We start from the raw sequence: 55,498 nt of genomic DNA on the forward strand, positions 1-55,498 counted from the left end.
CCGCGAGCCCGGCGAGATAGCCGCCGAAGGACCAGCCGCGCATCGCGACCCGTCCCAGATCGAGGGGGAACCGTTCGGCGAGGGCGTGCAGCGCCTCGATCTGGTCGTCCAGGCTGAGCAGCAGATTCTGCTTGACCGCCTTCTCCCAGGCCGGCGAGCGGCCCGGGGTGCCACGGCCGTCGGCGACGATCACCGCGAACCCCTGGTCGGCGAACCACTGCGAGGTGAGATACGCGTTCTGCGCGGCCACCACGCGCTGTCCGTGCGGGCCCCCGTAAGGGTCGAGCAGCACCGGAAGCGGGCCGTCCGACTCCTCGTAGCCGGTCGGGAGCAGCATGGCGGTCGGAATCCGGTGCGCGCCCGCCTCGGTGAGCCGGGGCCGCGCGGTGAGCACCGGCTGCTCGGCGTACGAGGCGACCGTCGCGAGCCGCTTGCCGTCCCTGAGCACCCGCGCGGACGCCCCGGAGGTGTCGGGCCCGGCCGACACCAGCACGGTCACCTCGCCGGTACGTACGGCGGAGTGCACCCCCGCGCCCTCCGAGAGCCGTTCGACGCCCAGCTCGTTGACCCGGTACACATGGATCTCGCCGATCTCGGGATCCGCCGCCTCCTCGCCGGCCGACGCCGAGACGAGGACATCGTGCTCGCCGATGTCCAGCACGGCCCGGACATGCAGCTGCGGCCCGGTCAGCGGCCGGTCGCCGACCATCAGGACCCGCGCGCCGCCCTCGTCGGCGATCCGTACCAGCCGTCCGTCCGGTGCCCAGGCGGGCAGCTCGGCGAAGAGCTCCAGCCAGGCGGGATCCTCGTCCCGGTGCACGGTCGTGGTCGCGCCGGTCGCCGTGTCCACCGCCAGATACAGCTGGCCGCGCTGGTCACGGCTCTGGACGAGCAGCAGGGGCGCGCCCGCCGCCGACCAGTGCACCCGCGCCAGATACGGGTAGCGCGCGCGGTCCCAGACGACCTCCGTACGCGCCCCTCCGGGCCCCTCCGCGGCCTCCGGGCCCTCGGCCCCGCCGGATCCCTCCAGGCCGACGAGATACAGCCGTACGTCCGCGTTGGGGGTGCCGGCCGCCGGGTAGGCGACCTTCACGGGCTCCCGCTCCGGGTGCGCCGGGTCGGAGATCCACCAGCGCCGCACCCGCGCCGTGTCGACCCGCGCGACCAGCAGCCGGTCGGACTCGGGGGACCACCAGTAGCCGCGGGTGCGGCTCATCTCCTCGGCGGCGATGAACTCCGCCAGGCCGTAGGTGATGTCCTCGCTCTCGGCCGCCGAGCGCCCCGCCAGTTCGCGGTCGCGCTCCCCGTCCGCGGTGATCACGCGGAGGGCGCCGTCGGCCACGTACGCGACATGGCGTCCGTCCGGCGAGGGCCGGGGGTCGATCACCGGTCCCCGTACGGGCAGTTCGCGGGTCGTCCCGGCGAGCAGCTCGGCCGCGAACAGCCGCCCGGAGAGCGCGAACGCCGCCAACTGCCCCGCGCCGTCCACCGCGTAGCCGACGATGCCTCCCGAGCCCTCGCGGCTCCGCTCGCGCCTGGCCCGCTCCTCGGGGGAGAGGCGCTCGACGGCGCCACCCAGGAGCACGGCCGGATCCGCGGCGATCCGCTCACGCCCCTCGCCGGATCCGCCACCGGCACCGGTGGCGGATTCCTCAAGATCCAGTACCCAGAGGCTGTTCATCCGGTCCGTGCCCGAGGAGGAGCGCAGGAAGGTCACCCGCGCGCCGTCGGGGGACACCGTGAACGCGCGTGGGGCGCCGAGCGTGAAGCGCTGAGTCCTGGCGTGCTGGCGCGGGAACGAGAGCTGTTGCCTCAAGGTCATGGCACGAACCTACTGGGCGATGGCCGTGCGCCCCCAGTGTGCTGCCGTGCACCGATCAATGCGTCCGCACGGATAGTTATGATCCGTAGCGTTAGGTGGGTATGCATCCGCCGGGCACATGCTTGCTGCGATTTTCCGACTGAATATTTATGGAGGTGAACCGCCGTGGCACTCTCGATTTCGGCGGTGGTGCTGCTGGCGATCGTCGTCTTCCTGCTGGTCCGGAAATCCGGACTGAAGGCCGGACACGCGGTGGTCTGCATGTTGCTCGGCTTCTACATCGCCAGTTCATCCATCGCTCCCACCATCAGCGAACTGACCACGAACGTGGCAGGGATGATCGGCGGGATCAAGTTCTAGCCATCTTCCGCTCTCTTTCGGTCAACTTCACCTTGCCCTGAAGCTGCTCCGAAGTCCGACCATATCCGGCACCACCTACTGCCCACCGCCCCTCGGCCGTCGTCGTCGCCCACTGGCCGAGGGGTTTCGGGTGCCGGCTCGTAGGCTGTCCCCATGACCGATCTACCCGCCCGCCGTCTGCTGCTGGTGCACGCGCACCCGGACGACGAGTCGATCAACAACGGCGCCACCATGGCCAAGTACGCGGCCGAGGGCGCCCTGGTCACGCTGGTGACCTGCACCCTCGGTGAGGAGGGAGAGGTCATCCCGCCCGAGCTGGCCCAGCTGGCGGCCGACCGCGAGGACCGCCTCGGCGCCCATCGCGTCGGTGAACTCGCCGCGGCGATGAGGGAGCTGGGCGTCACCGACCACCGCTTCCTCGGCGGCCCCGGCAGATTCCGGGACTCCGGGATGATGGGCCTGGCGCAGAACGACCGCGAGGGCGCCTTCTGGAGCTCCCCCGTCGACGACGCCGCCGCGTACCTCGTCGAGGTGATCCGGGAGGTTCGTCCGCAGGTGCTGGTGACGTACGACCCCAACGGCGGTTACGGCCACCCCGACCATATCCAGGCCCATCGCGTCGCCATGCGCGGCGCCGCCCTGGCCGCCGAGCCCGCCTTCCGGCCCGGCCTCGGCGCTCCGCACGCCATCGACAAGATCTACTGGAATCGCGTACCGCGCTCGGTCGCCGAAGAGGGTTTCGCCCGGCTGCGGGCGGCGGGTGCCGACTTCCCCGGTGTCGCCGCGATCGAGGACATTCCGGGTGTGATCGAGGACACGGAGATCACCGCCGCGATCGACGGCGCTCCGTACAGCGAGCGCAAGGCGGCGGCGATGCGCGCCCATGCCACTCAAATCGCCGTGGACGGGGCCTTCTTCGCGCTCTCCAACGATCTGGGGCAGCCGATCTTCGTCGCCGAGTACTACCAGTTGACGCAGGGCGCGTCAGGGGCGCCCGCCGGGGAACGTGAGAGCGATCTCTTCGCGGGTGTTGTCAGTGATGACGACGCGAAAGTGATGAACAGAGTGAACGGGGCGAACGGATGAGCGGGCAGGGGCAGTCCGGCGGTTTGTTCGCGAGTCGCCCCAGACCCGGACGTATCGCCATGTATCTCTCGCTGTTCGTCCTCGGCGCGCTCGTCAGTGCGGCGGGCTCGCTCGTCCAGGGCGGCTGGATTCCCGGCGGATTGCTGCTCGCCCTGCTCGCCACGGCCGGACTCTTCTTCGGCGGGCTGTATCTCACCGGTACCCAACTGGGCGTCGGGGCGCCCGCGGCCGGCTGGATCCTCGCGGCCGTCTTCCTGAGTCTGGGCCGCCCGGAGGGCGACGCGGTCTACGCCGCGGGCATCGGACCGCTCGTCTACCTCCTGGGCGGCATGTTGGTGGCTGTGATGTGTGCCACGATGTCGCGGTTGCCGCAACCGGGCCCGAAGTCCGGCCGACTTGAGAAGTGACGCGCCCGGCTGCTGCTGAATTGACCATGTCCGTACGGTCGGCGGAGCATCGCTTCGCACGGTCGTCGGGTGTCTGTTGGCCGAGGCCAGTATGGTGGTGCGCGCTCCGGGCCTTCCCCCGCCTCCGGCATGGGGAACCTGAACAGTTTCGTACCAGTAAGAACGGGCGGCGGAGCCAACCGGGAGAACCTGCTTTGAGTCGTGAAACTGACAGTTCGTCCTCCGGGCCCCAGGGGCGCGGCGGAGCCGCGTACCCCTCGGGGACACCGCCGTACGGATCCCGCCAGTATCCGTCGCTGCACCCCCAGCAGGACGCTCCGGAGGAGACGGAAACCTCGCCCGTCCCGCAGCCGGACGAGCCCAGAACCGAGACCACGCTGACCACGCGCATCCGGATCAACATTCCGGGTTCGCGGCCCATCCCGCCCGTCGTGATGCGTACGCCCATGGGCGACGGCGACAGCACCGACGGCCGGGGTGTCCCGGTCGCCGAGCGTACGGGCGGCATCCCCAGGCCCGAGGTGTCCCAGGACGCCGCCGACGCCGGACCGGGCGGACAGGCCGAGCCGGCGGAGGAGCCGGGGGCCGAGGACAGATCCACGAGCGACTGGTTCGCGCCACGCAAGTCGGCGACGTCGGGCACCGGTACGGCCGCGGGCATGAGCGCCGGTCTCGGCGCGGGCGCCGCCGCCGTCGCGGGCACCACCGCGCGGCCGGCCGACCGCGGCTCCTCGGAGTCGCCGTACTTCCCGGGCGGCGGGCAGTCGCAGAACGGCGGCGGTCCTCGCAGCGCGCTCAGCGACCTCGCGTCCGGCGCCGGGCCCACGGGCTCCGGACCTCAGGGCCCGGGCTCCAACGGCTTCGGGTCCGGCGGTTCCGGTACGGACTTCGCGTCCGGCGGGTCCGGTACGGACTTCGCGTCCGGGGGTTCGGGTACGGACTTCACGTCCGGCGGTCCCACCACGCCGGCGCTCGGTATCCGGCCTCCCGGGGGCGGGCCCAGCGGTCCGACCAGCGGTCCGGTCACCGGCGGCGCGTCGCTCGGCACCCCGCCGTCGTCCCTCAGCACCCCGCCGTCGTCCCTGGGCACCCCGCCGGGCCCGGGCCAGGTCGGTCCGCCGCGGATGTCCGACGACACCGCCGTACTGACACCGCAGCACTCCGCACCCGACCCCGGACCCGGCGGCCATGTCTCCGGGGACACGCTCACCAGCGGTATCCCCGTGGTGCCGGCGGAGCGCCGCTCGCCCTTCCCCGACTCGGGTCCGGGGGGCGGTCCGCACGCCGACGGCCCCCGGTCCGACGGCCCAGGCGCGCGCGGTCCCGGCACGCACGGCCCCGGCGACCTCGGCCAGGACCATGACTTCTCGGCCCCGGACTTCCCCGGCCCGGTCGGCTCCTCGCAGGGTGTCCCGCCCTCGGGCACGGCCCCCGCCCCGGCGCGTACCGCCACCCCGTCGGCCCCGCCCGCCAAGAAGAAGGGCCGCTCCAAGCTCACGCTCCTCGCCGCCATGGTCGTCGTGGCCGCGGGCGGCCTCTACGGCGCCGGCCTGCTGATGAACCGCTCCGATGTGCCCAACGGCACCACGGTCCTCGGTGTCGACATCGGCGGCACCCGCGACGCGGCGGTGAACAAGCTCGACGCCACCCTCGGCGAGCGGGCCTCGGCGCCACTGCGGCTCACCATCGGCGGCAAGACGGAGGAACTCGCCCCGGACAAGGCGGGACTCAGCTTCGACAGCCAGGCCACCGTCCGCGCCGCGGCCGGCAGCGACTACAACCCCGTGTCGGTGATCGGCTCGCTCTTCGGCCGCGCCCGGGTCGCCCAGCCGGTGATCCCCGTCGACGACGAGAAGCTGACCGCCGCGCTCACGGATCTGGCGGGTGTCTCGGGGTCGGCGAGCGAGGGAACGATCAAGTTCGAGCCGGGCAAGGCCATCGCCGTACCCGGCAAGGCCGGCACGTCGCTCGACGTCAACCACTCGATCATCTCGACCCGGGACGCCTACCGCGCCCAGGTGCAGACGGGCAAGATCAACAACGTGGAGCTGCCCGTCGTCTCCCGCGAGCCGACGGTCGGTCAGGCGGAGCTGGACCGGGCGATGAACGAGTTCGCCAAGCCCGCGATGTCCGATCTGGTCACCATCAAGGCGGGCGGCAAGCAGATCCAGTTCGGTCCCGCGAAGTCGCTGCCCAAGATCCTCTCCATGAAGGCCGTCGACGGAAAGCTTGTCGAGGTCTACAACAGGACCGCCATCGACCAGCTGCTGGAAGGCGTCTTCGACGGCATCACCATCACGAAGGGCGACGGCAAGCAGTACCCCGTCTCCTCCGCCGATGTGGCGCAGGCCATGCAGACGGCTCTGCGCGGCACGACCGTCACCGAGCGCACGCAGACGATCGAGCTGAACCCCAGCTGAGACCTGTCCTCATGGTCCGAGGCTGTCTTCCAGGTCCCGGGGACGACGGATGACGTCCCCGGGACACGACCCACGACAGCGCCGAGCCGGGCGCCGGCCGTCAGTTGAGCATCGCCCGCGCCGCCCGCGCCTTGCGCCGGATCGCCTCCGCCGTCGACGGCTCCACCGCGTCCACCACCCGCGCGTACTCGTCCATCTCGGCCGCCCCCCGCCGGAACTCCCCACGCTGTACGAGCAACTGGGCGCGGTCGTAACGCAGTCTGGCCGGGTGCGAGGGCAGCAGCAGGGACAGCTCGACCGCCCACAGCGACACATCGGTGCGCTCCGGGCGGGTCGCGGCCCAGGCGCGGATGTTGTTCAGTACGCGCAGGACGATGTCGAGCGGGTCGGCGGGGGCGAGCATGGCCGGTTCGAGCGCCTCGCCCGTCGTGCCGGTCACCAGCCGCGCCGCGTCCGCGCCCGTCAGCAGTCGGCCGCCGTCGAAGGGATCGGCGAGGACGCGCTCCTCAGGATCGCCGAAGCCGACCACGAAATGGCCGGGCAGGGCCACCCCGTACACCGGCGCGCCCGCCCGTCGCGCGACCTCGATCCACACCACGGAGAGCAGGATGGGCAGCCCCCGTCTGCGCCGCAGCACCATCGGCAGCAGCGAGGAGTCCAGCCGCCGGTACTCCGCCGGGGAGCCCTCGAAACCGCACCGCTCACCCAGCAGTTCCGCCAGCGCGACCGCCCAGGCACGCGCGCCGAGGACCCCGAAGGGCAGCAGTCCCGCCAGCCGGTCCAGCTCGGCCTGGGCCGCGTCGATACCCGCCTCGCCCAGGGCGGGATCGGCCTCCGCCCCCACCAGCAGACAGAGCGTGGCCAGGTCGGGACGGTCCGCGCGGGCCTCCTCGGCGAACCACCGGCGCACGTCATCGGATTCCGGTCGCATATCGGCCTCGTACCCGCTCAGCGCGCTCGGAAGTGGTGGTAGTGGTGGTGGATGGCGAAGCCCATCGCGTCGTACATGGCCCCCGCGCCGGCGTTGTCCGACTCGACCTGGAGCCAGGCGGCGGACGCGCCCTCCTCCAGGGCGCGCCGGGCGAGCGCGGTCATCACCGCGGTGGCCAGCCCCTGGCGGCGGCGGGCCGGGTCGACCTCCACCGCCATGAACCCCGCCCACCGTCCGTCCACCACACACCGGCCGATCGCGGCCGGTACGCCCGGCTCCCCGTCCTCGCCGGGTTCCCCGGGCACGGTGGCGAACCACACCGAAGGCCCGCTGTTCAGTACGTGGAGCACATGGGGCCCCGGCACACTGGACCGCTGGTAACGCCGGAGCCAGCCCTCGTCGACGCCCCGGCCGAGCACGACCCGGGAGATATCGGCGTCGCGGTCCCCGAGCGGCGCGAGCGCGGCGATCCGCACCTCGGCCGTCACCTCCGACCGCCAGCCGCGCCGCTCCAGCTCCGCGCACAGCCGCTCCTGAGTGCCCTCGGCGCCGGTCGCGGTCTGTATGTACGGGGGCAGTCCCCGCTCCTCGTACCACCGCCGTACGCGCGTCAGCGCCTCGTCCGGCGCCACCCCGGGATCGCCCAGGGGCAGCACGGAATTGGCCCGCCGGGTGAAGCCCGAGGCCGCTCTGAGCAGCCACTCTCCCAGCGGCTCGGTCTCCACCGGCTGCCAGGCCCGCGCACAGACCCGGGCCAGCTCCTCGAACGACGCCGCGGGCCCCCGGCGTCTGGCCGGGGCCGCCGGCACCACCTTGCCCGCGACCAGCGCGGCCTCGGGGACACGGACGCTCTCGCCGGTGCGCCGTGTGATCAGCAGCACATCTCCGTCCCAGGATGTGAGAACGCCCACCGTGTCCGTGAACTTCTCACCGCCGGCCCCACTGCCGGTCAACTGTCTGACTGATACCCGTTTGCCCACGTCAGCCGGTGTAAGACGGACCTCGAACCGTCCGCCCGCAGTGAATTCCACAGCTCTGTACGCCCCTCCTGTTCGGATCGCGCCCAAGAACGGAGATACTAGATGCGGGCATCGACGACGCCGCGCTCCCGCGCGCCCGTGGACGGAGCCGCAGATCGGCCCGCCGCGCCCTATCGAGGAGGAACGACAGCGTGACCTACGTCATCGCGCAGCCTTGTGTCGACGTCAAGGACAAGGCGTGCATCGAGGAGTGCCCGGTCGACTGCATCTACGAGGGCTCCAGGTCCTTGTACATCCACCCGGACGAATGCGTCGACTGTGGAGCCTGTGAGCCGGTCTGCCCGGTCGAGGCCATCTTCTACGAGGACGACACCCCGGAGGAGTGGAAGGACTACTACAAGGCGAACGTCGAGTTCTTCGACGAGCTCGGTTCGCCCGGTGGCGCTTCCAAGCTCGGTCTGATCGAGCGGGACCATCCCTTCATCGCGGCGCTGCCGCCCCAGAACGGCTGACAGCGCACCCCCGGTCCCGTACGGCCCGCCGCCGTACGGGACCGCGGCGTTTCGTCCGCGAGTCGGCGCGCCTCGGCGCGCGCCGGTACGGGGGGACGACGAGAATCCGTACGAGAAAGCCGTACGAGAAGCAGAAGCCGTACGAGAAGCCGTACGAGAAAGAGTGAGCACGTGTCCGCAGTCTCTTCGCGTCTTCCCGTCTTTCCCTGGGACAAGCTGGAGCCCTACAAGGCCACGGCGGCGGCCCATCCGGACGGGATCGTGGACCTGTCCGTCGGGACCCCCGTCGATCCCGTCCCGGCACTGATCCAGCGGGCCCTGATCGAGGCCGCCGACTCCCCCGGATATCCGACGGTGTGGGGGACGACCGCGCTGCGGGACGCGCTGACCGGATGGGTGGAGCGGCGGCTCGGCGCGCGCGGCGTGACCCATGAGCATGTGCTGCCGGTCGTCGGCTCCAAGGAACTGGTGGCCTGGCTGCCGACCCAGCTCGGCCTCGGCGCGGGCGACCGCGTCGCCTTCCCGCGGCTCGCGTACCCGACGTACGAGGTGGGCGCGCGGCTCTGCGGCGCCGAGCCCGTCCCGTACGACACGCGAGCATTCGCGGCTGACGCCGCGGGGGCACAGCTCGACCCCGCCGGGCTGAAGCTCCTCTGGCTCAACTCGCCGTCGAACCCGACCGGGGCCGTCCTGGCGCCGGACGAGCTGACCCGGATCGTCGCCTGGGCGCGCGAGCACGGCGTGCTGCTGTTCAGCGACGAGTGCTATCTGGAGCTTGGCTGGGAGGCCGATCCCGTATCGGTGCTGCACCCGGACGTCTGCGGCGGTTCGTACGACGGGATCGTCGCCGTCCACTCGCTCTCCAAGCGCTCCAACCTGGCCGGCTACCGCGCGGCCTTCCTGGCGGGCGACAAGGCCGTCCTGGGTGAGCTGCTGAAGATCCGCAAGCACGGCGGGATGATGACCCCCGCGCCGGTGCAGGCGGCGACGGTCGCGGCGCTCGGCGACGACACGCACGTACGGGAACAGCGGGCGCGGTACGCGGCCCGCCGCGCCGCGCTGCGCACCGCCCTGGAGACGCACGGCTTCCGTATCGACCACAGCGAGGCGAGCCTCTATCTGTGGTCGACGCGCGACGAGCCGTGCTGGGACACCGTGGCGCACCTCGCGGAGCTGGGCATCCTGGTCGCGCCCGGCGACTTCTACGGTCCCGCTGGGGACCGGCACGTACGGGTGGCGCTGACGGCCACCGACGAGCGGGTCGAGGCGGCGGTCAAGCGGCTGGGCTGAGACGCCCGTACGGCCGGTCGTACCGCCACATACGACAGTCACGCGAGGGGGCCCGGGAAGCGATCGCTTCCCGGGCCCCCTCGTCCATGCCGCGACGCGCGCGTGCGGGTGTCGTCAGCCGAGCGGCAGCGACACCGGCAGCTTGCCGGTCGGCAGACCGCCACCGAGCGCGCCGGCCGGCGCGGCACCCTGTGTGGCGGTCGAGGCGGCGTCGCCCAGGAGCTGACCGGCGCTGCCCGCGGTGTCACCCGCCGCCTTCTGCGCGGCGGGCGCCGCCGTCTTGCCGACCTTGCCGACGGCCTTGCCCGCGGCGGGAACGCCCTTCTTGACGGCCTCGCCGCCGACGCCGCCCACCACGCCGGTCGCCTTCTGGGCGCCGGTGTCGACGGCGTCGCCCACGGCGGCACCGTCCAGCGCGCTCACCGCACCCAGGTCGGTGGCCTGCGGGAGGGCAGCCGCGTTCGCCGCGCCGGCCGCGCCGATCACCGGAGCCGCGCCCGCGGCGACGAGCAGGGCGGCACGGGCGATCCGACGGGTCAGGGGGAGGGACATGATGCTCCTTTGAAGGGAGAGAAACAGTGCTTGTCCGTCGATCGGACGTAGTGACAACCCCTCAAAGGGCGGCGGAGGTTGCGGCGGACGAGGGTAAAGAGTTGGTAATGCGTCGCATTATCGGGTACGGATAAAAACGGGCAAACGATCCCGTGGCGAGGGATCTGCCGAACCGTTCCATCCCTGTGTTCCCAAGGGAAACAGCGGATCATGGGCGCGCGGCACAATCATCGGAATAAATACGGCGCGGAGCGGCGCGGACTCGCCCGTTCGGGTGACGCCGCCGTACTACTGCACAGTGCGAATTCGAACTTCCGCCAGGCCCGGATCCGCGCCCGAGTCCGCGCCCGCTCGCGCGCTCGCGTCCGAGGCGGCGGTCCGCTTCCAGCCCCTGTTCGCCGTGCTCGCGTTCTCCGCGCTCCACACCCGGCCGGCATAGCGGACCTCGTCGATCCGCAGGGCGGTGGACTGCGCCACGGCCCAGTGCGCCAGCTCCCAGCCGCGCAGCGCGGGGGAGCCGCCGTTCACCGATCCGCCGGTCGTGGCCGGTACCGGTACGGACACCTCGGCGGCCGTGCCCGAGGCCCCCGCCCGGCCGACGGCGCCGGCGCCGGGCAGCACCTCGTCCCCGAAGTCCCGTACCAGCGCGGCCCGTACCTTCGCCGGGTCCCCGGGCTCGACGCCGCTCGGCGCCGTACAGGTCAGCGTGGCGGCCGACCGGCCGGTGAGGGCCGCGGCCAGCAGCGTGGCGTCCGGCTCGTGCTTCGCGTACGCCTGCGGGAAGCCGCTGCGCTGGACGCGCTGGGCCGCCTCGGTCAGCGGCAGCCGTGAGTAGCCGGGGACCTTGACGAGATGGTCGTAGAACTGGCCCGCCGAATAGACCGGGTCCTGGATCTGCGCCTCGGTGCCCCACCCCGTCGAGGGCCGCTGCTGGAACAGGCCGAGCGAGTCACGGTCGCCATGGTTCAGATTGCGCAGCGCGGACTCCTGGAGGGCGGTGGCCAGCGCGATCGTGACCGCGCGCTCGGGCAGCCCCCGGGTGGTGCCCACCGCCGAGATCGTCGCAGCGTTCTCGGCCTGCTCCGGGGTCATCTCGTAGGTGGGGCCCTCGCCGCTCGACCTGTCCGTGGCGCGCACGAGACAGCGCGGGGGGCCGCCGGCGGCGCTCATGTACTGGACCACCAGATACCCGGCCAGGGCCAGCAACACGACGAGCGCGGCGGCGATACGCGGGCGGCGGCCGCGACGGAGGGGGGAGGCGGTCTCGGACACGAGGCCACCGTACTGGAGAGGGTGGCGGCGGACAGCGCCGACGGCCGGTGCCCGTCCCCCGGACAGGCACCGGCCCCGCTTCCCGGGCGGACGACGCGATGTCGCCCTTGCTCGTCTAGGGTCACCACCATGTCTGAGACCGTGCTCGACCTCACTCTTGACGCCCCGGCGCTCACCGCACGCCTGGTCGACTTCCCGTCGGTCAGCGGCGAGGAGAAGCCACTCGCCGACGCGATCGAGCAGGCGCTGCGGGCGCTGCCGCATCTCACCGTCGACCGCTACGGCAACAACGTGGTGGCCCGGACCCGGCTGGGGCGCGGCGAGCGGATCGTCCTCGCCGGGCACATCGACACCGTCCCGATCGCGGACAACGTGCCGTCCCGGCTGGACGACGACGGGGTGCTGTGGGGATGCGGTACGAGCGACATGAAGGCGGGCGTCGCCGTACAGCTGCGGATCGCGGCGACCGTCCCCGAGCCCAACCGCGACCTCACCTTCATCTTCTACGACAACGAGGAGGTCGCCGCACATCTCAACGGTCTCGGACATGTAGCCGAGGCCCATCCGGACTGGCTGGAGGGCGACTTCGCGGTCCTGCTGGAGCCCTCCGACGGAGAGGTGGAGGGCGGCTGTCAGGGCACACTCCGGGTCTTCCTCCAGATGACGGGCGAGCGGGCACACTCCGCGCGCAGCTGGATGGGGTCCAACGCCATTCACGCCGCCGCGCCGATCCTGGCCCGGCTCGCCGCGTACGAGCCGCGCAGGCCGGTCATCGACGGCCTGGAGTACCGCGAGGGCCTCAACGCCGTACGGATCGAGGGCGGCGTCGCCGACAACGTCATCCCGGACGCCTGCACGGTCGTCGTGAACTACCGCTACGCGCCGGACCGCGGCGAGGAGGAGGCACTCGCGCATGTCCACGAGGTCTTCGCGGACTGCGGGGTGACGGAGTTCACAGTGGACGACCACTCCGGGGCCGCCCTGCCGGGTCTCTCGCACCCCGGCGCGGCGGCCTTCATGGCCGCCGTCGGCGGTACGGCACGGCCCAAGTTCGGCTGGACGGATGTGTCACGTTTCGGTGCGCTCGGGGTGCCCGCGGTCAACTACGGCCCCGGGAACCCGCTGCTCGCCCACAAGCGGGACGAGCGGGTGGCCGTCGAGCGGATCACCCACTGCGAGAACCGTCTCCGCGACTGGCTCACCGGCTGACGCACCGCCGGACCGGGCGGAGCGCTCACTGAGTGAGGGCCTGATCGACTGCCGGAATTTCGTCGTTTGTCACGTGCGTGGACCTACCCTTGCCCAGAACAACGCACAGCAGCGGAGGGAGCAGCTCATGGGCATGCCGGACGGAGCGGAGAAGCCGGAGGAACAGCGGCTCGGGCCGGTGATCCGCCGCCGGGGACAGGTGCAGCCCGGCACGACCGATCAGCGGCTGCTGGACACCGAGGGTGACTCGGAGTGGGTGCACACCGATCCCTGGCGCGTGATGCGTATCCAGTCGGAGTTCGTGGAGGGCTTCGGCGCGCTCGCCGAACTGCCCAGTGCCATCAGCGTCTTCGGCTCCGCGCGCACCCCGGCGGGCTCCGCCGAGTACGAGGCGGGCGTCCGGATCGGCAGCGCGCTGGTCGACGCCGGATTCGCGGTGATCACCGGCGGCGGGCCCGGCGCCATGGAGGCGGCGAACCGAGGGGCGCGCGAGGCGCAGGGCGTCTCCGTCGGACTCGGCATCGAGCTGCCCTTCGAGCAGGGGCTCAACCCCCATGTCGACATCGGCGTGAACTTCCGCTACTTCTTCGTCCGCAAGACCATGTTCGTCAAGTACGCGCAGGGCTTCGTGGTCCTCCCGGGCGGCCTCGGCACGCTGGACGAGCTGTTCGAGGCGCTCACCCTGGTTCAGACGCGCAAGGTCACCCGCTTCCCGATCGTCCTGTTCGGCACGGCGTACTGGAACGGTCTCATCGACTGGCTGCGGGACACCGTCGTGGCACAGGGCAAGGCGTCCGAGAAGGATCTGCTGCTCTTCCATGTCACGGACGACGTGGACGAGGCGGTCGCGCTCGTCACGAAGGAGACGCGCAACTGACCCCGGGGACCGCCGACAGCCACGACCGGAGAGCACCGACCGTCTTTCCGGCGTGCGGCGGTCCTGGCCGCGGCCGTACGCCGCGGCGTACAGCCCGTCCGAAGGGCTACGCGGCAACCTCAGGTCATCGCCCGGACGGGCGGGCTCAGGCCAGGCCTCGGCGCGCGACCGCCGGGGGGTGGTGGCCCGCGATGGCCGCCACCATGTCCAGGACCTGCTTCGTCTCCGCGACCTCATGGACGCGGTAGACCCGGGCCCCGAGCCAGGCCGATACGGCGGTCGTCGCCAGAGTGCCCGTCAGCCGCTCCTTGACGGGCTTGTCGAGCGTCTCGCCCACGAAGTCCTTGTTGGAGAGCGAGACCAGCACCGGCCAGCCCGTCTCCGTCATCTCGCCCAGCCTGCGGGTCGCTTCGAGGGAGTGCCGGGTGTTCTTGCCGAAGTCATGGCCGGGATCGATCATGATCCGGTCCCGGCGGACGCCCAGCTCCAGGGCGCGCTCGGCGAGCCCGAGCGTGACCCGCAGGATGTCCGCCATCACATCGTCGTACGCGATCCGGTGCGGCCGGGTCCTGGGCTCCGCCCCGCCCGCGTGCGTACAGACCAGCCCCACGTCGTACCGCGCCGCGACCTCGGCCAGCCGGGGGTCCACCCCGCCCCACGCGTCGTTGAGCAGATCCGCGCCCGCCTCGCAGACCGCCTCGCCGACGTCGTGCCGCCAGGTGTCGACGCTGATCACCACATCGGGATGGCGGCGGCGCACCTCGGCGACGAAGCCGACCGTACGGCGGGCCTCCTCCTCGGCCGTGACCTCCTCGCCCGGACCCGCTTTCACTCCACCGATGTCGATGATGGCGGCCCCCTCGGACACCGCGCGCTCCACCCGGTCCAGGGCGGGCTGATCGCGGAAGGTCGCGCCCCGGTCGTAGAAGGAGTCGGGGGTGCGATTGACGATCGCCATGATCACCGGCTCGCACGCATCGAATTCCCGACGTCCAAGCCGCAGAGTCCCGCCGCTCATCCCCTGGTTCCTCCTCGTCGTCGTCCGCCTGCGACCTTAGAGCCTCCCGCCGTCCCGGAGCGCGGACGGCCCCGGCTGTCAGTGGGGCATGGCACGATCGGCACCGGACGTTTTCCTGCCCGGGGAGAAGCTCGTGTTCTTGTTCTTGCTCATCGCGATGGTCGTGGTCGTCGCCGCGGTCACGCTCGCGGTCGTCGGTGGCGGCGACCGCCCACTCCTGCCGGAGGCGGCTCCGGAACGGCTGGTGGACCCCCTGCCGCTGACCCGCCCGGTCGGCCGCGCCGATGTCGAGGCGCTGCGTCTGCCGGTCGGGGCGCGCGGCTACCGCATGGCGGAGGTGGACGAGGTGCTCGGCCGGCTCGGCGCGGAGCTGGCGGAGCGGGACGCGCGGATCGCGGAGCTGGAGTCGGCGCTCGCTGGGGTCCAGGCCACCGCGGTGTCCTCGCCCGACCTCTTCAAGAAGCCCGGAGACCTCTTCGACAAGCCCGGAGAGGAGACCGGCCGATGACCGGCGACGCGGTGACGGGTCCCGACGGGAAGCCGCGCTGCCCCTGGGGCCTGTCGACGGAGGACTACGTCGCGTACCACGATTCCGAGTGGGGCCGTCCGGTCCATGGCGACGACGCCCTGTTCGAGCGGCTCTGTCTGGAGGCGTTCCAGTCCGGGCTGTCCTGGATCACGATCCTCCGCCGGCGCGAGGGCTTCCGCAGTGCCTTCAACTCGTTCAAGATCGCGTCGGTGGCGGAGTTCACCGACGCGGACAGGGAACGGCTGCTCGTGGACCCGGGCATCATCCGCAACCGCGCCAAGATCGACGCCACGCTGGCCAACGCGCGCGTCCTCGCCGAGTGGTCCGCGGGCGAGCTGGACACGCTGATCTGGTCGTACGCACCGGACGCGGCGCAGCGCCCGGCCCCCCGTACGAGCGCCGACGTGCCGGCGGTCACCGACGAGTCCACGGCGCTCGCCAAGGCCCTCAAGAAGGCAGGCATCCGCTTTGTCGGCCCCACGACCGCGTATGCCCTGATGCAGGCGTGCGGGCTGGTGAACGATCATCTGGAGGACTGCTTCGTACGGGACAGCGCCCCGCGCGCGGGTGCCACGCGGGGCTGACGAGCGCCCGGCGGTCGCTAACGGCCGACGTACCGCGGCTTCTCCTTCGCCAGGAACGCGCGCACGGCGATGGTGTGGTCCTCCGAGGCGCCCGCCCGGGACTGGAGTTCGTCCTCCTTCTCCAGTGTCTCGGCCAGCGAGTGGGCCGCTCCGTACGCCAGGGACTCCTTGATCGCCGCGTATGCGAGCGTCGGCCCCGAGGCCAGGGCGCGGGCCACGGCGGCGGACTCGGCCGCCAGCTCGGCGGCGGGCACCAGCCGGTGCACCAGACCCCATTCGTGCGCCTCACGGGCCGGTACGGAGCGCGGGAAGAGCAGCAGATCCGTCGCCCGGCTCCGGCCCACCAGCCGCGGCAGCGTCCACGAGACCCCGGAGTCCGCGGTCAGCGCGACCCCCGCGAAGGACGTATTGAACGCGGCCGTGTCCGCCACGACCCGGTAGTCCGCCGCGAGGACGAACCCGAGGCCCGCGCCCGCCGCGACCCCGTTGACACCCGCCACCACCGGCTTCGGCATGTCCGTGATCGCCCGCAGGATCGGGTTGTAGTGCTCACGGACGGTGCTCATCGTGTCGCCGGTGCCCGCGGCCCGGTCCGCCTCCAGCAGCGCCGTGTGCTCCTTCAGGTCCTGTCCGACGCAGAACGCCCGGTCGCCCGCGGCGGTCAGCAGCACACTCCGTACGTTCGGGTCCGCGGCGGAGGCCAGCAGCGCTTCCCGGAGCGCGACCTTGGCGGCGATGTTCATCGCGTTCATGGCCTCGGGCCGGTTGATCGTGATCGTCGCGAGTCCGTCGCGCACCTCGTACAGCACGGTGTCGGCCATGATCGGTCCCCTTCGCGGCTCGGGCAGTCCTGTCCGGCCCCAGCATGGCGGAGATCGCCGGCGCCGGGCATGTGACCTGCGTCTAAGAAAGTCGGGCCCCGGTGGAGCGCATGGCGGCGAAGTATCGCAGGCGGATCGCCGAATTGAGGGGTTTTGCGAGAGCGCGTTGCGCAAGCGATGCCGTCCGATGTTGGTCATCGGGTCCCGCCATGCGGGATAATGGGCTGGAAGCAATGTGTTCGATGCCGGTGACACAGCGCCTGTCATGGGGCCGCCGGCTGCGATGAGCTGGTTTCAGGAAGGGGAACGAGCATGGCGGCCATGAAGCCGCGAACGGGCGACGGCCCGCTCGAGGTGACCAAGGAGGGGCGGGGCATCGTCATGCGCGTTCCGCTCGAAGGCGGCGGTCGGCTTGTCGTCGAGCTGACTCCGGACGAGGCGGATGCGCTCGGCGATGCTCTGAAGAAGGTCGTCGGCTGAGCGGAGCGCTCACAGTCTCCGGGGTGTTCGGTCACCTCTGGACAGACAGCAGTCTGCCCCGGCACGGACCTGTCCGTGCCGGGGCAGACTGCTGTCCGGTCCGAGTTCCGGTGGCCTGTTCCGGCTTGTTCTCCACGGTGGCCCGCTCAGCGGGGCGTTCTGCTGTTGTGGTCTTCCGCCCGGGGAGCCGGCGTATCCCGGGGAGCCGGCGTACTTCCGGGCCGGCTCAGCCGCGCCGCATCGCGCAGAGCAGGCCGTCGCCCACCGGCAGCAGCGTCGACTGGAGCTCCGGGCTCTCCCGTACGGTCCGCAGCAGCTCCCGCAGCCTCAGCACCTCCGCGGGCTGGGCCGCCGAGTCCACCGTCCTGCCGCCCGCGAAGACGCCCTCGAAGCAGACCAGGCCGCCGGGGCGCAGCAGCCGCAACGATTCAGCGAGATAGTCGAGGCACTCCAGCCGGTCACCGTCACAGAAGACAAGGTCATAACCGCCGTCCGCGAGCCGGGGCAGCACATCCAGGGCGCCGCCGGGGATGAACCGCGCGCGGTTCCCCGCGAAGCCCGCGGCCCGGAAGGCCTGCCGGGCGAACTGCTGGCGCTCGGGCTCCGTGTCGACCGTGGTCAGGACGCCGTCCGGCCGCATGCCCTGGAGCAGATACGTACCCGAGACGCCGGTACCGGTGCCGATCTCGGCGACCGCCTTCGCGTCCAGGGTGGCGGCGAGCAGACGCAGCGCGGCGCCGGTGCCTGGTGACACCGAGCAGAGCCCTGTCTCCCGGGCCCGGTCCCGGGCCCAGAGCAGTGCCTCGTCCTCGGCGACAAAGGCGTCGGCGAACGCCCAGCTCGTCTGCCGGTTGGCGGTAATGACCCTCTCCTTGTCCCCGTTGGCGGCGCAACGGTGACTGTATCCGCTGCGCCCGGGAACCCGCAGATGGGACCGGGCGTTAAGAAGAAGCGGGGAACACCTGGATCAAGACCTGCGACCGGGCCTAAATTCACGTAAAGATTCTTATCCGGAGCTAACGGGCGGAGTGGCTATGGTAGGGGCTCCACTGGACACCACCAGAGCCGATAGGGGAGGTGCGGCTGAGCCTGTGGATCGGGGAGGAGTGCTGACGCGCTTTCTCAGGTCGGCCGGCAAGCCGAAATCCGTGACCAACTTCGCTGACCGTTCTCGCTCCACCGACTCCGCAGTTACCGCGACCTTCGCATCGGATGCGGAATCGCAGGCGTGGACGCCTCCCAGCTGGGAGGAGATCGTCAGCACGCACAGCGGACGTGTCTACCGCCTCGCCTACCGCCTCACGGGCAACCAGCACGACGCCGAGGACCTGACCCAGGAGGTCTTCGTCCGGGTCTTCCGCTCGCTGTCGACCTACACCCCCGGCACATTCGAGGGCTGGCTGCACCGCATCACCACCAACCTCTTCCTCGACATGGTCCGGCGCAAGCAGCGGATCCGGTTCGACGCGCTCGGTGACGACGCGGCGGAGCGGCTGCCCAGCCGTGAGCCGTCGCCGCAGCAGGTCTTCCACGACACGCACTTCGACGCGGACGTCCAGCAGGCGCTGGACACCCTCGCCCCCGAGTTCCGTGCCGCCGTGGTGCTCTGCGACATCGAGGGGCTTTCGTACGAGGAGATCGCGGCCACGCTCGGTGTCAAGCTCGGCACCGTACGCAGCCGGATCCACCGGGGCCGTTCGCATCTGCGCAAGGCTCTCCAGCACCGTTCCCCCGAGGCCAGGGCCGAGCAGCGCGCCTTCGTGAGTGTGGCCGGGGAGGGCGGAGCGGCGTGAGTGGCACCAGCCCCACCCCCGCCGAGCAGCACTTGGGGGACAGACTCGCCGCCTTGGTGGACGGAGAGCTGGATCATGACGCGCGTGAACGCGTGCTGGCCCATCTCGCCACCTGCGCCAAGTGCAAGGCGGAGGCCGACGCCCAGCGCCGGCTGAAGAGTGTGTTCGCCCAGTCCGCTCCGCCGCCGCCCTCCGCCGGGCTGCTCGCCAGACTCCAGGGACTGCCGGGCGGCCTTCCCGGCTCCGGGGGCGGTGATGACGACGACGGAAAGGGGCTCTTCGACGGGGGGCGCTTTGGTGAGGGCGTTTTCGGCGTCCGCGCCGATGGCTTCGGTTATGTCCCGGCGGGCGCCCATGCCGCCGTACTGCCCAGCGGCTCCGGCTTCCGGATCCATGACGTCGGACGCCAGGAGGCCGAGCGGTCGCCATGGCGCGGCAAGCGGTTCGCCTTCGCCGCCGCCAGCGCGGTGTCGTTCGCCGCGATGGCCCTCGGCGGGACGATGCCGCTCGGTACGGCCGCTGATGCCCTGCCCCGGGGCGCGGGCAACAATGTGACACCCATGCGGGCCCCCGGCACCGCGGGCCCCGCCACCGTCGGCGGTGAGTCCTCCCGGCGGCAGAGCGGCGGCGGGGCGCTGTCGCGGTCCGTCGAACGTCCGACCCCCGCGGCCCCTCCCGGTGTGTTCCAGACGCAGACGCTCTCCGAGCGTCCGTTCTCGCCGGGCGCCCTGGTCGGTCCGACACCGGCGCTGCTGATCCAGCCCACGGGCTCGGCCCTGCATGTCGACGAGGCGTCCGGGATCAGCCCCACGGCCACGCCCAACCCGACCCAGATGGCCGCGCCGACACTGCCCGGCGCACCGCTTTCCGCCCGGCGCTGAGCGGCCCCCTGCGAGAAATTCCGTAAACCTGATTGAATCCTTGGCAGGGGTGCCCGTCAGGGCGTGGAACGGCAGTTGCGGGGAGAGCATGGACGACGGGAAGCCGACCGGACCCAAGGCGAAGTGGTGGAGCCGTCCCTCAACGGAGGGCGCGATACCGCAGGGGCCCGGGGTGCCGCCGGCCCGGAGTGACGAGGTGACGGCGCAACTGCCCCCCGTCGCTGACGAGCCGTCAGAGGTGACCGCCCCGGCTCCCGTGCCCGCCGACCCGACTCCCGTGCCCGCTGATGCGGTTCCGGCGCCCGTCGACGCGGCTCCCGTGCCCGTGGACGCGGCTCCGGCGCCCGTCGATGCCGCTCCGGTGCCTCAGGGGCGTCCGCAGCCGCTGCACGAGCCCGACGCCTACAGCACACCGCCCTACGGTGGCCCCGGCCCCTGGGCGCTCGCTCCGCCCGTACAGCGCCCCACCCCGGCCCACGGCACGCCGATGCCGCCGCCCGCGCACCAGCCGCCGCCGGGGGTCCACATCCCGCGGCAGCCGTACGCGCAGCCGCACCAGTCGCCCCAGCCGCCGCATCACCAGCCGGGACATCAGCACCTGCCCCCGTCGCCGCCTCAGCCTCTGCCCCCGCTGTCGCAGGCCCAGGCCCAGGCCCACGCCCAGGCGCCCGGCGTGCCCGAGACGTCGCAGTGGCTCCGGTACGACCCCTGGAACGCGCCCGGGCAGCAGCCCCTGACCCAGTACGGCGAGCCGCGCAAGCGGCGCGGCCGACGGGCCGGGCTCGCCGCCGCCGGGGCGCTGGCCCTCGCCGCCTGTGTTCTCGGCGGCGCGGTCGGCGCGTACATCGAACGCAACGGCGGCTTCATCAACGTCGAACTCCCGCAGTCCGACGCGGAAGCCGGTGGCCGCGCGCCCGACAGCGTCGCGGGTATCGCCGCCAGCGCGCTGCCCAGCGTCGTCACCCTGCATGTCAGCGGCAGCGGCGAGCAGGGCACCGGCACGGGCTTCGTCCTCGACCGGCAGGGCCACATCCTGACGAACAACCATGTCGTCGAGCCGGCCGCCTCCTCCGGCGAGATATCGGTCACGTTCAGCGGCGGCCAGACCGCCAGGGCGAAGCTCGTCGGCAAGGACAGCGGCTACGACCTCGCCGTCGTCAAGGTCACCGGTGTCTCCGGGCTCAAGCCGCTCCCGCTGGGCAACTCCGACAGCGTCCAGGTCGGCGATCCCGTCGTGGCCATCGGCGCCCCCTTCGATCTGTCCAACACCGTGACCTCCGGGATCATCAGCGCCAAGCAGCGCCCCATCACCGCGGGCGGTGAGAAGGGCGACGGCAGCGACATCAGCTATGTGGACGCGCTCCAGACGGACGCCCCGATCAACCCCGGCAACTCCGGCGGTCCGCTGGTGGACACCCGGGCCCGGGTCATCGGCATCAACAGCGCGATCCGCGCCGCGGACAGCGGCACCGGCCTCACCGGCGGCCAGTCGGGCTCCATAGGCCTCGGCTTCGCGATACCGATCAACCAGGGCAAGCGCGTCGCCGAGGAGCTGATCAACACCGGGAAGGCCACACACCCCGTGATCGGCGTCAGTCTCGACATGGAGTACGCGGGCGACGGCGCCCGGGTCGGTGACGAGGGCGCCGACGGCGGTCCCGCGGTGACCGCGGGCGGCCCCGGAGCCAAGGCCGGAATCAAGCCGGGGGACATCATCACGGAAGTGAACGGCCGGCGGGTGCACAGCGGCGAGGAGCTGATCATCAAGATCCGCGCCCACCGCCCCGGCGACCAACTGGAGCTGACCCTGACCCGCGGAGGTAAAGAGCGGACCATGAAGTTGACTCTCGGCTCCGCGGACGGCACCTGACGGCCACCAGAAGGTACCGCCCGGACAGTTCCGGCAGGTACCGTGGAGCGGCCCGGACCTCGCCCAACCTTCGATCCACCCGAGGAGCAGCACGTGTTCAATGACATTGGCGCCCTTGAGGTGATCGCGATCGCGGTCCTCGCCGTGATCGTCTTCGGTCCCGAGAAGCTGCCCAAGGTCATTCAGGACGTCTCCGGCTTCATAAGAAAGGTCCGCGCGTTCTCCGAGAGTGCCAAGGAAGACATCCGCTCCGAGCTGGGCCCGGAGTTCAAGGACTTCGAATTCGAGGACCTCAACCCCAAGACGTTCGTCCGTAAGCAGTTGATGGACAACGACGATCTGGGGCTGAACGAGATCCGCAGCAGCTTCGACCTCCGCAAGGAGATGAACGAGGTCGCGGACGCGGTGAACGGTCATGAGAGCGCGTCCGACGCGGACGTCCCCGCGGCGCCGGTCTCCACGAATGGCTCCGCTGCGATCGGGTCGTCCGCGAACGGCTCCTCCACCATCCCCGACCTGCTCAAGAAGCCGGAGAAGCCCGCTCAGCCCGTTCGCCCGCCCTTCGACGCAGACGCCACCTGAGTACGACTAACCCGATGAATCGGGACCTGGTGGCTATCCTCCATCTGTCCGGCAGTGAGGCGCCCGTCGGCGGCGGGCCGCTCCGGACGCTCACGATCGAGGAGGCGCCGGCAGATGGAGACGACGAGTCGGGCAGGCACGCGGGACGCGGCCGGCTCAGCCAAGGCCGGAGGAGTGGCAGCCGCCCCGCGTACGGTCGAAGGCTATCTGCGGGCGCCTTTCCCCTGGTACGGACTGGACGGTGCCTTCAACGGGCCGCGCTGGCTCATGCAGGTCGGCGCGACGGCCGACGGAACGGTACGGCACGGCGCCACGGGCCATGGTGAAGAGCCGTCGATAAGACCGGAGGCTTCGGCCGCCCACAGGGAACGCTTCGCGGTGGTCGTGACGGTGGCCACAAGCCCCGAACGGCGCACCGGTGACGGTACGGGCCACCTGGACGCCACCACGGCCTCCTCCGCGGCCTGGCTGGCCGGTTCGGCGCTGCTGGCCTTCACCTGGCCCCCGCAGCTGGACCACGCGCTGCGTGACAACTGGCTGGACCAGCAGACAGAGGCGGCGTTCGAGCTGGCCGACGATCTGGACGGGCCGGAGTGGACGACACTCTCGCTGCCGGTCGACGGGGAGCCGACGCCCTTCCATTACCGCGAGTCGGAGTTCGGCTGGGTGCTGGCGGGCTCGACGCGCCGCGGGGTGCATCTCGGGGCGTACGGGCGTGGGATGAGCCCCTACGGCCTCGGCTTCTCGGTGATCGAGGACATCAGGACGTACGCCTCCTAGGACAGCAGGGCCTTTCAGGACCACAGGACCTCCTGGGACAACAGGTAAGGGGCGACCGCAATGGGCGGTCGCCCCTTACCTGTTGCGCCGTCCGGGCCCGCCCGGCTCAGAACTTGTTGCGCGGGGTGATCCCCAGCGACATGCCCGACAGACCGCGCTGCCGCCCGCCGAGCTTGCCGGCGATCCCGCGCAGCGCGGTGGCCGCCGGTGAGTCGGGGTCGGAGAGCACGATGGGCTTGCCCTCGTCGCCGCCCTCCCGCAGCCGTACGTCGATCGGGATCGCGCCGAGCACCGGCACCTCGGCGCCGGTCGTCCTCGTCAGCCCCTCGGCGACCAGCTTGCCGCCGCCGGTGCCGAAGACGTCGATCATCTCGTCGCAGTGCGGGCACGGCAGACCCGACATGTTCTCGACCACACCGACGATCTTCTGATGGGTCTGTACGGCGATGGAACCGGCCCGCTCCGCGACCTCGGCCGCGGCCTGCTGCGGGGTGGTGACCACCAGGATCTCGGCGTTCGGCACGAGCTGCGCCACGGAGATCGCGATATCGCCTGTCCCCGGCGGCAGGTCGAGCAGCAGTACATCCAGATCGCCCCAGTAGACGTCCGCGAGGAACTGCTGGAGCGCGCGGTGCAGCATCGGGCCGCGCCAGACGACCGGCGTGTTGCCCGGGGTGAACATCCCGATGGAGATCACCTTCACACCGTTCGCCGACGGCGGCATGATCATGTTCTCGACCTGGGTGGGCTTGCCGTCCGCGCCGAGCATCCGCGGCACGCTGTGCCCGTAGATGTCCGCGTCGACCACCCCGACCTTCAGCCCGTCGGCCGCCATCGCGGCGGCCAGGTTGACCGTCACCGAGGACTTGCCGACACCGCCCTTGCCCGACGCCACCGCGTACACCCGGGTCAGGGAGCCCGGCTGGGCGAACGGCACCTCGCGCTCGGCGGTGCCGCCGCGCAGGGAGGCCGCCAGCTCGCGGCGCTGTTCGTCGCCCATCACGTCCAGCGTGACGTCCACGCGTGTGACACCCGCGACCCGGGCGACCGCGTCGGTCACGTTCCGGGTGATCGTGTCGCGCATCGGGCAGCCGGAAACCGTCAGATAGACCGTGACGGCCACCGCACCGTCCGCACCGATATCAACCGATTTGACCATGCCGAGGTCGGTGATCGGCCGATGGATCTCGGGGTCGTTCACCGTCGCCAGCGCTTCGCGCACCGCTTCTTCCGCGGGGACGGCGGTTCCGTACGTGTCGGTAGCCATACCGAGATGGTACGGCGATCCGCACCGGCTCAGGAAAACCCGTCAGCGGTCGGTTTCCTCGCGTCCGGGTTCCACCTGGGGCGGCGAGTGCCGCTCCGCCATGTCCCGCACCAGATCCTGAAGCTCCGACCGGATCCAGTCGCGCGTGGCGACCTCGCCGAGGCCGATCCGCAGCGCCGCGATCTCGCGTGTCAGATACTCGGTGTCGGCGATCGAGCGCTCGTTCTGCTTGCGCTCCTGCTCCTGTGTGACCCGGTCCCGGTCGTCCTGGCGGTTCTGTGCCAGCAGGATCAGCGGCGCGGCGTACGAGGCCTGGAGGGAGAGCATCAGCGTCAGGAAGATGAACGGGTACGGGTCGAAGCGCAGTTCGCGCGGGGCCGTGACGTTCCAGACGAGCCAGACGATGATGATCAGCGTCATCCAGACGATGAAGCGCCCCGTTCCCAGGAAGCGGGCGATACGCTCCGAAAGCACCCCGAAAGCCTCGGGGTCGTACTCGGGCAGCAGTCTGCGCCGCGGTGGGGCCGGCTGGTCGAGCCTGATCCGGCCACCGCGCAGCAACGCGGTCGACCCGGCCCCGGAGCCGGTCCGTGCGCGCTCCCGGCCGGCCTCCCTGTCGGGCCGCTCACTCACCACGGGCCGCCCCGTCCAGCCCGTGGTAACCGGTCTCCCGCCAGTCGTCGGGCAGCAGATGGTCGAGTACGTCATCGACGGTCACGGCGCCGAGCAGCGAGCCGCCCTCGTCCACCACGGGCGCCGAGACCATGTTGTAGGCGGCGAGATGGCTGGTGATCGCGGGCAGCGTGGTGTCGGGCGCGAGCGGCGGCAGATCGCTGTCGACGATCGAGCTGACCAGTGTGTACGGCGGATCCCGCAGCAGCCGCTGGAAGTGCACCGTGCCCAGATACTTGCCCGTCGGCGTCTCGTCCGGCGGCCGGCAGACATAGACCTGCGCCGCCAGCGCGGGGGAGAGGTCCGGGAGCCGTACCCGCGCCAGCGCGTCCGCCACCGTCGCGTCGGGCCGCAGCACGATCGGGTCGGTCGTCATCAGACCGCCCGCCGTGCGCTCCTCGTACGACATCAGCCGCCGCACATCGGCCGCGTCGTCCGGCCGCATCAGCGTGAGCAGCCGTTCCTTGTCGCTCTCGGGCAGCTCGGAGAGCAGGTCGGCCGCGTCGTCCGGGTCCATCGCCTCCAGGACATCGGCCGCGCGCTCCTCCTTGAGCTTGCCGAGGATCTCCACCTGGTCGTCCTCGGGCAGCTCCTCCATGACATCGGCGAGCCGGTCGTCATCGAGGGCGACGGCCACCTCGCCCCGCCGCTTCGGCGTCAGATGATGCAGCACATTGGCGACTTCGACCGGGCGCAGCCGTTCGAAGGTGGCGACAAGGTTCTCCGCGCCCTGCCCCTCCTCCTCCAGCGAGAAGCCCGTGACCGCGGACCAGTCGACGGTCAGGGTCTCCCCCCGCCGCCGCAGGGCGCCGCCCTTCCTGCCACGCCGTACGAAGACCTTGTCGATCTCCCAGTCCCGGCGGGCCGGCAGCTGACGGATGGCGACATCGAGGACCGTCACCTCCTCGCCGTTCTCCACGAGCCGCACCCTGCGGTCGAGCAGCTCGCCGAGGACGAGGCGCTCGGTGGGCCGCTGCTCGAAGCGGCGCATGTTGAGTACGCCCGTGCTGATCACCTGGCCCGACTCGACACCGGTCACCCGGGTCATGGGCAGAAAGATCCGGCGCCGGCTGAGCACCTCGACGACCAGCCCGAGCAGCCGGGGCGGACGGCCGCCGACCCGCAGCATCGCGACGAGATCGCGGACCCGGCCCACCTGGTCGCCGGCCGGATCGAAGACGGCCACACCGGCGATATGCGAGACAAAGATCCGGGGGGCGCCTGCCGCCATTTCCCAGCGCCTCCTTCGCCCTCGGTTGTCCTTCTATCCGGCGGGATAACGGGTTCAGGCTAGCCCGTACCGCTGCGGTATGCCCTGACGGATCCGTCCGTACGGCCTTCCCCCGACGACTGTGCGGCTCCCTGTCGAGGCGTGCCTCCGGCCCGGGTACGCTGCGGTCTGCCACCCCCCAGCTGCGTTTGAGAGGCAGTGCGTCTGTGACCGTTCTCCTGTCGTTCGGCCGTGCCCGCAGGGTCGCTCTCCCCGTCGCGTTCTGCGTGGGGCTGGCCGCGGTTCTCACGGCATGCGGTGAGGACCCGGACGAGGGCACGAACGGGGTCGGCAAGCTCTCCGCCACCGAGATCGAGAGAAAGGCGCGGACGTCGGCGAACGCCGCCGCCGCGGTCAGGCTCTCCGGCACGCTGGTCACCCAGGGGGAGACCTACAAGCTCAATATGCGGCTCAAGGCGAACGGCGGGACCGGCACCGTCACCTCGAAGAACAGCACCTTCCAGTTGCTGCGCATCGAGGACACGCTCTTCCTGAAGGCCGACGCCGGTTTCTGGAGCCACGCGAGCGGCGAGGACGGCAAGGAGACCACCAAGCCGAGCGGTTCGGACGCCGAGGCCGCCGACAAGCTCCAGGACAAGTATGTGAAGGTCCCGGAGGACGACCCCTCGTACAAGCAGCTGAGCGGCTTCACCGATATGAAGGTGCTGCTCGCCGGGATACTGACGCTGCACGGCAAGCTGAACAAGGGCGCCCGCGACCGCATCGGCGGTGTGAAGACCATCAAGATCAATGGCAGTGAGGGCGACGGCGGGACGCTGGACGTCTCGCTGGAGGGCACGCCGTACCCGCTGCAACTGGTGCGTGCGGGCGGCGCGGGGACGCTCTCGCTCGCCGACTGGGGCCGCGACTTCGAGCTGACGGCGCCGGCCAAGGGCGAGACCCTCGACTACGGCAGCCGGCTCCCGGCCACCAACGACTAACCCCGCTCGCCCCTGGCCGCGTCCCTGCCCTTGTCGCGCTTGAACAGCAGCCGGCCGAGCGGGGCGGGCCGGGGCTGACGGGTCGTCGCCGGGGTCGGCAGCGGCGCCGCCGCGAGCGAGGAGTCGGGCAGGTCGGTGATCGCGGCCCGCGGCGTCAGCCGCAGCACCCGGCACTCGCGCGCCCAACGCTCCGTCATCACCTCGGCGTCGGGCGCGTTCAGCCGCTTGCCCTTGAGCTCGGCGACGGCCGTCTCCCAGCCCTCCGTGTGCGGCGCCAGCTCCACGACGGCCGCCGTCCAGGCGACGAGCCGACCGCCCTTGTCCTTGCTCCGTACGGTCACCTCGGCGGCGGAGCCGTCCACGAGCCCCGGCAGCGGCTGCTCCCCGGGGCCGTCCCCGACCAGCAGCGCCGCGCCCTCGTGCCATACGTGCCACAGCGCGCGGTCGGGGCCCGAGCCGCGGACCCAGATGAGGCCCGACTTCTTGGTGGCCTCTTCGACGAGGACCTGGCCGAGGTCGGGCCCGGGGACGTGCCCGAGGTCTGGTTCTGTCATGACCGCAGCCTATCCAGCCGCCGGGAGGGCGGCCGGACGGTCTCTCCCGACGGTCTCTAGAGCCAGCCGTTCCGCTTGAGGGTGCGGTGGATCGTCACACAGATGGTGGCGATCGCGACGAGCACCATGGGATAGCCGTACTTCCACCCCAGCTCCGGCATGTGATCGAAGTTCATGCCGTAGACACCGCACACGGCCGTCGGTACGGCGATGATCGCCGCCCAGGACGTGATCTTGCGCATGTCCTCGTTCTGCGCGACCGTCGCCTGCGCCAGATTCGCCTGGAGGATCGAGTTCAGCAGCTCGTCGAAGCCGATGACCTGCTCGTGCACCCGGGCCAGATGGTCGGCGACATCGCGGAAGTACTTCTGGATGTCCGGGTCGACCAGCCGCATCGGCCGCTCGCTCAGCAGCTCCATCGGCCGCAGCAGCGGGGACACGGCCCGCTTGAACTCCAGCACCTCACGCTTGAGCTGGTAGATCCGGCCGGCGTCCGAGCCGCGCGGGCTGCCCTTCGCCGGTGCCGAGAACACATCGATCTCGACCTCGTCGATGTCGTCCTGGACGGCCGCCGCCACCGCGACATAGCCGTCGACGACATGGTCGGCGATGGAGTGCAGTACGGCCGAGGGCCCTTTGGTGAGGAGCTCGGCGTCGCTCTCCAGCCGGTGGCGCAGCGCGCGCAGCGAGCCCTGGCCGCCGTGCCGGACCGTGATCACGAAGTCCCGGCCGGTGAAGCACATGACCTCGCCGGTGTCGACCACCTCGCTGGTCGCGGTCAGCTCGGCGTGCTCGACGTAGTGGATGGTCTTGAAGACGGTGAACAGGGTGTCGTCGTACCGCTCCAGCTTGGGCCGCTGGTGCGCGTGCACCGCGTCCTCCACCGCCAGCGGGTGCAGCCCGAACTCGGCCGCGATACCGGCGAATTCCTCCTCGGTCGGCTCGTGCAGGCCGATCCAGGCGAAGCCGCCGCCCTCGCGCACCCGCAGCATCGCCTCGTGCGGGGTGACACAGGGGTTCTCGGTGACCCGGTGGCCGTCGCGGTAGACCGCGCAGTCGACCACCGCGCTCGACGCGGAGGGGTCACGGGTGGCGTCGTACGTGTCGTACTTGCTGTACGCGGGCTTGGTCTTGCGCAGGGCCGGACGGACCGCTGCGCGCAGGTCACGGATCATCGACATGGCGGGCTCCTTCACGGAGAGGCCGTCGGCGAGGCGTGGCACAGCCCGGAATGGGGACGTGATGTCTACGTCCGCAAAGCGGGCGGCACCGCGGGGTCGCGGTGACGGCGTTCGCTACAGACAGGCAGAGAACTCAGGGACTCAGGTACTGCTCGGGTACTGAGAGATGTGCTCTTCCGTCGTGCGAGATGCCGTGGGCCCGGGGGACGGGGCGTCAGATCACCGGACGAGAGGTCCGTGCGGAAGAGCGGCTGGTACTGGCCGGGTGACTTCGATCCACCGCAGCCCCACCTCCTCCGGTCGGTCCCCCGTAGGGGATGACGTGTCGTCGGGACAAGAGACCAACGCTTCCGCGTGTGCTGTCCCGACCAGCGGCCAAGACTATCAGCAGACTGGGGGCCAACTCCGTTCCTTGCCCAATTCTTACGCCACCTATGCTCGCCGGATGGGAGAAATTCTTGATCAGGTCGAGGCCCGGCTCCGTACGGCGCTGGGCGAACCGGACGCGCGGGCCGCGGTGACGTTCCTTGGGACGGACCGCTTCGAGGTGCTGCGCTTCCTCGACTCCCAGGGCGGTTCCGATGTGGTGAGGTACGTCACGCTCGGAATGTCGGCGCAGCCGATGGCGGATCCGTCGGCGTTGCTCGCCGACCCGGTGAAGGGGCCGCGGGCCGAGCTGGTCCTGTCGCTGCGCGCCGGGCTCGCCGATACCGATCAGGTGCTCCGCCCGCTGGCCGTGCTGGCCGCTTCCCCGCAGGTCGAGGGCGTGATCGTGGCGCCTGGCGGTTCGCTCGACCTCGGTGAGCCGCTGTGGCCGGGGGCGCCCTTCAGCTCCGTACTGGTCGGTGAGTCCGGCGGGCTGGTGGCGGATCTGGAGCTGGACGCGCCGCTGGAGCCGGTGCGGTTTCTGCCGCTGCTGCCGATGACGCCCAATGAGGCGGCGTGGAAGCGGGTCAGGGGCGCGCGGGAGCTGGAGGAGCGCTGGCTCGCGCGGGGCACGGATCTGCGCGACCCGCTGCGCGTCTCCGTAGCCCTGGACTGAGCCGGCTGATCCGGACCAGATCCGCACCCGATCCGGACCGATGCGGAAGGATGCGGACCGATCCCGACCGATCCTGGTGACGCTCAGTCGGCGAAGACGGCGACGCCGTCCTCCGTGGCGTGCGCGGGCCGCGCCTCCTCGGCCTCATGGCTCAGCGCGCCGCGCCGTACGCCGACGATGGCCGCCCCCACGACGGCCGCGAGCGCGGCGATCACGAACGGGATGTGGACATCGCTCCACTCCTCGATCTTCGGTGCGAGGAAGGGCGCCGCCGCCGCGGCGAACCAGCGGACGAAGTTGTAGCCCGCGCTCGCCACCGGCCGGGGCGCGTCGGAGACCCCCAGCGCCAGTTCCGTGAAGACGGTGTTGTTCAGGCCGATGAAGGCACCGGAGACGATCGTGCCGGCGACGGCCGCGGTGTGGTTCCCGTACCCGAGCACCAGCAGATCGGCGGCGAGCAGGACGAGCGAGCCGCCCAGCACCCTGAGCGAGCCGAAACGCCGCTGCAGCCGGGGCGCCACCAGCACCGAGAAGACCGCGAGCAGCAGCCCCCAGGCGCAGAAGACCGCCCCCGACCGGTACGGGGTCATGTTCAGCACGAACGGCGTGAAGGCCAGGACCGTGAAGAAGGCGTAGTTGTAGAAGAACGCCGCGGCGGCGGCCGACGCGAGCCCGCCGTGCCCCAGGGCCTTGACCGGGTCGAGCAGCGACGTCCTGTGCGCGGGCCTGGGCTGCTCCTTGAGGAACGCGGTGACGCAGACGAACCCGATGGCCATCAGGGCCGCGGTGCCGAAGAACGGATAGCGCCAGCTGGCGTCGCCGAGCACCGCGCCGAGCAGCGGTCCGCAGGCCATGCCGAGACCGAGCGCCGACTCGTACAGCAGGATCGCCGCCGCGCTGCCCCCGGCCGCCGCGCCGACGATCACGGCGAGCGCCGTCGAGACGAAGAGCGCGTTGCCGAGCCCCCAGCCGGCCCGGAAGCCGACCAGCTCGCCCACCGACGACGACGTGCCCGACAGGGCCGCGAAGACCACGACGAGCGCCAGGCCGACGAGCAGGGTCTTCCGGCCGCCTATCCGGCTGGAGACCCAGCCCGTGAGGAGCATGGCGACCGCGGTGATCAGGAAGTACGAGGTGAAGAGCAGCGAGACCTGGCTCGGGGTGGCGGCCAGCCCCTTGGCGATGGACGGCAGGATCGGGTCCACCAGACCGATCCCCATGAAGGCCACGACGGACGCGCCGGCCGTGGCCCAGACGGCCTTCGGCTGACGCAGCAGACCGCCTGCTCCCTCGTCGAACGGATCCTCTCCGCGCATGAGGCGGGTCCTCACTCTCAGCTAGGTCGATGCGATATGCACACAATAAGTTAGACAGGCTAATGAATGCAAGATACATCTATTTCCTGATGCCCGGACTCTGACCGGACGGGTGATCGTCCTTGACGCGACGTCGGCCGGGGAGGAGCGTGGGGCGCTATGAGGGGCGAACCCAGTTGCCCGAAGTGCGGTGGCCGAGTCAGGGCGCCCGGCCTCTTCGCCGACTCCTGGCAGTGCGATGTACATGGCACGGTGTACCCGCTGCAGCCCGTGATACCGCCCAGCGTCGAGGCCCTCGGCGTCGTGGTGCACCGCGCCCGGGTGCCGGTGTGGATGCCCTGGCCGCTGCCCGTCGGCTGGCTCTTCACCGGCGTCGCGTACGCGGGCGACGACCGCAGCGGCGGACGCGCCACCGCCGTCGCCTGCTCAGGGCCGGGGCCGCTCGGCGGTATGGGGGAGCTGCTGCTCGTCGCCGAGGAGCTCGGCGTGGGGCTCGGCGCGCGCTACGCGGGGATCGACGGCCCGGACCCGGGTCCCGCCATCTGTGTCGACAAGCCACCGCCGACGAAGCTGCTCGCGGCCGGGAGGCCCACCCCGCTCTGGCATGTCGCCGATGCCCCGGACGACCGCGCGGTCTTCGCGGGCGAGGCGCTCGGGCTGTGGCTGTGGGCCATCGTCTGGCCCGAGCAGTCGGGGCTGCTGCTCTACGACGAGGTGGTGCTGACCGATCTGCGGGACGTGGGCGCGGAGATGGAGCTGCTGCCCTGCGGGGCCCTGTCGCCCCGACTGCTCTCCTGACGCCCCGGTCCCCTGTGGGCCCCCGCCGGTACGTCCCGGCCCGCGGGGGGCCTGTGCGACGCGTCCTGGGCCTTCCCGGTCTGCCGTTATCCTTGAGCGTCCCCCTGTCCGTCCCGAACCTCCGGAGTGACGCGTCGTGCGTATCGACCTGCACACCCACTCCACGGCCTCGGACGGTACGGACACCCCGGCCGAGCTGATGCGCAACGCAGCCGTCGGCGGGCTCGACGTCATCGCGCTGACCGATCACGACAGCACCCGCGGGTACGCGGAGGCCATCGCCGCGCTCCCGGACCTCGACCGGGACCTCACCCTCGTCACCGGCGCGGAGCTCTCCTGCCGGCTCGACGGCATCAGCCTGCACATGCTGGCGTATCTCTTCGACCCGGACGAACCGGACCTGCTGCGCGAGCGGGAGCTGGTACGCGACGACCGCGTCCCGCGCGCGCGGACGATGGTCCGCAAGCTCCAGGAACTGGGCGTCCCGATCACCTGGGAACAGGTGGCGCGCATCGCGGGTGACGCCTCCCTCGGCCGCCCGCACATCGCCACCGCCCTCGTCGAACTCGGCGTCGTCGCGACCGTCTCCGACGCCTTCACCCCGGAGTGGCTCGCGGACGGCGGGCGCGCGTACGCCGAGAAGCACGAGCTCGACCCCTTCGAGGCGATCCGCCTGGTCAAGGCCGCCGGCGGGGTCACCGTGTTCGCGCATCCGCAGGCCGTCAAGCGGGGCCGGGTCGTGCCCGAGTCCGCCATCGCCCGGCTCTCCGCCGCCGGTCTCGACGGCATCGAGGTCGACCACATGGATCACGACGCGCCGACCCGGGCCCGGCTGCGCGGACTGGCCGCCGAACTGGGCCTGCTGACCACCGGATCCAGCGATTACCACGGCAGCCGCAAGTTCGTGGAGCTCGGCGCCTGTACCACCGACCCGGAGATCTACGGCGAGATCACCCGGCGGGCCTCGGGCGCCTTCCCGGTGCCGGGCGCGGGCGGACGCGCCTAGATCCGTCCGGCCGGACAGACCCGGGTCCTGTCCGGCGGATCCGTTCCGTACCGCTTTCCCATGGCGAGGGCGCGCTCGCGCCCTCGTCCCCGTTCGCGCCGCCTCCGCGCGCGTCCGACCCGTCCCCTCGTCTCTACGTCCAGCTAGGCCCTCACTGTGTTCGACTTCGCCGTCTTCGGCTCCCTCTTCCTCACGCTCTTCGTGATCATGGACCCTCCGGGGATCACCCCGATCTTCCTCGCGCTCACCTCAGGCCGGCCCGCCAAGGTCCAGCGCGCCATGGCCTGGCAGGCGGTCGCCGTCGCCTTCGGTGTGATCGCCGTCTTCGGGCTGCTGGGCCAGCAGATCCTGGACTATCTGCATGTCTCCGTACCGGCGTTGATGATCGCCGGAGGGCTGCTCCTGCTGCTCATCGCGCTGGACCTGCTGACCGGGAAGACCGACGAGCCCCAGCAGACGAAGGACGTCAATGTGGCGCTCGTACCGCTGGGCATGCCGCTGCTCGCCGGACCCGGCGCGATCGTGTCCGTCATCCTCGCGGTACAGCACGCGGACGGCGCCCCGGCGCGGATCTCGGTGTGGGCGGCGATCGTCGCGATGCATGTCGTGCTCTGGCTGACGATGCGCTACTCGCTGCTGATCATCCGGGTCATCAAGGACGGGGGAGTGGTGCTGGTGACCCGGCTGGCGGGGATGATGCTTTCGGCCATTGCCGTTCAGCAGATCATCAATGGCGTCACCCAGGTGATCCAGGGCGCCTGACAAGGGCAGCGCCCCCGTACGAGTGATCCGTACAGGGGCGCTTCGTCGGTTCGCGGTCGGTCGCTGTCGTGCGGTCGCGAGGGGATATGGGGTTACGAGGCCGAGGATTCGGCCGGGCGGATATAGATGCGCTGGCCCATCGCGGCGGCCTGCTGCACGATCCGGTTGACGGAGGCGGCGTCCACAACGGTGCTGTCGACAGCGGAGCCGTCAACATCGTCGAGTCGCATGATTTCGAAGCGCAAGGCTTCTCCCTTCGTCTGATCCTCCTGCTGGAGAACTATGGGTGACGGGCGGAGCCGTCCACGGTTACATCTGGCTGCAACGCCTTGCCCTCTGCAAACATTCCCTACGCTAAGGAAATTTTTCGGGTGGCTAATTACTGGCGGGTACAGCCGCGTCCGCAGAGAATGAACGGTGTATGAGCGAGGCAGAGATCAACCCAGAGATCGCCGACATCGGCGCCCGTCTGGAGCGCACCAACGAGCTGCTCCAGCGCATGCTCGCCGAGGTCGCCAAGACTCCGTCCACGCATGCCATCTTCGTCGACGCCGGTTACGTCTATGCTGCGGCCGGGTTGCTTGTGGCGGGCACCGAGGACCGGCGCGCCTTCGATCTGGACGCCGAGGGGCTCATCGAGGCCTTCATCGACAAGGCCCGGATCATCTTCGCGGACAGCAGACTGCTCCGCGTGTACTGGTACGACGGCGCCAGGCGCCGGATCCACACCTCGGAGCAGCAGTCCATCGCCGAACTGCCCGACGTCAAGGTCAGGCTCGGCAACCTCAACGCCAACAACCAGCAGAAGGGCGTCGACTCCCTGATCCGTACGGATCTCGAATCGCTCGCCCGGCACCGCGCCATCAGTGACGCGGCCCTGGTCGGCGGCGACGAGGACCTGGTCTCGGCCGTCGAGGCGGCCCAGGGGTACGGCGCGCGTGTGCACCTCTGGGGCATCGAGGCGGGCGAGGGGCGCAATCAGGCCGAGCCGCTGCTGTGGGAGGTCGACAGCCAGCGCACCTTCGACCTGGACTTCTGCAAGCCGTATGTCACCCGCCGCCCGGTCACCACGTACGAGCACGAGGGCGAGCCGCCGCCCTCCCGCGACCAGGTGCGGTTCATCGGCGCGCAGATCGCCGCGACCTGGCTGGCGGAGCGCGGCCGGGAGGCCCTGGCCGAGCTGCTGCCGGGCCATCCGTATCTGCCGGGCCCGGTGGACCAGGATCTGCTGATCGAGGCGGAGAAGCTGCTCCAGCGGTCGCTACGGGGCCATGCCATGCTGCGGCGGTCGCTGCGGGACGGGTTCTGGCAGCACTTGCAGGCACAGTACTGACAGCCAGCCCCTGTACCGGCAGCCCGGTACCGACAGGCGCCTTTGGGCGCCTTCCCACGGCGGGCGGTCAGCCGTGGGTGTCCCAGAAGTCCCTGAGCGCGGCGGCGGTTTCCAGCGGCCGGTCGGTGTTGGGTGAGTGCTGGGCGCCCTCGATGACCGTCCGGCGGGCGCCGAGCCGCCCCGCCATCTCGTCCAGCAGCGGCACCGGCCAGGTGTCGTCCCGTTCGCCGGACATCACATGCTTGGGCAGCGGCTGTACGGCGGCCAGCTCGGCCACCCGGTCCGGCTCCTCGCTCAGCTGGCGGCCGGTGGCGATCAGCTGGGCCGGCCGGGTGAGGAGCCAGCGCCTGCGCAGATCCTCCCCGTCGATCGCGGTCTCCTCCGGGGGATCCATCGAGCGCATGATCTCCCAGACCTGCTGCATCGTCATGGCCCTGAGCGCCCCGCTCAGCAGCTCTGCGCGCTCCCGCTGGACCGGGGCGACCCGCGCGGGCCCGGAGGACAGCAGCGTCAGCGTGACGAACGGGCCGGGGTCGAGCAGTACGGCGGCGCGCGCGATCAGCCCGCCGAGCGAGTGCCCGAGCAGATGCACGGGCGAGCCGACCGCCTCCGTCTGCGCCAGTACGTCGGCGGCCAGCTCGCTCTGCGCGTAGCCGTCCTCGGTGTCCGGGCCCTCGGTCTCGTACTGGCCGCGGCCGTCCACACAGACGACCCGGTAGCCGGCCTCCGTGAGGGGCTCAAGCAGCGCGATGAAGTCCTCCTTGCTCCCGGTGAACCCGGGGAGCATCAGCGCCGTGCCGCGCGGCTCCCCGGCCGGTCGCGCGTCGAGCGTGGCGAAGGGTCCGCGGCGGGTGTGGAGCGTACGGGCGCGGGCACAGGAGGGCGGGACGAACGTGGGCGGCCGACTCATGCGAAGAGGTTAGGCCCTGTGTCGCCGCTGAGGGTGGGGAGGTCCCGGAGAACGCCGATGGCCCGGCACCCCCCGTCTGGGGGCGTCGGGCCATCCGGCTGTGGTGCGCGCGTACGTCAGCTCTCGGTCTTCGCAGCTGTCGTGCGCGTACGGCGGCGGCGCGGCTTGGGCATGGCCTCCGCCTCCGCTTCGGGTGCCGCCGCGGTCGCGGCGGCCTCGACGGCCTCGGCGGCCGGCTTGGCGACGCGGGTGCGGCGACGGGGCTTGGCCTCCGCGACGGGGGCCTCGGCCTTGCCGTCCACCGGCTCCGCCACCGCCGACTCCGCGGCCTCGGCCACGGACTTGGCGACGCGGGTGCGGCGACGCGGCTTGGTCTCGGCGACCGGCGCCTCGGGGGCGTCGACCGGCTCCGCCACCGCGGCCTTCTCGACCGTCTCGGCCGCGGGCTTCGCGGCCCGGGTGCGACGGCGGCGCGGCTTGGCCACGGGCTCCGCCGCGGGGTCGGCGACGACGGGCTCCGAGACGGCCGGGTCCGCGAGGACCGGCTCCGCCACGGCATCCGGGGCTGTCACGGCGGCCACGGTCTCCATGGCCGGTGTCTCGGCCACGGAGCCGGCTCCGCTGCGGGTACGCCGGCGACGGCGCGGGGTACGCGGCTCGGCGGCCCGCTCCACGCGCTCGGGCACGTCCATCGGCACCGCGGTCTGGAACTGCGGCACGGCGGTCTGGAACTGCGGCTCCGCGCTCGGGGACTGCGGCTCGGCCGCCGTACCGGCCGCCTCCAGCGGGGTCCCGCCACGGGTGCGGCGGCGCTGGCGCGGGGTACGCGTACGGGCCGGGCGCTCTTCCCGTACCGCCGCGGCGGGGGCGGCGGACTTACGGCCGCGACCGCCCGTCTCGCCGAGGTCCTCGACCTGCTCCGCCGACAGACCGGCGCGCGTGCGCTCCGCGCGCGGCAGGACGCCCTTGGTCCCGGCGGGGATGTTCAGCTCCTCGAACAGGTGCGGGGACGTGGAGTACGTCTCCGGCGGGTCCGGGAAACCGAGGTCCAGCGCCTTGTTGATCAGCTGCCAGCGCGGGATGTCGTCCCAGTCGACCAGCGTGACGGCGGTGCCGGACGCGCCCGCCCGGCCCGTGCGGCCGATGCGGTGGAGGTAGGTCTTCTCCTCCTCCGGCGACTGGTAGTTGATGACATGGGTCACGCCCTCGACATCGATACCGCGCGCGGCGACATCGGTGCAGACGAGCACATCGACCTTGCCGTTGCGGAAGGCGCGCAGCGCCTGCTCGCGGGCGCCCTGGCCCAGGTCCCCGTGGACCGCGCCGGAGGCGAAGCCGCGCTGGGCCAGCTGGTCGGCGATATCGGCGGCCGTACGCTTCGTACGGCAGAAGATCATCGCCAGGCCGCGGCCCTCGGACTGGAGGATGCGGGCGACCAGCTCCGGCTTGTCCATGGAGTGGGCGCGGTAGACGCGCTGCGTCGTGTTGGCGACGGTCGCGCCCTCGTCGTCGGGCGAGGTGGCGCTGATGTGTGTGGGCTGCGACATGTAACGGCGGGCGAGGCCGATGACCGCGCCCGGCATCGTCGCGGAGAACAGCATTGTCTGCCGCTTGGGCGGCAGCAGCTGGATGATCTTCTCGACGTCGGGCAGGAAGCCCAGGTCGAGCATCTCGTCGGCCTCGTCCAGGACGAGAGCGCGCACATGGGAGAGATCGAGCTTCTTCTGGCCCGCCAGGTCGAGCAGCCGGCCCGGGGTGCCGACAATCACATCGACGCCCTTCTTGAGGGCCTCGACCTGCGGCTCGTAGGCACGGCCGCCGTAGATCGCCAGGACCCGGACGTTACGCACCTTGCCGGCCGTCAGCAGGTCATTGGTGACCTGCGTGCACAGCTCGCGGGTGGGCACGACGACAAGCGCCTGCGGGGCGTTCGTGAGCTTCTCGGGCACGGCCCGGCCGGACTCGACGTCCGCGGGGACGGTGACGCGCTCCAGGAGCGGCAGACCGAAGCCGAGCGTCTTGCCCGTGCCGGTCTTGGCCTGTCCGATGACGTCCTTGCCGGAAAGCGCGACGGGGAGCGTCATCTCTTGGATGGGGAACGGAGACAGAATGCCGACGGCTTCTAGCGCTTCGGCTGTCTCGGGGAGGATTCCGAGGTCTCGGAAAGTCGTAGTCAGGGTGCTGCCTCTTCTGTGAGACGCGGCGCGAGGCGAACGCTGGGGGTCGTACCGCACCTGGGTACTCGGCCGGCCGTGGATTGGCCGGATGGCGCGGGACCACTGCCGTCGCTCGAGCGCTCGAACCGCTGAGGGGGCCCCTCATCTGCGGCCGTACGCTGCTGTGCGTACGATCCGCGCGGAGGGCGGTCGGGTCGGAGCCGATCGGGCCACCGACCGGGCATCCTCATGGGGCCTGTACGAGGGACTACCCTCGTTCAAACACTGTCTAACACTGCGATCGCCCGCCGAAAAGTCGGCAGGCGCATTACCACTGTACCCCGGAATCGCGCATGTGTGTTGGGCGAATTCGTCGGAACGGTGTGGCCACAGTGTCTGACCAGGCCCTTACGCGGCGCGAAGAGCGGGCTATTGTGCGGTCCATGGAGACGCCCGACAACGCCACCACGCCCGCATCCGCAGCCGAGGAACCCACCGGGATCGCCGCCCAGAACTGGGACACGGCCGCCGCCGAGCCGCAGTACCGCGCCGCCGTCGTGGATCTGCTGGGAGCGCTCGCCTACGGGGAGCTGGCGGCCTTCGAGCGGCTGGCCGAGGACGCCAAGCTCGCGCCGACGCTCGCCGACAAGGCCGCCCTGGCGAAGATGGCCGCCGCCGAATTCCACCACTTCGAGCGGTTGAACGACCGGCTGCGGGCGATCGACGCCGAGCCGACCGACGCGATGGAGCCCTTCGCCAAGGCGCTCGACGACTTCCACCGGCTGACCGCGCCGTCGGACTGGCTGGAGGGCCTCGTCAAGGCGTACGTGGGCGACTCGATCGCCAGCGACTTCTACCGCGAGGTGGCCGCGCGGCTGGACATCGACACCCGCGCGCTGGTGCTCGCCGTGCTGGACGACACCGGACACGGCAACTTCGCCGTGGAGAAGGTCCGCGCCGCGATCGAGGCGGAGCCGCGGGTCGGCGGGCGCCTGGCCCTCTGGGCGCGGCGGCTGATGGGCGAGGCGCTTTCCCAGGCGCAGCGGGTGGTGGCCGAGCGCGACGCGCTCTCCACGATGCTCGTGGGCGGGGTGGCGGACGGTTTCGATCTCGCGGAGGTCGGCCGGATGTTCTCCCGGATCACCGAGGCGCACACCAAGCGGATGGCCGCTCTCGGACTGGCCGCCTGAGCGGGCGGCCTTCCGGGACGGAACGGGATCGGTTCAGGAGGAGATCTGGGGGCGCCGCAGCGCCCGACGCGTGGGGCGGAGCAACAGCGACAGCAGCACCGCCCCCACCAGCAGGGCACCGACGAGCGTCGCGGGAACATGACCGGCGCCGAGCGCCATATGCGTCACATAGGCGCCGAAGAGCGCGCCGACCGGGCCGGCCGTGAACACCGTCCGGTGAGCCGGCAGCCGGTGGGACAGCCGGCTCGCGGCGGCCCACGAAAGACCGAGTCCGAGCAGGACCGATCCGAGAACTTCCCAGATCACTGCTGATCACCTCACGACGCCGAAAGTGACATGTGGTCAGGGCTTTTGGGCCCAGCACGTCACTACCCGGAGCGCATGGGCCGCAACCCCCGCCGGACCCCCGGGAGAGGGCGGCTACGCGCACAGCGGAACTCGCGGGTGACGGACAGGGGAATGGCCCGGCGGGGGTGTCCCGCCGGGCCATTCCCCTGTCCGTGACGACAGGTACTACAGAGCGCCGAACCCGACGCGTCGGGTGGCCGGCTCACCGATCTCCACGTACGCGATCCGCTCGGCCGGTACGAGCACCTTGCGCCCCTTGTCGTCCGTGAGACTGAGCAACTGCGCCTTGCCGGCCAGCGCGTCGGCGACGGCGCGCTCGACCTCCTGGGCGGTCTGCCCGCTCTCCAGAACGATCTCGCGGGGCGTGTGCTGCACGCCGATCTTGACCTCCACGGCTATGTCCCTCCGAACGGTCTGCGTTGCGCGGCCAGCCGCGCGGTACGCAGCACACATTAGCCCGGAGTGACCATCCGGAAGACGCCGCGGGGAACGCCCGCAGCGAACACCCGCGGCGGACACCCGCCGTTCAGTGCGGCTCACCGCCGTGCAGCGGGAAGCCGGCGATACCGCGCCAGGCCAGCGAGGTGAGGAGCCGCACCGCCTGATCGCGGGGGATCGCGGACTCGCTGGAGAGCCAGTAGCGGGCCACCACCTGGGAGACGCCGCCGAGCCCCACCGCCAGCAGCATGGACTCCTCCTTGGAGAGCCCGGTGTCCTCGGCGATCACATCGGAGATGGCCTCCGCGCACTGGAGCGCGACCCGGTCCACGCGCTCGCGCACCGCGGGCTCGTTCGTCAGATCGGACTCGAAGACCAGGCGGAAGGCGCCGCCCTCGTCCTCGACATAGGCGAAGTAGGCGTCCATCGTGGCCTCGACGCGCAGCTTGTTGTCCGTCGTGGACGCGAGCGCCGTACGGACCGCCTGGAGAAGGCTCTCGCAGTGCTGGTCGAGCAGGGCGAGGTACAGCTCCAGCTTTCCGGGGAAGTGCTGGTAGAGGACGGGCTTGCTGACGCCGGCCCGCTCGGCGATGTCGTCCATCGCGGCCGCGTGGTAGCCCTGTGCGACGAACACTTCCTGAGCCGCGCCCAGCAGCTGATTGCGTCGGGCGCGACGCGGCAGGCGCGTGCCTCGCGGGCGCGCCGCCTCTGTCTGCTCTATGGCTGTCACGCCGCCTCCCAAAGTTCGTTCCGTGCGCGCTGTGCGCCGCCTGGCCATCGTACTTTTGGGTAACCCGGCTGTGCGTGGTGAGGACCCGTTTTTTTGGGGGCCGGTGGTCTCCGGCGGGCGCACCCGGCGCTTCGTCGCGCGGCCCTCGCCGTCCGGTCACTGACGGTAGTCGTCGTCCTCGTCCGTACCGACCGCTCGCGCCTGATCGGCCGCGTCCGCCTCGTCGGCCTTGTCCGGGTCGGTACGTGTCAGGGGTTCGTCGCCCCCGGGCCGTACGTCCGTGTGCTGTTCCGCGGCGTCGGCTTCGGGGACCTCCTCGTCCAGCTCGGCTTCCTCGTCGTTCGTCTCGAAGGTCTCGGGATCCGTGGGGTCAACCGCCATGGCGTGCCCTTTCTCTCCCTAAGAGCCTAGAAGCCGGGGGTGCGGGACGCCATGCGGCCTGTGACGCCGAACACACGGACCGGGGCGTGATCGTCTCGTAACATTGCGGCATGTCGTCGACCGAGCTGCCGGAAGCCGTCGCCGCCGCCCTGGCGCCGAAGGTGAGTCCCGTACGGGTCGCGGACGGGGAGCGGCTCCGTTCCGTCACGCTGCCCGGACTGACGCTGACCGTACGGTGCCGGCCGGCGTCCCGTGTCGGCGCGCCGCCCGCGCTGTATGTGCACGGGCTCGGCGGCTCCTCGCAGAACTGGTCGGCGCTCATGTCGCTCCTGGCGGACATCGTCGACGGCGAGGCCGTCGATCTGCCCGGCTTCGGGGACTCGCCGCCGCCGGACAACGGCGATTACTCGGTCAGCGGGCAGGCCCGCGCGGTGATCCGGCTGTTGGACGTGGAGGGGCGCGGCCCCGTCCATCTCTTCGGCAACTCCCTCGGGGGCGCCGTCGCCACCCGCGTCGCGGCGGCCAGGCCCGATCTGGTGCGGACCCTGACACTGGTCTCGCCGGCGCTGCCGGAGATCCTCGTCCAGCGCACCGCGCTGCCGACCGCGCTGCTCGCGCTGCCCGGGGTCGCCCCGCTGTTCGGCCGGCTGACCCGGCACTGGACGCCGGAGCAGCGCACCCGGGGTGCGATGGACATCACGTACGGCGATCCCTCGTCGGTGACCGAGGAGGAACTGCGCCACGCCGTCCAGGAGATGGAGCGGCGGCTTCAACTGCCCTATTTCTGGGACGCGATGACCAACTCGGCGCGCGGTATCGTCAACGCGTACACCTTGGGCGGTCAACATGGACTGTGGCGGCAGGCGGAGCGGGTGCTGGCGCCGACGCTGCTCGTCTACGGCGGGCGGGACCTGCTCGTTTCGTACCGGATGGCCCGCAGGGCGTCGGCCGCTTTCCGCGGTTCCCGGCTGTTGACCCTCCCCGAGGCCGGACATGTTGCCATGATGGAGTACCCCCGGCAGGTCGCGCAGGCCTGCCGGGAACTCATCGATGACTACGACAGGAGCTGATCCGGGCCGTGGGACGACACAGCCGCAAAGGCCCCGTACCCCAGGGCACGCGGTCCACGGCCCCGGTCGCGGCGGGCGAACCCGCCCCCGCGCGGGCCGGATCCGACAAGGGACGGCGCGGGCGCGCGCCTGACGGCCAGGACGCGGACCCGGAACAGCAGCACGGCGGCCCGGCCTACGCCACCCCCGCGCACGGCGTGCCGCAGGTGCGCGGCGGTCACCCCGAGCAGCGGGAGGCCGGCGGCGGCTGGGGCGGTGAGCAGCGCCAGGGCGCGCCGCGCGACCCCGCTTCGCGTGCCGCGGCCCCGCCCAAGCAGTCCGGCGCGCCCGGGACTTCGGCGCCCACGGCTCCGGCGCCCGCGGCCCCGCGGATCCCGGGACCGCGACGGGAGTTCATCGAGGCGTTCGACGACGACGCGTTCGACGCCTTCGGCGCCCCGGCCTCCCGTACCGCCGCCCCGGAGAGCGGCGCGCCCGGCCCCGGCTCCCTCGGCGACCGGGACGGCGGCCCCGGCGGCCCCGGCGGCGCCGACGATACGGAGCAGGCTCCGGCGGAGCCCGCCAGAGGCGGCAAGGGACGTACGCTCACCGGGATCGCCGCCGCCGCGGTGGTCACGGTCCTTGTGGTCGTCGTCGCCGGGCAGGTCACCGACGGCGATACGGACCGTGCCGACGCGCGGGCCGCCGACGGCACCGACCGCGCCGACAGCGATGACACCTCGCGCTACAAGGGCCGGCCCACCCCGACGGGGTCCTCCGCGGTGGTGACCCCGGCGCCCACCTACGCGCAGCTGATGACCCGGCAGTTCCCGCTCGATCCGAAGCTGACGGCCTCGGGCGACTTCACCGCCGTACCCGGTCTCGCCAAGGCGCCGGGCAAGGGGCAGAAGTTCCGCTACCGCGTGGACATCGAGAAGGGGCTCGGGCTGGACGGGGGACTCTTCGCCGAGGCCGTCCAGAAGACCCTGAACGACGACCGGAGCTGGGCCCACAACGGCGCCATGACCTTCGAACGGATCTCCAGCGGCGAGGCCGACTTCGTGATCACGCTCGCGAGCCCGGGGACCACCGGAGTCTGGTGCGCCAAGTCCGGTCTGGACACGACCATCGACAATGTGTCCTGCGACTCGGCCTCGACCGACCGCGTCATGATCAACGCCTTCCGCTGGGCGCAGGGCGCGAAGACCTTCGGCGACAAGGCGATGCTCGGCTACCGGCAGATGCTGATCAATCACGAGGTCGGACACCGGCTCGGGCACAACCATGTGAGTTGCCGCACTCCCGGGGCGCTCGCTCCGGTGATGCAGCAGCAGACCAAGTCGCTGGACATCGAGGGGATCAAGTGCAGGCCGAACCCCTGGGTCTTTCCCGACAGTTGAGACGCCTGTCTCATGACGGCCTCGCAACGCGTTGACATCGCACGCGGGGTCGTTCATATTTCTCGGCATGTCGCCCCGCCGCGCCGCCGCTTCCGGCCGCACCGCCATTGAGCTCACGCTCATCGGTGTGACCGCGCTGTGCGTGGCCGACATTCACTGTCGCTGACGCCTGCCCGAGCGCGCGTCGGCCTTCTCCTCACCGCCGAGCATCTCCGCGTCCGGGCGTATGTGTTCCGTACGCAGGCGTGCCGTGCCGGTCTCCCGTTCCCTCTCCGCACGCTCTCGCCTGCGCGGACTCCAGGGTGTTAAGTGCCCTTTGTCCCCTTCTGTCTGCGCCCTGCCCGCGCAGCTCACCGAGAGGCCTCTTCCGATGCGTCAACCGTCCGTCATATCCCGCCGCGTGGCCGCGGCAGCCGTCAGCCTGGTCGTGGCAGCGGGCGCCGCCGCCTGCGCGGGTCCTCAGGACAACGATGCCAAGGCCGACGGCGCGGGCAAGGGAAAGCCCCAGAAGGGCGGCACGCTCTCGGTGCTCAACACCGAGGCGCAGACCGACTTCGACCCGGCGCGGCTCTACACCTCCGGCGGCGGCAACGTCCCCTCGCTGGTCTTCCGTACGCTCACCACCCGCAACCGGGAGAGCGGTGCGGCCGGCACCAAGGTCGTCCCCGACCTCGCCACCGACACCGGGCGCCCGAACGCGGACGCCACCGAGTGGACGTACACCCTCAAAGAAGGGCTGAAGTTCGAGGACGGCACCCCCATCACCACCGCCGACATCAAGTACGGCATCGAGCGCTCCTTCGCCGCCGAGCTCTCCGGCGGCGCCCCCTATCTGCGCGACTGGCTGATCGGCGGCGCCGACTACGAGGGCCCGTACAAGGACAAGAAGGGCCTCGCCTCGATCGAGACGCCCGACGCAAGGACCATCGTCTTCAAGCTCAACAAGCCCGAGGGCGACTTCCCGTTCGTCGCCACCCAGACGCAGTTCGCGCCCGTGCCGAAGGCGAAGGACACCGGCGCCACCTACGAGGAGCACCCCGTCTCCTCGGGCCCGTACAAGGTCGTCAAGAACGAGGGCGACGGCCAGCACCTCGTCCTGGAGCGCAACCCGCACTGGTCGGAGAAGACCGACGAGGAGCGCCACGCCTACCCCGACACGATCGATGTGAAGGCCGGGCTCGACGCCGCCGTCATCAACCAGCGGCTCTCCACCAGCTCCGGCGCCGATGCCGCCGCCATCACCACCGACACCAACCTCGGGCCCGCCGAGCTGGCCCAGATCGGCAGCGACAAGGCGCTCGCCGCCCGCGTGGGCACCGGACACTTCGGCTACACCAACTACCTCGCCTTCAACCCGAAGGTGAAGCCGTTCGACAACCCCAAGGTGCGCCAGGCGATCTCGTACGCCATCAACCGCACCAGCGTCATCAACGCGGCCGGCGGCTCCGCGCTCGCCGAGCCCGCGACCACCTTCCTCCCCGAACAGCCGGCCTTCGGCCACACGCCCTACGACCACTTCCCGGCCGGAAAGACCGGCGACCCGGCCAAGGCGAAGGAACTGCTGAAGGAGGCCGGGTACGCCAACGGTCTGACGATCTCGCTCACCCACTCCACCGCGCAGAACAGGGAGACCAGCCCCGAGGTCGCCACCGCCGTCCAGGAGGCCTTGAAGCAGGCCGGGATCACCGTCGAGCTCCAGGGCCTCGAACCCAACGCGTTCAACGAGGCGCGCTGGAGCGTCAAGGACTCGCCCGGCTTCTTCCTCTCCCGCTGGGGCGCGGACTGGCCCTCCGGTGGCCCCTTCCTCGCGCCGATCTTCGACGGCAGGCAGATCGTCAAGGACGGCTCCAACTTCAACCACGCGCAGCTCGACGACCCGTCGGTCAACAAGGAGATCGACGAGATCAACAAGCTGACCGATCTGAGCGCGGCGGCCAAGCGCTGGGGCGCCCTCGACAAGAAGATCGGCGAGCAGGCGCTCGACGTACCGCTCTTCCACCCGGTCTACAAGCGGCTCTACGGCAAGAACGTCAAGAACATCGTGATCAGCGACTGGACCGGCGTTCTCGACATCTCGCAGGTCGCGGTCGCGTGAGCACCGCCGTTGCCACGGGCGCCTCGGGCGCCCGGCAGGTGTGGCGGCGGCTGCGTGGACGCCCCTCGGCCCTGGTGGCCGGGGGCGTCCTCGTCCTGCTCGTGGTGGTGGCGCTCGCCGCGCCCCTGCTCGCCGCGATCGAGGGCCAGGACGCCTACGCGTACCACGACGCGCTGGTGGACTCGGCGCGCGGCGGGGTGCCGACCGGCTCCTTCGGCGGGGTGAGCGGGGACCACTGGCTCGGCGTCGAACCCGGCACCGGACGCGATCTGTTCGTACGGCTGCTGTACGGGGCCCGGGTCTCGCTGCTGGTCGCGGTCGGCGCCACCGCCGTCCAGGTGCTGATCGGGGTCGTGATCGGCCTCGCCGCCGGGCTCGGCAACCGGCTGCTCGACACCTTCCTCAGCCGGTTCACGGATGTCATGGTCGCGCTGCCGATGCTGGTGATCGCCATCGCCCTGACGGCCGTCGTACCGGCGGACTTCCCGCGCCCCCTGCTGCTGATCCTGGTCATCGGGCTGCTCAACTGGGGTGCTACGGCCCGGATCGTACGGGCGCAGACACTGACCCTGAGGCAGCTCGACTTCGTGGCCGCCGCCCGGCTCGGCGGCTCCGGGCGGGTGCGGGTGGCGCGGCGCGAGCTGCTGCCCTCGCTCGCCGCGCCCGTCATCACCTACGCGGCGATCCTGCTGCCCTCGAACATCGTGATCGAGGCGTCGCTGTCCTTCCTCGGGGTCGGGGTCAGACCGCCGACGCCGTCCTGGGGACAGATGCTGTCGACCGCGCAGACCTGGTTCCGCGCGGACCCGATGTACGTACTGCTCCCCGCCGGACTGCTGTTCGTGACGGTACTCGCCTTCACCGTGCTGGGGGACGCGGTGCGTACGGCGCTCGATCCGCGCGAGGCAGGCCGGCTGCGGGTGGGGACACGCGCGGGGCGCCGCGCCCGCGCCGGCGGCGCCGCCGCCACTTCGCCCAAGGGAACGGCCTCATGACGCGCTATCTGCTCAAACGGCTCGTAGGGGCGCTGCTCGTCCTGCTCGTGCTCTCCGCCGCCGTGTACGCGCTCTTCTATCTCGTACCGGGCGACCCGGCCCGGCTCGCCTGCGGCGAACGGTGCTCCACCCAGCAGGTCACCCAGGTACGGGAGCGGCTCGGCCTGGACGCCTCGGTGTTCACGCAGTACGGGCACTTCCTCCAGGGCATCGTCGCCGGTCGGGACTACTCGACCGGTACGGCCGTACTGCACTGCGACGCGCCCTGCCTCGGCTTCTCGTACAGGACCGACCAGCAGGTCACCCAGCTGATCGGGGAGCGGCTGCCCGCGACGCTCTCCCTCGCGCTCGGCGCGATGGTGATCTGGCTGGTCATCGGGGTGGGCACCGGCCTGCTCTCGGCGGTGCGGCGCGGCGGGATCACCGAGCGCGCGCTGACCGTGCTCACCCTCGCCGGGACCGGCATGCCCGTCTTCATCCTGGGGCTGCTGCTTCTGATGGCGGTCTGCGCGTATCTGCGCTGGCTGCCGTTCCCGTCGTACGTACCGCTCTCCCAGGACCCCGAGCAGTGGGCGTGGAACCTGCTGCTGCCGTGGCTCACCCTCGGTTTCTTCGAGAGCGCCAAATACGCCCGGCTGACGCGCAGTTCGACGCTGGAGACGCTGGCCGAGGATCATATCCGCACGTTTCGGGCGTATGGCGTCGGGGAACGGGCGGTGGTCGGACGGCACGCGCTGCGCGGCGCCGTACCGCCCGTCATCGCGCTCAACGCGAACGACCTCGGCACGGTCGTGGGCGGCGCGGTGCTCACGGAGACCCTCTTCGGTATCCCCGGTATCGGCAAGACACTGGTCGACGCGGTACGGGTGGTCGATGTGCCGGTGGTGGTGGGGGTGGTGCTGGCGACCGGCACGGCCGTCGTCCTGGCGAATGTGGTGGCGGATCTGCTCTACGCGGCGGCGGACCGAAGGGTGGCTCTGCTGTGACCGGTGTGGCGAAGGCGATGGATGTGGCGGATATGGCGGAGCAACTGATCCTCGTGGACGGCCTCACCGTCGACTTCCCGGCCGGGGGACCGGCGGAGGCCGGGACCGTACGGGCCGTGGACGGGCTCTCGTTCACGCTCGCCGCCGGCCGGGCGATCGGACTGGTCGGCGAGTCGGGCAGCGGCAAGAGCACCGTCGCGAGCGCGCTCCTCGGTCTGCACCGGGGGACCGGCGCACGCGTCGGCGGGACGGTACGGGTCGGCGGTACGGACGTGGGAGCCGCCTCCGACCGTGAACTGCGCGCGCTGCGCGGCGCGGTGGCCGCGATGGTCTTCCAGGATCCGCTGTCGTCCCTGGACCCGTACTACGCGGTCGGCGACCAGATCGCCGAGGTCTACCGGGTCCATACGGACGCCACCCGGCGGGCCGCCCGCGCACGGGCCGTCGAGGTACTCGACCGGGTGGGCATCCCGGACGCGGCGCGCCGCGCCGGGGCCAGGCCGCACGAGTTCAGCGGCGGTATGCGTCAGCGCGCGCTGATCGCGATGGCGCTGGCCTGCGAACCGCGGCTGCTGATCGCGGACGAGCCGACCACCGCCCTGGACGTCACCGTCCAGGCCCAGATCCTCGATCTGCTCCATGATCTGCGCCATGAGACGGGCATGGGGCTGCTGCTGGTCACCCATGACGTGGGGGTCGCGGCGGAGAGCGTGGACGAGGTGCTGGTGATGCGGCACGGCAGGGAGGTGGAGCGCGGGCCGGTGACCGAGGTGCTGGGCGCTCCCCGCGACACCTATACGCGGGCGCTGCTCGCGGCGGTACCGCGCGTGGACACGCCGCGCACGGGGGCGGCGGCTCCGGCACCGAAGCACACTCGGGCTCCGGCACCGAAGCCCGAGGGTGAGGCGCTGCTCGAAGCCGTCGGTCTGCGGCGGGAGTTCAGCCGGGGGCGGCGGACGGTCACCGCCGTGGACGGGGTCTCGCTCACCGTCCACCCCGGCGAGACCCTGGGGATCGTCGGGGAGAGCGGCAGCGGCAAGACCACCCTGGGGCGGATGCTGGTACGGCTCCTCGACCCGTCTGCCGGACGGCTGCGCTACCGGGGTACGGAGATCGCGACGGCGTCGGAGAAGGAACTGCGGCCCTTCCGGCGCGAGTTGCAGATGATCTTCCAGGATCCGGTCTCCTCGCTCAATCCGCGCCGTTCGGTCGGTGAGTCCGTGGCCGATCCGCTGCGGGCCGCCGGGGTGCTCGACGAACGCCGGCTCGTCGCGCGGGTACGGGAACTGCTGGACCGGGTCGGACTCGATCCCGACCGGTACGACCGGTACCCGCACGAGTTCAGCGGCGGGCAGCGCCAGCGCGTGGGGATCGCGCGGGCGCTGGCCGCCGAGCCACGGCTCATCGTCTGCGACGAGCCCGTCTCCGCCCTCGATGTGACCACGCAGGCGCAGGTCACCGCCCTGCTGGCGGAACTCCAGCGCGAGCTGGGCCTGGCGCTGGTCTTCATCGCCCATGACCTCGCCGTCGTACGGCAGGTCAGCGACCGGGTCGCCGTCATGCGGCACGGCAGGATTGTGGAACAGGGCACGGTCGACGAGGTGTACGGGACGCCCTCGGAGGCGTACACACGACACCTGCTCGCCGCCGTGCCCGCCCTCGATCCGGCGCTCGCCGCGGCCCGCCGCTCGGCCCGCCGGGCCCTCCCCGTGCCCGCCGAGGACCTGGCCGTGGCCTGACCTCGCGTAGTCGGTCCGTTCTGTAGCGCGACAGAACGCTACCGGTACGGGAAAGTTACGTGCATTCACCCCTTCCGGTGGTGCGACGGACAACCGTCCGTCGCACCACCGGCTTATCCGCTTACGGTCGTCCCGCTGCGAGTCGCCGGATGAACGGCGCTCGCCCACAAGGGAGATCGGGGGTGCCCGCGTGCGGGTCGGACTGCTTACGGACAGTGGATATCCGTATGCGACGGGTGAGTCCTGGCTCCGGTGCGACCGCCGCCGGTGCGCGGCGGAACGCCGCGCCCTCGGTCGCCTCGCCGGGGAGCGAGCCGTCGTACGGCCGCCGGGAGCGGCCTGCCGTACCCCCGGCGCACGCCGGAGTGTGAACACCACGCCCGTGCCCGATCCCCACCAGACCGCGTCCGGCGGCTCGGCCGGCCCGCGCGGGCCGCTGGCCAAACGCTTCTTCGGGGTATCGCCGCTGGTCACGGGTACGGCGCAAGGCCGCGCGGGTACTGCCGGGCGACCGGCCGCGCGCCGTGGGCGGACGAGCCGGGAAGCGCGGGCGACGCGCCGGTGCGCGCCAATCCGGTCTCCCTGGGGGCGTACGCCGGAGTGGGGGAGCGCGATGTCTGACCGACTGTCCGACCCGGGCACCCCGGGCACCCCGGGGGCCGCCCTGCCCGGCGCCGTCCGCTCCCTCACCCCGCTCGCGCTCGACCACAGCAGCGGACGGTGGCGCCTCGCGATAGGCCGGGCAGGGTACGGCCTGCTCGCCCCGCTGTTCGTCGCGCCGGCCTCCGCCGTTCTCCCCGCCGCCCGGTGCGCCCACCTCCTCTCCGTACACGCCCGGCGCGGATCAGCGCCCCGGCCTGCACGGCGGATCCTCGCGCGCCCCCTGCCGCTCACTCTCGTAGCACTGTTCGCCGCCGCCCTGAGCTGTCTGTATCTGCTCGCCACCGCTGTCTTCGGCGAGAAGAACGACGGCGCGCGCGGCGCGCACGGCGCACTCGCCCCCACTCCGGGCGGCGCACTCGCGCCCACCGTCCCCCCGAGCACCACCTCGTGAAGGAGAAGCCAGAGATGACTCCGCAATCCGCAGCACGGGCCGGAGCACCGGCCCCCGTACCGGCCAGTCGGCACAGAGGGGCCGCGCGATGAGGGTCCTGCTGCTCGGTGCCAACGGGTTCCTCGGCCGCTTCGTGGCCGACCGGCTGCTCGCCGACCCCGCCGTCCACCTCACCGCGCTCGGCCGGGGCGACGACGCCGACGTACGGTTCGATCTCGCGGGCGGCTCCCCGGGGGCCCTCACCCGCTTCCTGGACGCCGTCCACCCCGGCGTCATCATCAACTGCGCCGGAGCCACCCGCGGCGGCGCGCGCGAGCTGACCCGGCACAACACGGTCGCCGTCGCCACGGTCTGCGAGGCCCTGCGCCGCAGCCGCTGCGGCGCGCGGCTCGTCCAGCTCGGCTGCGCCTCCGAGTACGGTCCGTCCCAGCACGGCTCGTCGACCGCCGAGGACGCCGTACCGCGCCCCGGCGGTCCGTACGGCGTGAGCAAGCTCGCCGCCTCCGAGCTGGTGCTCGGGTCCGGACTCGACGCGATCGTGCTGCGGGTGTTCTCGCCCGTGGGCCCCGGCACCCCCGCGGGCTCCCCGCTCGGCCGGCTCGCCGAGGCGATGCGCCGCGCCATGCAGTCAGGCGACGGTGAGCTGAAGCTCGGCGGCCTCGGGGTGCAGCGCGACTTCGTCGACGTACGCGACGTGGCGCGCGCCGTGCACGCCGCCTCGCTCTCCGCCGCCCAGGGCGTCGTCAATATCGGCACCGGACGCGCGGTGAGACTGCGGGACGCCGCCGCCGTACTGGCGCGGGTCGCGGGGTACGCGGGCGCCCTGCACGAACTGGACCATCCCCCCGGGCCGATGCGGGCCGGCCACGCCACCATCGGCGCACCCCGGGGCGAGGCGGCGCCGGAACACCTGGGCGCGGCCCCGTTCCCGTACCCCGACGGCTGCGGCAGCTGGCAGCAGGCGGACGTACGGACCGCGCGTGACCGCCTCGGCTGGCGGCCCCGGATCAATCTGGAGGAGTCACTCGCCGATATCTGGATGGAGGCGGCGTGCCGCATCTGACCAGAGCCGGCGGCCGGCTCTCCGCCACCGAGGAGGGCCGGCTCGGTATCGGCGTACCCGGGTACGCGCATCCGCTGCTCGCCCCCGTCGAGTGGGCCGAACTGACCCGCCCCGGAACCCCGCTGCACTGGGCCGTCCTCAATGTCGCGGACGGCCCCGGCGACTGCCCCGACCCGCACTGTCTGGCGGCGGCGGGTCGGCTCACCAACGCGGGATCCAGGGTGCTCGGCCATCTCGACCTGGCGTACGGCACCCGCCCCGCCGGGGAGCTGGTCTCCGAGGCGCGGCGGTTCTCCGACTGGTACCGCGTCGACGGGTTCTTTCTCGACCGGTGCCCGGCGGGCAGCGCCGAGCTGGCCGCGACACGGCGGCTGGCGGCGGCCCTCGGCGCGGTGCTCGACGGCGGGTTCCTCGTCCTGGGGCACGGGGTCCATCCGCACCCCGGATACGCGGAGGTCGCCGATCAGTTGGTGACCTTCACCGGCGCGTGGGCGGACTACCGCTGGTCGCAGGCGGCGGAGTGGACGGCGGAGCACCCGCCGGAGCGCTTCGCCCATCTCGTTCACGGGGTGCCGCGCGGCCATCTGGAGGAGGCGATGCGGATCGCCCGCTGGCAGGGGGCGGGCACGATCTTCTTCACGGACCGTACCGAGAGAGCGGACCGCACCGGCAGGGCGGACCGCACCGGCAGGGCGGACCGTACTGCGAGAGCTGACCGTACCGACAGGGCCGATGACGTCGACCGGAGCGCGCGCAACGGGTCATTCGAGACACTGCCCGGCTTCTGGGACGAAATCGTCTCGCGAGTCGGACCGGGTGTCTCGGAATGAGAAGGGCCGTGGCAGTGTTACAGCGAGAACAACCGTACTGATTGACCGACCAACCCCCTGTTGAGGTCCCTGTGTCGCTGCCACCCCTGGTCGAGCCCGCTGCCGAGCTCACCGTTGACGAGGTCCGCAGGTACTCCCGTCATCTGATCATCCCGGACGTCGGGATGGACGGGCAGAAGCGGCTGAAGAACGCGAAGGTGCTGTGTGTGGGTGCCGGTGGCCTCGGCTCCCCGGCTCTGATGTACCTGGCCGCGGCCGGTGTCGGCACTCTCGGCATCGTGGAGTTCGACGAGGTCGACGAGTCGAACCTGCAGCGTCAGATCATCCACAGCCAGGCCGACATCGGCCGGTCCAAGGCCGCGTCCGCGCGTGACTCCGTCCTCGGAATCAACCCCTATGTCAAGGTGATCCTTCACGAAGAGCGGCTTGAGGCCGAGAACGTGATGGACATCTTCTCGCAGTACGACCTGATCGTGGACGGCACGGACAACTTCGCCACCCGCTATCTGGTCAATGACGCCTGTGTGCTGCTGAACAAGCCGTACGTCTGGGGTTCGATCTACCGCTTCGACGGTCAGGCCAGCGTGTTCTGGTCCGAGCACGGCCCCTGCTACCGCTGCCTCTACCCGGAGCCGCCGCCCCCCGGCATGGTTCCCTCCTGCGCCGAGGGCGGCGTGCTGGGCGTGCTCTGCGCCTCCATCGGGTCCATCCAGGTCACCGAAGCGATCAAGGTGCTCGCGGGCGTCGGCGAGCCGCTGGTCGGCCGGCTGATGATCTATGACGCCCTGGAGATGCAGTACCGCCAGGTCAAGGTCCGCAAGGACCCCGACTGCGCCGTCTGCGGCGAGAACCCCACCGTCACCGAGCTCATCGACTACGAGGCCTTCTGCGGCGTCGTGTCCGAGGAGGCCCAGGAGGCGGCGGCCGGTTCGACGATCACTCCCAAGCAGCTCAAGGAGTGGATCGACGAGAAGGAGAACATCGAGATCATCGATGTGCGCGAGCCGAACGAGTACGAGATCGTCTCGATCCCCGGCGCCAAGCTGATCCCGAAGAACGAGTTCCTGATGGGTACCGCCCTGGCGACCCTGCCGCAGGACAAGAAGATCGTCCTGCACTGCAAGACGGGTGTCCGCAGCGCGGAGGTCCTCGCGGTGCTGAAGTCCGCGGGCTTCTCGGACGCGGTGCACGTCGGCGGCGGAGTCATCGGCTGGGTCAACCAGATCGAGCCGGAGAAGCCGATCTACTGAGGTCCGGTACGGCCTGACCCGCCCCCCGGCACCTCGTCGAGACGAACGAAGGGGCCGGCCCACGCGCGTGGGCCGGCCCCTTCGTCATGCGCGGGCTCGCATGCGCGGGTCCGCTACGGACAGCTCGTCCCGGCGGCCGGGACCGTGCCGTGCAGGAAGTAGTCGTCCACCGCGTCGGTGACACAGCGATTGCCCGTGGTGTACGCGCCATGGCCCTCGCCCTCGAAGGTGAGCAGGACCCCGACCCCGTCGCCCAGCTCCTCCACCATCCGCCGCGCGCCCTCGTACGGCGTCGCCGGATCCCCCTTGCCGCCGATGACCAGGATGGGGGCCGCGCCCGGCGCCGCCACCTCCGGTGTCTCGTGCTCGCCGGCCACCGGCCAGTCGGCACACCAGCCGGCCAGATCCCAGGCCAGATAGGGGCCGAAGACGGGTGACACCTTCCGGAAGTCCGCCAGCAGCCGGGACTTGACCTCCGCCGCGGTGACGCGTCCCTTGGTGTCCACGCAGGAGATGGCGCGCTGCGAGTGCTGCGCCGTGCCGTAGTGGCCCTGTGCGTCACGGTCGTTGTACGAGTCGGCCAGCCGCAGCAGCCCGCTGCCGTCACCGCCCTCGGCCTCGTCCAGCGCGTCGGTCAGCACCGGCCAGCTGTCCTCGCTGTACAGCGTGCTGATGATGCCGGTGAGCGCGAGGCTCTCGGTGAGCCTGCGCCCCGTACCGGTCGGCAGGGGCTCGTGGTCGAGCCGGTCGAGCAGCCGCACGATCCGTGCGGTGCCCGCCTGCGCGCTGACGCCCCGGCTCTTGTAGTAGTTCTCCAGGGCGCGTTGGAAGCCGAGCGCCTGGTTGCGCGAGTGCCCCACATAGTCGGCCGTCGGATCGACGACCGCGTCCAGGGTGAACCGTCCGACCTTCGCCGGGAACAAGTGGGCGTAGACACCGCCCAGTTCGGTGCCGTACGAGAAGCCCAGATAGTTCAGCGTGTCGTCGCCGAGGACCTGGCGCATCAGCTCCATGTCACGAGCCGCGTTCGTGGTGCCGACATGGGGCAGCAGCGGCCCGGAGCCGCGTGCGCAGTCCGCGCCGAAGGCCGCGGAGTCGTCGAGGTAGGTCTTCTCCTCGGCCGGGGTGTCGGGGGTCGTGTCGATACGGAGGGCCTTCTCCATCTGCCGGTCGTTGCGGCACACCACACCGGCGCTCTCCGCGACCCCGCGCGGGTCGAAGCCGACGAGGTCGTACCGGGCCCTGAGCGCGGTGAACGTGTCGGCGAAGGCGGGGAGCGCGGCCACCCCCGAGCCGCCTGGACCACCGAAGTTGAACAGGAGCGAGCCGATCCGGCTGGACCTGTCCTCGCTCTCCGAGCGGATCAGAGCGATCCCGATGGTTTCGCCGTCCGGCGCGCGGTAGTCGAGCGGCGCCAGCATCGTGGCGCACTTCCAGCCGGATCCCGGGGCCTTCGCCGCACTGCCCCACGCCTTCTTGGGTGCCTCACAGCGCTTCCAGTCGAGCCGCTGTCCGGTGAGCGAGGCGGGCAGCCGGGGCAGGGAGGCGGTCTCCGGCGCGGCGCCGTTGGCGTTGGCCGGGGCGGACGCCGCGGCCGATGAGGAAGCGGCGGCCTTGGCGTCGGGCGGAGGGTCCTCCGTACCACCCCCGCATCCGGTGACGGTCAGCAGGAATGACACCGTGAGC

General features: G+C 71.4%; 55 protein-coding genes and 1 pseudogene (2 of these 56 running past the window's edge). 34 read left to right on the forward strand and 22 right to left on the reverse strand.

Translation table 11 applies throughout. From position 1 onward, the window contains the following. Positions 1 to 1,822: the 5' portion of a prolyl oligopeptidase family serine peptidase gene (locus AB0M67_RS20570; RefSeq protein WP_365747348.1), read on the reverse strand. The gene continues 392 nt to the left of window position 1, outside the view; only the first 1,822 of its 2,214 coding nucleotides appear in the window; its start codon is at positions 1,820 to 1,822; its stop codon lies beyond the left edge, outside the window. A 165-nt stretch (positions 1,823 to 1,987) separates the two neighbouring features. Between AB0M67_RS20570 and AB0M67_RS20575 the strand changes: the two genes are divergently transcribed. The 4 genes from AB0M67_RS20575 to AB0M67_RS20590 all read left to right on the forward strand — a co-directional run bounded on the left by AB0M67_RS20575 (position 1,988) and on the right by AB0M67_RS20590 (position 6,095). Further along, a complete protein-coding gene (locus AB0M67_RS20575; RefSeq protein ID WP_030352924.1) occupies positions 1,988 to 2,182 on the forward strand; it encodes a hypothetical protein in 195 nt (64 codons plus the stop codon). A gap of 153 nt (positions 2,183 to 2,335) precedes the next feature. Beyond that, a complete protein-coding gene (mshB, locus tag AB0M67_RS20580; RefSeq protein ID WP_365747350.1) occupies positions 2,336 to 3,268 on the forward strand; it encodes an N-acetyl-1-D-myo-inositol-2-amino-2-deoxy-alpha-D-glucopyranoside deacetylase in 933 nt (310 codons plus the stop codon). Further along, on the forward strand, positions 3,265 to 3,675 hold the full coding sequence (locus AB0M67_RS20585; RefSeq protein ID WP_365747352.1) for a DUF6113 family protein: 411 nt from the start codon (positions 3,265 to 3,267) through the stop codon (positions 3,673 to 3,675). Before mshB ends, AB0M67_RS20585 begins: the two co-directional genes overlap by 4 nt. 194 nt (positions 3,676 to 3,869) lie before the next feature. Further along, on the forward strand, positions 3,870 to 6,095 hold the full coding sequence (locus AB0M67_RS20590; RefSeq protein WP_365747353.1) for a hypothetical protein: 2,226 nt from the start codon (positions 3,870 to 3,872) through the stop codon (positions 6,093 to 6,095). Between the two features lie 100 nt (positions 6,096 to 6,195). On the opposite strand, the gene AB0M67_RS20595 is transcribed toward AB0M67_RS20590, so the two are convergent. Then, a complete protein-coding gene (locus tag AB0M67_RS20595) occupies positions 6,196 to 7,026 on the reverse strand; it encodes a transglutaminase-like domain-containing protein (RefSeq protein ID WP_365747355.1) in 831 nt (276 codons plus the stop codon). Positions 7,027 to 7,043: 17 nt separating this feature from the next. Then, entirely contained in the window at positions 7,044 to 8,057 is a 1,014-nt protein-coding gene (locus AB0M67_RS20600; protein WP_365747357.1) for a GNAT family N-acetyltransferase, read from the reverse strand. Between the two features lie 140 nt (positions 8,058 to 8,197). Here AB0M67_RS20600 and fdxA point away from each other — a divergent pair, with 140 nt between their 5' ends. Next, a complete protein-coding gene (fdxA, locus tag AB0M67_RS20605) occupies positions 8,198 to 8,518 on the forward strand; it encodes a ferredoxin (RefSeq protein ID WP_003985062.1) in 321 nt (106 codons plus the stop codon). A gap of 171 nt (positions 8,519 to 8,689) precedes the next feature. After that, positions 8,690 to 9,808: a succinyldiaminopimelate transaminase gene (dapC, locus tag AB0M67_RS20610; RefSeq protein WP_365747359.1), complete on the forward strand. Its 1,119-nt coding sequence runs from the start codon at positions 8,690 to 8,692 to the stop codon at positions 9,806 to 9,808. A gap of 114 nt (positions 9,809 to 9,922) precedes the next feature. Here dapC and AB0M67_RS20615 read toward each other — a convergent pair whose 3' ends face one another. Next, a complete protein-coding gene (locus tag AB0M67_RS20615) occupies positions 9,923 to 10,360 on the reverse strand; it encodes an ATP-binding protein (RefSeq protein ID WP_365747361.1) in 438 nt (145 codons plus the stop codon). A 288-nt stretch (positions 10,361 to 10,648) separates the two neighbouring features. Beyond that, entirely contained in the window at positions 10,649 to 11,632 is a 984-nt protein-coding gene (locus AB0M67_RS20620) for a hypothetical protein (RefSeq protein ID WP_365747362.1), read from the reverse strand. A gap of 129 nt (positions 11,633 to 11,761) precedes the next feature. Between AB0M67_RS20620 and dapE the strand changes: the two genes are divergently transcribed. Together dapE and AB0M67_RS20630 are read left to right on the forward strand one after the other, a co-directional pair. Beyond that, a complete protein-coding gene (dapE, locus tag AB0M67_RS20625) occupies positions 11,762 to 12,841 on the forward strand; it encodes a succinyl-diaminopimelate desuccinylase (RefSeq protein WP_365747364.1) in 1,080 nt (359 codons plus the stop codon). Between the two features lie 127 nt (positions 12,842 to 12,968). Then, the gene (locus AB0M67_RS20630; RefSeq protein WP_365747366.1) at positions 12,969 to 13,718 is read left to right on the forward strand and encodes a TIGR00730 family Rossman fold protein; all 750 of its coding nucleotides are present in this window, start codon (positions 12,969 to 12,971) and stop codon (positions 13,716 to 13,718) included. Positions 13,719 to 13,863: 145 nt separating this feature from the next. Here AB0M67_RS20630 and folP read toward each other — a convergent pair whose 3' ends face one another. Continuing rightward, positions 13,864 to 14,736, reverse strand: coding sequence for a dihydropteroate synthase (folP, locus tag AB0M67_RS20635; RefSeq protein ID WP_365747367.1), 873 nt, complete (start codon positions 14,734 to 14,736; stop codon positions 13,864 to 13,866). An 88-nt stretch (positions 14,737 to 14,824) separates the two neighbouring features. Between folP and AB0M67_RS20640 the strand changes: the two genes are divergently transcribed. Together AB0M67_RS20640 and AB0M67_RS20645 are read left to right on the forward strand one after the other, a co-directional pair. Next, the gene (locus AB0M67_RS20640) at positions 14,825 to 15,244 is read left to right on the forward strand and encodes a DivIVA domain-containing protein (RefSeq protein ID WP_365747368.1); all 420 of its coding nucleotides are present in this window, start codon (positions 14,825 to 14,827) and stop codon (positions 15,242 to 15,244) included. Continuing rightward, on the forward strand, positions 15,241 to 15,849 hold the full coding sequence (locus AB0M67_RS20645; protein WP_365747370.1) for a DNA-3-methyladenine glycosylase I: 609 nt from the start codon (positions 15,241 to 15,243) through the stop codon (positions 15,847 to 15,849). The genes AB0M67_RS20640 and AB0M67_RS20645 overlap by 4 nt, the downstream gene beginning before the upstream one ends. Before the next feature lie 17 nt (positions 15,850 to 15,866). Here the strand turns inward: AB0M67_RS20645 and AB0M67_RS20650 are convergent, their stop codons facing one another. Continuing rightward, entirely contained in the window at positions 15,867 to 16,670 is an 804-nt protein-coding gene (locus AB0M67_RS20650; RefSeq protein ID WP_365747372.1) for an enoyl-CoA hydratase-related protein, read from the reverse strand. A 312-nt stretch (positions 16,671 to 16,982) separates the two neighbouring features. On the opposite strand from AB0M67_RS20650, the gene AB0M67_RS20655 reads away from it, so the two are divergent. Next, entirely contained in the window at positions 16,983 to 17,150 is a 168-nt protein-coding gene (locus AB0M67_RS20655) for a DUF3117 domain-containing protein (protein ID WP_003966491.1), read from the forward strand. Positions 17,151 to 17,376: 226 nt separating this feature from the next. Here AB0M67_RS20655 and AB0M67_RS20660 read toward each other — a convergent pair whose 3' ends face one another. Next, the gene (locus AB0M67_RS20660) at positions 17,377 to 18,078 is read right to left on the reverse strand and encodes an O-methyltransferase (protein WP_365747444.1); all 702 of its coding nucleotides are present in this window, start codon (positions 18,076 to 18,078) and stop codon (positions 17,377 to 17,379) included. Between the two features lie 106 nt (positions 18,079 to 18,184). On the opposite strand from AB0M67_RS20660, the gene sigE reads away from it, so the two are divergent. From sigE to AB0M67_RS20685, 5 genes are all read left to right on the forward strand, one after another. Next, positions 18,185 to 18,943, forward strand: a complete 759-nt coding sequence (gene sigE, locus AB0M67_RS20665) for an RNA polymerase sigma factor SigE (protein WP_365747374.1) — start codon at positions 18,185 to 18,187, stop codon at positions 18,941 to 18,943. After that, complete coding sequence (locus AB0M67_RS20670; protein WP_365747376.1) at positions 18,940 to 19,824, forward strand: zf-HC2 domain-containing protein; 885 nt, start codon at positions 18,940 to 18,942, stop codon at positions 19,822 to 19,824. The genes sigE and AB0M67_RS20670 overlap by 4 nt, the downstream gene beginning before the upstream one ends. Before the next feature lie 88 nt (positions 19,825 to 19,912). Beyond that, positions 19,913 to 21,694, forward strand: a complete 1,782-nt coding sequence (locus AB0M67_RS20675; RefSeq protein WP_365747377.1) for a trypsin-like peptidase domain-containing protein — start codon at positions 19,913 to 19,915, stop codon at positions 21,692 to 21,694. A gap of 93 nt (positions 21,695 to 21,787) precedes the next feature. Beyond that, positions 21,788 to 22,276, forward strand: a complete 489-nt coding sequence (locus tag AB0M67_RS20680) for a sec-independent translocase (RefSeq protein WP_365747379.1) — start codon at positions 21,788 to 21,790, stop codon at positions 22,274 to 22,276. Positions 22,277 to 22,390: 114 nt separating this feature from the next. Further along, positions 22,391 to 23,056: a hypothetical protein gene (locus AB0M67_RS20685; RefSeq protein WP_365747381.1), complete on the forward strand. Its 666-nt coding sequence runs from the start codon at positions 22,391 to 22,393 to the stop codon at positions 23,054 to 23,056. Positions 23,057 to 23,162: 106 nt separating this feature from the next. Here the strand turns inward: AB0M67_RS20685 and AB0M67_RS20690 are convergent, their stop codons facing one another. The 3 genes from AB0M67_RS20690 to AB0M67_RS20700 are packed head-to-tail and all read right to left on the reverse strand — an operon-like array spanning position 23,163 to position 26,226. After that, positions 23,163 to 24,323 (reverse strand): Mrp/NBP35 family ATP-binding protein, encoded by a 1,161-nt coding sequence (locus AB0M67_RS20690; RefSeq protein WP_365747382.1) that lies wholly within the window; start codon positions 24,321 to 24,323, stop codon positions 23,163 to 23,165. A 42-nt stretch (positions 24,324 to 24,365) separates the two neighbouring features. Further along, a complete protein-coding gene (locus AB0M67_RS20695) occupies positions 24,366 to 24,956 on the reverse strand; it encodes a DUF1003 domain-containing protein (protein WP_365747384.1) in 591 nt (196 codons plus the stop codon). Beyond that, a complete protein-coding gene (locus tag AB0M67_RS20700; protein ID WP_365747385.1) occupies positions 24,949 to 26,226 on the reverse strand; it encodes a CBS domain-containing protein in 1,278 nt (425 codons plus the stop codon). The genes AB0M67_RS20695 and AB0M67_RS20700 overlap by 8 nt, the downstream gene beginning before the upstream one ends. 206 nt (positions 26,227 to 26,432) lie before the next feature. Here AB0M67_RS20700 and AB0M67_RS20705 point away from each other — a divergent pair, with 206 nt between their 5' ends. Then, positions 26,433 to 27,206 (forward strand): hypothetical protein, encoded by a 774-nt coding sequence (locus AB0M67_RS20705; RefSeq protein WP_365747387.1) that lies wholly within the window; start codon positions 26,433 to 26,435, stop codon positions 27,204 to 27,206. On the opposite strand, the gene AB0M67_RS20710 is transcribed toward AB0M67_RS20705, so the two are convergent. Both AB0M67_RS20710 and AB0M67_RS20715 read right to left on the reverse strand, forming a co-directional pair. After that, positions 27,203 to 27,760 carry a hypothetical protein gene (locus AB0M67_RS20710; RefSeq protein ID WP_365747389.1) on the reverse strand — a complete coding sequence of 186 codons (558 nt, stop codon included), beginning with the start codon at positions 27,758 to 27,760 and terminating at the stop codon, positions 27,203 to 27,205. The genes AB0M67_RS20705 and AB0M67_RS20710 overlap by 4 nt on opposite strands. 56 nt (positions 27,761 to 27,816) lie before the next feature. Next, positions 27,817 to 28,941, reverse strand: coding sequence for a magnesium and cobalt transport protein CorA (locus AB0M67_RS20715; RefSeq protein WP_365747390.1), 1,125 nt, complete (start codon positions 28,939 to 28,941; stop codon positions 27,817 to 27,819). 445 nt (positions 28,942 to 29,386) lie between these two features. Between AB0M67_RS20715 and AB0M67_RS20720 the strand changes: the two genes are divergently transcribed. Further along, complete coding sequence (locus AB0M67_RS20720; RefSeq protein WP_365747392.1) at positions 29,387 to 29,983, forward strand: suppressor of fused domain protein; 597 nt, start codon at positions 29,387 to 29,389, stop codon at positions 29,981 to 29,983. Between the two features lie 83 nt (positions 29,984 to 30,066). Here the strand turns inward: AB0M67_RS20720 and AB0M67_RS20725 are convergent, their stop codons facing one another. Next, positions 30,067 to 31,299 carry an MFS transporter gene (locus tag AB0M67_RS20725; RefSeq protein ID WP_365747394.1) on the reverse strand — a complete coding sequence of 411 codons (1,233 nt, stop codon included), beginning with the start codon at positions 31,297 to 31,299 and terminating at the stop codon, positions 30,067 to 30,069. A 159-nt stretch (positions 31,300 to 31,458) separates the two neighbouring features. Here AB0M67_RS20725 and AB0M67_RS20730 point away from each other — a divergent pair, with 159 nt between their 5' ends. The 3 genes from AB0M67_RS20730 to AB0M67_RS20740 all read left to right on the forward strand — a co-directional run bounded on the left by AB0M67_RS20730 (position 31,459) and on the right by AB0M67_RS20740 (position 33,865). Continuing rightward, a complete protein-coding gene (locus AB0M67_RS20730; protein ID WP_365747396.1) occupies positions 31,459 to 32,097 on the forward strand; it encodes a DUF6758 family protein in 639 nt (212 codons plus the stop codon). A 136-nt stretch (positions 32,098 to 32,233) separates the two neighbouring features. After that, positions 32,234 to 33,103 (forward strand): PHP domain-containing protein, encoded by an 870-nt coding sequence (locus AB0M67_RS20735; RefSeq protein WP_365747398.1) that lies wholly within the window; start codon positions 32,234 to 32,236, stop codon positions 33,101 to 33,103. Positions 33,104 to 33,259: 156 nt separating this feature from the next. Further along, the gene (locus tag AB0M67_RS20740; RefSeq protein WP_365747400.1) at positions 33,260 to 33,865 is read left to right on the forward strand and encodes a MarC family protein; all 606 of its coding nucleotides are present in this window, start codon (positions 33,260 to 33,262) and stop codon (positions 33,863 to 33,865) included. Between the two features lie 92 nt (positions 33,866 to 33,957). Here AB0M67_RS20740 and AB0M67_RS20745 read toward each other — a convergent pair whose 3' ends face one another. Further along, a complete protein-coding gene (locus AB0M67_RS20745; protein WP_165840668.1) occupies positions 33,958 to 34,110 on the reverse strand; it encodes a hypothetical protein in 153 nt (50 codons plus the stop codon). A 176-nt stretch (positions 34,111 to 34,286) separates the two neighbouring features. Between AB0M67_RS20745 and AB0M67_RS20750 the strand changes: the two genes are divergently transcribed. After that, complete coding sequence (locus tag AB0M67_RS20750) at positions 34,287 to 35,198, forward strand: NYN domain-containing protein (protein ID WP_365747402.1); 912 nt, start codon at positions 34,287 to 34,289, stop codon at positions 35,196 to 35,198. A 67-nt stretch (positions 35,199 to 35,265) separates the two neighbouring features. Here AB0M67_RS20750 and AB0M67_RS20755 read toward each other — a convergent pair whose 3' ends face one another. Both AB0M67_RS20755 and AB0M67_RS20760 read right to left on the reverse strand, forming a co-directional pair. Further along, the gene (locus AB0M67_RS20755) at positions 35,266 to 36,108 is read right to left on the reverse strand and encodes an alpha/beta hydrolase (protein ID WP_365747404.1); all 843 of its coding nucleotides are present in this window, start codon (positions 36,106 to 36,108) and stop codon (positions 35,266 to 35,268) included. A 119-nt stretch (positions 36,109 to 36,227) separates the two neighbouring features. Continuing rightward, positions 36,228 to 38,342: pseudogene (locus AB0M67_RS20760) on the reverse strand (DEAD/DEAH box helicase); the annotation flags it as partial. A 365-nt stretch (positions 38,343 to 38,707) separates the two neighbouring features. Between AB0M67_RS20760 and AB0M67_RS20765 the strand changes: the two are divergent. Beyond that, positions 38,708 to 39,454 carry a ferritin-like fold-containing protein gene (locus AB0M67_RS20765; RefSeq protein ID WP_365747405.1) on the forward strand — a complete coding sequence of 249 codons (747 nt, stop codon included), beginning with the start codon at positions 38,708 to 38,710 and terminating at the stop codon, positions 39,452 to 39,454. A 33-nt stretch (positions 39,455 to 39,487) separates the two neighbouring features. On the opposite strand, the gene AB0M67_RS20770 is transcribed toward AB0M67_RS20765, so the two are convergent. The 4 genes from AB0M67_RS20770 to AB0M67_RS20785 all read right to left on the reverse strand — a co-directional run bounded on the left by AB0M67_RS20770 (position 39,488) and on the right by AB0M67_RS20785 (position 41,351). Continuing rightward, positions 39,488 to 39,760: a hypothetical protein gene (locus AB0M67_RS20770; protein WP_365747407.1), complete on the reverse strand. Its 273-nt coding sequence runs from the start codon at positions 39,758 to 39,760 to the stop codon at positions 39,488 to 39,490. 207 nt (positions 39,761 to 39,967) lie between these two features. After that, positions 39,968 to 40,195, reverse strand: a complete 228-nt coding sequence (locus tag AB0M67_RS20775; protein WP_030352887.1) for a DUF3107 domain-containing protein — start codon at positions 40,193 to 40,195, stop codon at positions 39,968 to 39,970. 133 nt (positions 40,196 to 40,328) lie between these two features. Further along, entirely contained in the window at positions 40,329 to 40,970 is a 642-nt protein-coding gene (locus AB0M67_RS20780; protein ID WP_365747409.1) for a TetR/AcrR family transcriptional regulator, read from the reverse strand. Positions 40,971 to 41,126: 156 nt separating this feature from the next. Next, positions 41,127 to 41,351, reverse strand: coding sequence for a hypothetical protein (locus tag AB0M67_RS20785; RefSeq protein ID WP_365747411.1), 225 nt, complete (start codon positions 41,349 to 41,351; stop codon positions 41,127 to 41,129). Between the two features lie 110 nt (positions 41,352 to 41,461). Between AB0M67_RS20785 and AB0M67_RS20790 the strand changes: the two genes are divergently transcribed. From AB0M67_RS20790 to moeZ, 11 genes are all read left to right on the forward strand, one after another. Continuing rightward, positions 41,462 to 42,421: an alpha/beta hydrolase gene (locus AB0M67_RS20790; protein WP_365747413.1), complete on the forward strand. Its 960-nt coding sequence runs from the start codon at positions 41,462 to 41,464 to the stop codon at positions 42,419 to 42,421. A gap of 8 nt (positions 42,422 to 42,429) precedes the next feature. Then, positions 42,430 to 43,800, forward strand: coding sequence for a DUF3152 domain-containing protein (locus AB0M67_RS20795; protein WP_365747415.1), 1,371 nt, complete (start codon positions 42,430 to 42,432; stop codon positions 43,798 to 43,800). A 67-nt stretch (positions 43,801 to 43,867) separates the two neighbouring features. Beyond that, entirely contained in the window at positions 43,868 to 43,966 is a 99-nt protein-coding gene (locus tag AB0M67_RS20800) for an Ms4533A family Cys-rich leader peptide (RefSeq protein WP_365747417.1), read from the forward strand. A gap of 204 nt (positions 43,967 to 44,170) precedes the next feature. Beyond that, positions 44,171 to 45,895 (forward strand): ABC transporter substrate-binding protein, encoded by a 1,725-nt coding sequence (locus AB0M67_RS20805; RefSeq protein ID WP_365747419.1) that lies wholly within the window; start codon positions 44,171 to 44,173, stop codon positions 45,893 to 45,895. Beyond that, on the forward strand, positions 45,892 to 46,890 hold the full coding sequence (locus AB0M67_RS20810) for an ABC transporter permease (protein ID WP_365747421.1): 999 nt from the start codon (positions 45,892 to 45,894) through the stop codon (positions 46,888 to 46,890). Before AB0M67_RS20805 ends, AB0M67_RS20810 begins: the two co-directional genes overlap by 4 nt. Beyond that, complete coding sequence (locus AB0M67_RS20815; RefSeq protein ID WP_365747423.1) at positions 46,887 to 47,876, forward strand: ABC transporter permease; 990 nt, start codon at positions 46,887 to 46,889, stop codon at positions 47,874 to 47,876. The genes AB0M67_RS20810 and AB0M67_RS20815 overlap by 4 nt, the downstream gene beginning before the upstream one ends. Positions 47,877 to 47,908: 32 nt before the next feature. Further along, the gene (locus tag AB0M67_RS20820) at positions 47,909 to 49,615 is read left to right on the forward strand and encodes an ABC transporter ATP-binding protein (protein WP_365747446.1); all 1,707 of its coding nucleotides are present in this window, start codon (positions 47,909 to 47,911) and stop codon (positions 49,613 to 49,615) included. 613 nt (positions 49,616 to 50,228) lie between these two features. Beyond that, positions 50,229 to 50,669, forward strand: a complete 441-nt coding sequence (locus AB0M67_RS20825) for a hypothetical protein (protein WP_365747425.1) — start codon at positions 50,229 to 50,231, stop codon at positions 50,667 to 50,669. A gap of 88 nt (positions 50,670 to 50,757) precedes the next feature. After that, a complete protein-coding gene (locus AB0M67_RS20830; protein WP_249954265.1) occupies positions 50,758 to 51,732 on the forward strand; it encodes an NAD(P)-dependent oxidoreductase in 975 nt (324 codons plus the stop codon). Continuing rightward, entirely contained in the window at positions 51,720 to 52,562 is an 843-nt protein-coding gene (locus AB0M67_RS20835) for a spherulation-specific family 4 protein (protein WP_365747426.1), read from the forward strand. Before AB0M67_RS20830 ends, AB0M67_RS20835 begins: the two co-directional genes overlap by 13 nt. 71 nt (positions 52,563 to 52,633) lie before the next feature. Then, complete coding sequence (gene moeZ / locus AB0M67_RS20840; protein ID WP_351392009.1) at positions 52,634 to 53,812, forward strand: adenylyltransferase/sulfurtransferase MoeZ; 1,179 nt, start codon at positions 52,634 to 52,636, stop codon at positions 53,810 to 53,812. A 113-nt stretch (positions 53,813 to 53,925) separates the two neighbouring features. Here the strand turns inward: moeZ and AB0M67_RS20845 are convergent, their stop codons facing one another. Then, on the reverse strand, positions 53,926 to 55,498 hold the 3' portion of the coding sequence (locus tag AB0M67_RS20845; RefSeq protein ID WP_365747428.1) for an alpha/beta hydrolase. Its footprint extends 29 nt past the window's final position; 1,573 of the gene's 1,602 nt are visible here — the last part of the coding sequence; its start codon lies off the right edge, out of view — the gene reads right to left on this strand; the stop codon is at positions 53,926 to 53,928.

The organism is Streptomyces sp. NPDC051662 (assembly GCF_040681655.1).
In the GTDB taxonomy this organism is placed as follows: domain Bacteria; phylum Actinomycetota; class Actinomycetes; order Streptomycetales; family Streptomycetaceae; genus Streptomyces.

Excerpts from the sequence above, each read along its gene's own strand:
- AB0M67_RS20645 (WP_365747370.1), top strand. The coding sequence starts at position 15,241 with ATGACCGGCGACGCGGTGACGGGTCCCGACGGGAAGCCGCGCTGCCCC.
- AB0M67_RS20675 (WP_365747377.1), top strand. The coding sequence starts at position 19,913 with ATGGACGACGGGAAGCCGACCGGACCCAAGGCGAAGTGGTGGAGCCGT.
- AB0M67_RS20630 (WP_365747366.1), top strand. The coding sequence starts at position 12,969 with ATGGGCATGCCGGACGGAGCGGAGAAGCCGGAGGAACAGCGGCTCGGG.
- AB0M67_RS20650 (WP_365747372.1), bottom strand. The coding sequence starts at position 16,670 with ATGGCCGACACCGTGCTGTACGAGGTGCGCGACGGACTCGCGACGATC.
- AB0M67_RS20785 (WP_365747411.1), bottom strand. The coding sequence starts at position 41,351 with ATGGCGGTTGACCCCACGGATCCCGAGACCTTCGAGACGAACGACGAG.
- AB0M67_RS20685 (WP_365747381.1), top strand. The coding sequence starts at position 22,391 with ATGGAGACGACGAGTCGGGCAGGCACGCGGGACGCGGCCGGCTCAGCC.
- folP (WP_365747367.1), bottom strand. The coding sequence starts at position 14,736 with ATGAGCGGCGGGACTCTGCGGCTTGGACGTCGGGAATTCGATGCGTGC.
- mshB (WP_365747350.1), top strand. The coding sequence starts at position 2,336 with ATGACCGATCTACCCGCCCGCCGTCTGCTGCTGGTGCACGCGCACCCG.
- AB0M67_RS20825 (WP_365747425.1), top strand. The coding sequence starts at position 50,229 with ATGTCTGACCGACTGTCCGACCCGGGCACCCCGGGCACCCCGGGGGCC.
- AB0M67_RS20595 (WP_365747355.1), bottom strand. The coding sequence starts at position 7,026 with ATGCGACCGGAATCCGATGACGTGCGCCGGTGGTTCGCCGAGGAGGCC.
- AB0M67_RS20690 (WP_365747382.1), bottom strand. The coding sequence starts at position 24,323 with ATGGCTACCGACACGTACGGAACCGCCGTCCCCGCGGAAGAAGCGGTG.
- AB0M67_RS20805 (WP_365747419.1), top strand. The coding sequence starts at position 44,171 with ATGCGTCAACCGTCCGTCATATCCCGCCGCGTGGCCGCGGCAGCCGTC.
- AB0M67_RS20655 (WP_003966491.1), top strand. The coding sequence starts at position 16,983 with ATGGCGGCCATGAAGCCGCGAACGGGCGACGGCCCGCTCGAGGTGACC.
- AB0M67_RS20715 (WP_365747390.1), bottom strand. The coding sequence starts at position 28,941 with ATGTCGATGATCCGTGACCTGCGCGCAGCGGTCCGTCCGGCCCTGCGC.
- AB0M67_RS20730 (WP_365747396.1), top strand. The coding sequence starts at position 31,459 with ATGAGGGGCGAACCCAGTTGCCCGAAGTGCGGTGGCCGAGTCAGGGCG.
- AB0M67_RS20800 (WP_365747417.1), top strand. The coding sequence starts at position 43,868 with ATGTCGCCCCGCCGCGCCGCCGCTTCCGGCCGCACCGCCATTGAGCTC.
- AB0M67_RS20830 (WP_249954265.1), top strand. The coding sequence starts at position 50,758 with ATGAGGGTCCTGCTGCTCGGTGCCAACGGGTTCCTCGGCCGCTTCGTG.
- AB0M67_RS20700 (WP_365747385.1), bottom strand. The coding sequence starts at position 26,226 with ATGGCGGCAGGCGCCCCCCGGATCTTTGTCTCGCATATCGCCGGTGTG.
- AB0M67_RS20725 (WP_365747394.1), bottom strand. The coding sequence starts at position 31,299 with ATGCGCGGAGAGGATCCGTTCGACGAGGGAGCAGGCGGTCTGCTGCGT.
- AB0M67_RS20585 (WP_365747352.1), top strand. The coding sequence starts at position 3,265 with ATGAGCGGGCAGGGGCAGTCCGGCGGTTTGTTCGCGAGTCGCCCCAGA.
- AB0M67_RS20820 (WP_365747446.1), top strand. The coding sequence starts at position 47,909 with ATGGCGGAGCAACTGATCCTCGTGGACGGCCTCACCGTCGACTTCCCG.
- AB0M67_RS20640 (WP_365747368.1), top strand. The coding sequence starts at position 14,825 with ATGGCACGATCGGCACCGGACGTTTTCCTGCCCGGGGAGAAGCTCGTG.
- AB0M67_RS20790 (WP_365747413.1), top strand. The coding sequence starts at position 41,462 with ATGTCGTCGACCGAGCTGCCGGAAGCCGTCGCCGCCGCCCTGGCGCCG.
- AB0M67_RS20750 (WP_365747402.1), top strand. The coding sequence starts at position 34,287 with ATGAGCGAGGCAGAGATCAACCCAGAGATCGCCGACATCGGCGCCCGT.
- AB0M67_RS20765 (WP_365747405.1), top strand. The coding sequence starts at position 38,708 with ATGGAGACGCCCGACAACGCCACCACGCCCGCATCCGCAGCCGAGGAA.
- dapE (WP_365747364.1), top strand. The coding sequence starts at position 11,762 with ATGTCTGAGACCGTGCTCGACCTCACTCTTGACGCCCCGGCGCTCACC.
- AB0M67_RS20755 (WP_365747404.1), bottom strand. The coding sequence starts at position 36,108 with ATGAGTCGGCCGCCCACGTTCGTCCCGCCCTCCTGTGCCCGCGCCCGT.
- AB0M67_RS20720 (WP_365747392.1), top strand. The coding sequence starts at position 29,387 with ATGGGAGAAATTCTTGATCAGGTCGAGGCCCGGCTCCGTACGGCGCTG.
- AB0M67_RS20615 (WP_365747361.1), bottom strand. The coding sequence starts at position 10,360 with ATGTCCCTCCCCCTGACCCGTCGGATCGCCCGTGCCGCCCTGCTCGTC.
- AB0M67_RS20815 (WP_365747423.1), top strand. The coding sequence starts at position 46,887 with ATGACGCGCTATCTGCTCAAACGGCTCGTAGGGGCGCTGCTCGTCCTG.
- AB0M67_RS20710 (WP_365747389.1), bottom strand. The coding sequence starts at position 27,760 with ATGACAGAACCAGACCTCGGGCACGTCCCCGGGCCCGACCTCGGCCAG.
- sigE (WP_365747374.1), top strand. The coding sequence starts at position 18,185 with ATGGTAGGGGCTCCACTGGACACCACCAGAGCCGATAGGGGAGGTGCG.